Origin of the sequence: Bacillus sp. ISL-45 (assembly GCF_018613195.1) — a bacterium.
In the GTDB taxonomy this organism is placed as follows: Bacteria; Bacillota; Bacilli; order Bacillales; family Cytobacillaceae; genus Mesobacillus.
Genome location: NZ_JAGGQQ010000004.1, coordinates 495,096 through 535,768, shown reverse-complemented (window position 1 = coordinate 535,768; position 40,673 = coordinate 495,096). Strand labels below are relative to the sequence as shown.

38 protein-coding genes and 2 pseudogenes (1 of these 40 only partly in view) are annotated in these 40,673 nt (G+C 41.5%); 27 read left to right on the top strand and 13 right to left on the bottom strand.

Annotation, left to right across the window (positions count from 1 at the left end):
• Window positions 1-409: 409 nt before the first annotated feature.
• On the bottom strand, window positions 410-3,274 hold the full coding sequence (locus J7E35_RS05460) for a hypothetical protein (protein WP_214777670.1): 2,865 nt from the start codon (window positions 3,272-3,274) through the stop codon (window positions 410-412).
• A complete protein-coding gene (locus tag J7E35_RS05455) occupies window positions 3,271-4,158 on the bottom strand; it encodes an ABC transporter permease subunit (RefSeq protein WP_214777668.1) in 888 nt (295 codons plus the stop codon). The genes J7E35_RS05460 and J7E35_RS05455 overlap by 4 nt, the downstream gene beginning before the upstream one ends.
• Before the next feature lie 240 nt (window positions 4,159-4,398).
• Here J7E35_RS05455 and J7E35_RS05450 point away from each other — a divergent pair, with 240 nt between their 5' ends.
• Both J7E35_RS05450 and J7E35_RS05445 read left to right on the top strand, forming a co-directional pair.
• The gene (locus tag J7E35_RS05450; protein ID WP_251040754.1) at window positions 4,399-5,931 is read left to right on the top strand and encodes a carboxypeptidase M32; all 1,533 of its coding nucleotides are present in this window, start codon (window positions 4,399-4,401) and stop codon (window positions 5,929-5,931) included.
• A gap of 27 nt (window positions 5,932-5,958) precedes the next feature.
• Window positions 5,959-6,573, top strand: a complete 615-nt coding sequence (locus J7E35_RS05445) for a TetR/AcrR family transcriptional regulator (protein WP_214777665.1) — start codon at window positions 5,959-5,961, stop codon at window positions 6,571-6,573.
• A gap of 87 nt (window positions 6,574-6,660) precedes the next feature.
• On the opposite strand, the gene J7E35_RS05440 is transcribed toward J7E35_RS05445, so the two are convergent.
• Window positions 6,661-8,163 (bottom strand): potassium/proton antiporter, encoded by a 1,503-nt coding sequence (locus J7E35_RS05440; RefSeq protein WP_214777663.1) that lies wholly within the window; start codon window positions 8,161-8,163, stop codon window positions 6,661-6,663.
• A 13-nt stretch (window positions 8,164-8,176) separates the two neighbouring features.
• The gene (locus J7E35_RS05435) at window positions 8,177-8,686 is read right to left on the bottom strand and encodes a tyrosine-type recombinase/integrase (RefSeq protein WP_251040751.1); all 510 of its coding nucleotides are present in this window, start codon (window positions 8,684-8,686) and stop codon (window positions 8,177-8,179) included.
• Window positions 8,687-8,871: 185 nt separating this feature from the next.
• On the opposite strand from J7E35_RS05435, the gene J7E35_RS05430 reads away from it, so the two are divergent.
• Complete coding sequence (locus tag J7E35_RS05430) at window positions 8,872-9,342, top strand: hypothetical protein (protein WP_214777763.1); 471 nt, start codon at window positions 8,872-8,874, stop codon at window positions 9,340-9,342.
• A 78-nt stretch (window positions 9,343-9,420) separates the two neighbouring features.
• Here J7E35_RS05430 and J7E35_RS23835 read toward each other — a convergent pair whose 3' ends face one another.
• Window positions 9,421-10,368 carry a methyl-accepting chemotaxis protein gene (locus J7E35_RS23835; RefSeq protein WP_483297651.1) on the bottom strand — a complete coding sequence of 316 codons (948 nt, stop codon included), beginning with the start codon at window positions 10,366-10,368 and terminating at the stop codon, window positions 9,421-9,423.
• A pseudogene (locus J7E35_RS23830) lies at window positions 10,363-10,515 on the bottom strand (HAMP domain-containing protein); the annotation flags it as partial. The gene J7E35_RS23835 and the pseudogene J7E35_RS23830, both read right to left, overlap by 6 nt.
• 885 nt (window positions 10,516-11,400) lie before the next feature.
• Between J7E35_RS23830 and J7E35_RS23455 the strand changes: the two are divergent.
• The 5 genes and pseudogenes from J7E35_RS23455 to J7E35_RS05405 all read left to right on the top strand — a co-directional run.
• Window positions 11,401-11,520, top strand: a pseudogene (locus J7E35_RS23455) (TerC family protein); the annotation flags it as partial.
• Between the two features lie 359 nt (window positions 11,521-11,879).
• Window positions 11,880-13,196 (top strand): hemolysin family protein, encoded by a 1,317-nt coding sequence (locus tag J7E35_RS05420; RefSeq protein ID WP_214777657.1) that lies wholly within the window; start codon window positions 11,880-11,882, stop codon window positions 13,194-13,196.
• Between the two features lie 138 nt (window positions 13,197-13,334).
• Window positions 13,335-14,261, top strand: coding sequence for a YsnF/AvaK domain-containing protein (locus tag J7E35_RS05415; protein ID WP_214777655.1), 927 nt, complete (start codon window positions 13,335-13,337; stop codon window positions 14,259-14,261).
• A 247-nt stretch (window positions 14,262-14,508) separates the two neighbouring features.
• Window positions 14,509-15,216, top strand: a complete 708-nt coding sequence (locus tag J7E35_RS05410; protein ID WP_214777652.1) for a GDSL-type esterase/lipase family protein — start codon at window positions 14,509-14,511, stop codon at window positions 15,214-15,216.
• A gap of 156 nt (window positions 15,217-15,372) precedes the next feature.
• Window positions 15,373-15,939: a M15 family metallopeptidase gene (locus J7E35_RS05405; RefSeq protein ID WP_214777650.1), complete on the top strand. Its 567-nt coding sequence runs from the start codon at window positions 15,373-15,375 to the stop codon at window positions 15,937-15,939.
• Window positions 15,940-16,001: 62 nt separating this feature from the next.
• Here the strand turns inward: J7E35_RS05405 and J7E35_RS05400 are convergent, their stop codons facing one another.
• From J7E35_RS05400 to J7E35_RS23450, 4 genes are all read right to left on the bottom strand, one after another.
• The gene (locus J7E35_RS05400) at window positions 16,002-17,231 is read right to left on the bottom strand and encodes an NAD(P)/FAD-dependent oxidoreductase (protein WP_214777648.1); all 1,230 of its coding nucleotides are present in this window, start codon (window positions 17,229-17,231) and stop codon (window positions 16,002-16,004) included.
• Window positions 17,232-17,649: 418 nt separating this feature from the next.
• Window positions 17,650-18,069 carry a pyridoxamine 5'-phosphate oxidase family protein gene (locus J7E35_RS05395; protein WP_214777646.1) on the bottom strand — a complete coding sequence of 140 codons (420 nt, stop codon included), beginning with the start codon at window positions 18,067-18,069 and terminating at the stop codon, window positions 17,650-17,652.
• A 91-nt stretch (window positions 18,070-18,160) separates the two neighbouring features.
• Window positions 18,161-18,352: a hypothetical protein gene (locus J7E35_RS05390; protein ID WP_192472973.1), complete on the bottom strand. Its 192-nt coding sequence runs from the start codon at window positions 18,350-18,352 to the stop codon at window positions 18,161-18,163.
• An 87-nt stretch (window positions 18,353-18,439) separates the two neighbouring features.
• Window positions 18,440-18,568 (bottom strand): hypothetical protein, encoded by a 129-nt coding sequence (locus J7E35_RS23450; protein WP_264647658.1) that lies wholly within the window; start codon window positions 18,566-18,568, stop codon window positions 18,440-18,442.
• Window positions 18,569-18,768: 200 nt separating this feature from the next.
• Here J7E35_RS23450 and J7E35_RS05385 point away from each other — a divergent pair, with 200 nt between their 5' ends.
• The 11 genes from J7E35_RS05385 (at window position 18,769) to J7E35_RS05335 (ending at window position 28,314) form a co-directional block, all read left to right on the top strand.
• Window positions 18,769-19,497, top strand: coding sequence for a protein-glutamine gamma-glutamyltransferase (locus J7E35_RS05385; protein WP_214777644.1), 729 nt, complete (start codon window positions 18,769-18,771; stop codon window positions 19,495-19,497).
• Between the two features lie 202 nt (window positions 19,498-19,699).
• On the top strand, window positions 19,700-21,172 hold the full coding sequence (locus tag J7E35_RS05380) for a UDP-N-acetylmuramoyl-L-alanyl-D-glutamate--2,6-diaminopimelate ligase (RefSeq protein WP_214777643.1): 1,473 nt from the start codon (window positions 19,700-19,702) through the stop codon (window positions 21,170-21,172).
• A gap of 199 nt (window positions 21,173-21,371) precedes the next feature.
• A complete protein-coding gene (locus J7E35_RS05375) occupies window positions 21,372-21,671 on the top strand; it encodes a metal-sulfur cluster assembly factor (RefSeq protein ID WP_214777642.1) in 300 nt (99 codons plus the stop codon).
• Window positions 21,672-22,513: 842 nt separating this feature from the next.
• Window positions 22,514-22,876, top strand: coding sequence for a hypothetical protein (locus J7E35_RS05370; RefSeq protein WP_214777641.1), 363 nt, complete (start codon window positions 22,514-22,516; stop codon window positions 22,874-22,876).
• 186 nt (window positions 22,877-23,062) lie between these two features.
• The gene (locus J7E35_RS05365; protein ID WP_079508178.1) at window positions 23,063-23,161 is read left to right on the top strand and encodes a YjcZ family sporulation protein; all 99 of its coding nucleotides are present in this window, start codon (window positions 23,063-23,065) and stop codon (window positions 23,159-23,161) included.
• 36 nt (window positions 23,162-23,197) lie between these two features.
• The gene (locus tag J7E35_RS05360) at window positions 23,198-23,329 is read left to right on the top strand and encodes a YjcZ family sporulation protein (RefSeq protein WP_213366403.1); all 132 of its coding nucleotides are present in this window, start codon (window positions 23,198-23,200) and stop codon (window positions 23,327-23,329) included.
• A 276-nt stretch (window positions 23,330-23,605) separates the two neighbouring features.
• Window positions 23,606-24,133, top strand: a complete 528-nt coding sequence (locus J7E35_RS05355) for an RNA polymerase sigma factor (protein ID WP_214777640.1) — start codon at window positions 23,606-23,608, stop codon at window positions 24,131-24,133.
• A complete protein-coding gene (locus J7E35_RS05350) occupies window positions 24,117-24,734 on the top strand; it encodes a hypothetical protein (protein ID WP_214777638.1) in 618 nt (205 codons plus the stop codon). The genes J7E35_RS05355 and J7E35_RS05350 overlap by 17 nt, the downstream gene beginning before the upstream one ends.
• Before the next feature lie 129 nt (window positions 24,735-24,863).
• A complete protein-coding gene (locus J7E35_RS05345; protein WP_214777636.1) occupies window positions 24,864-26,156 on the top strand; it encodes an ABC transporter substrate-binding protein in 1,293 nt (430 codons plus the stop codon).
• A gap of 299 nt (window positions 26,157-26,455) precedes the next feature.
• Window positions 26,456-27,448, top strand: coding sequence for a carbohydrate ABC transporter permease (locus J7E35_RS05340; RefSeq protein ID WP_214777634.1), 993 nt, complete (start codon window positions 26,456-26,458; stop codon window positions 27,446-27,448).
• On the top strand, window positions 27,445-28,314 hold the full coding sequence (locus tag J7E35_RS05335) for a carbohydrate ABC transporter permease (protein WP_214777632.1): 870 nt from the start codon (window positions 27,445-27,447) through the stop codon (window positions 28,312-28,314). Before J7E35_RS05340 ends, J7E35_RS05335 begins: the two co-directional genes overlap by 4 nt.
• A gap of 49 nt (window positions 28,315-28,363) precedes the next feature.
• Here J7E35_RS05335 and J7E35_RS05330 read toward each other — a convergent pair whose 3' ends face one another.
• Both J7E35_RS05330 and J7E35_RS05325 read right to left on the bottom strand, forming a co-directional pair.
• Window positions 28,364-28,600 (bottom strand): hypothetical protein, encoded by a 237-nt coding sequence (locus J7E35_RS05330; RefSeq protein ID WP_214777630.1) that lies wholly within the window; start codon window positions 28,598-28,600, stop codon window positions 28,364-28,366.
• Window positions 28,601-28,789: 189 nt separating this feature from the next.
• Window positions 28,790-29,242 (bottom strand): YkvA family protein, encoded by a 453-nt coding sequence (locus J7E35_RS05325; RefSeq protein ID WP_251009447.1) that lies wholly within the window; start codon window positions 29,240-29,242, stop codon window positions 28,790-28,792.
• A 289-nt stretch (window positions 29,243-29,531) separates the two neighbouring features.
• Between J7E35_RS05325 and treP the strand changes: the two genes are divergently transcribed.
• The 5 genes from treP (at window position 29,532) to J7E35_RS05300 (ending at window position 35,047) form a co-directional block, all read left to right on the top strand.
• The gene (treP, locus tag J7E35_RS05320; RefSeq protein ID WP_214777626.1) at window positions 29,532-30,938 is read left to right on the top strand and encodes a PTS system trehalose-specific EIIBC component; all 1,407 of its coding nucleotides are present in this window, start codon (window positions 29,532-29,534) and stop codon (window positions 30,936-30,938) included.
• A gap of 43 nt (window positions 30,939-30,981) precedes the next feature.
• Window positions 30,982-32,667: an alpha,alpha-phosphotrehalase gene (treC, locus tag J7E35_RS05315; protein ID WP_214777619.1), complete on the top strand. Its 1,686-nt coding sequence runs from the start codon at window positions 30,982-30,984 to the stop codon at window positions 32,665-32,667.
• 205 nt (window positions 32,668-32,872) lie between these two features.
• On the top strand, window positions 32,873-33,283 hold the full coding sequence (locus J7E35_RS05310) for a YugN family protein (RefSeq protein ID WP_214777617.1): 411 nt from the start codon (window positions 32,873-32,875) through the stop codon (window positions 33,281-33,283).
• A gap of 50 nt (window positions 33,284-33,333) precedes the next feature.
• Window positions 33,334-34,599 (top strand): alanyl-tRNA editing protein, encoded by a 1,266-nt coding sequence (locus J7E35_RS05305; RefSeq protein WP_353050331.1) that lies wholly within the window; start codon window positions 33,334-33,336, stop codon window positions 34,597-34,599.
• A 235-nt stretch (window positions 34,600-34,834) separates the two neighbouring features.
• Window positions 34,835-35,047, top strand: a complete 213-nt coding sequence (locus J7E35_RS05300) for a hypothetical protein (RefSeq protein WP_214777615.1) — start codon at window positions 34,835-34,837, stop codon at window positions 35,045-35,047.
• A 115-nt stretch (window positions 35,048-35,162) separates the two neighbouring features.
• Here J7E35_RS05300 and J7E35_RS05295 read toward each other — a convergent pair whose 3' ends face one another.
• Window positions 35,163-36,032: a metal-dependent hydrolase gene (locus J7E35_RS05295; RefSeq protein ID WP_214777613.1), complete on the bottom strand. Its 870-nt coding sequence runs from the start codon at window positions 36,030-36,032 to the stop codon at window positions 35,163-35,165.
• A 348-nt stretch (window positions 36,033-36,380) separates the two neighbouring features.
• On the opposite strand from J7E35_RS05295, the gene J7E35_RS05290 reads away from it, so the two are divergent.
• The 3 genes from J7E35_RS05290 to J7E35_RS05280 all read left to right on the top strand — a co-directional run.
• On the top strand, window positions 36,381-37,955 hold the full coding sequence (locus J7E35_RS05290; protein WP_285290292.1) for a peptide chain release factor 3: 1,575 nt from the start codon (window positions 36,381-36,383) through the stop codon (window positions 37,953-37,955).
• Window positions 37,956-38,402: 447 nt separating this feature from the next.
• Window positions 38,403-39,800 carry a Na+/H+ antiporter NhaC family protein gene (locus J7E35_RS05285; protein WP_214777609.1) on the top strand — a complete coding sequence of 466 codons (1,398 nt, stop codon included), beginning with the start codon at window positions 38,403-38,405 and terminating at the stop codon, window positions 39,798-39,800.
• 451 nt (window positions 39,801-40,251) lie between these two features.
• Window positions 40,252-40,673, top strand: partial view of an efflux RND transporter permease subunit gene (locus J7E35_RS05280; protein ID WP_214777606.1) — the 5' portion only. Its footprint extends 2,848 nt past the window's final position; only the first 422 of its 3,270 coding nucleotides appear in the window; its start codon is at window positions 40,252-40,254; its stop codon lies beyond the right edge, outside the window.

Here is a 40,673-nt window from a genome sequence, read left to right as displayed (position 1 = left end):
ATTATATGGACTTAATCCGATTTTGTCTGAAGTAGGTGCAGGTTCGGACAAAACAGGTAGCCAAAGCCACGATTTTGTCTGAAGTAGGTGCAGGTTCGGACAAAACAGGTAGCCAAAGCAACGATTTTGTCCGAAGTAGGTGCAGGTTCGGACAAAACAAGGAGGCAAAGCAACGATTTTGTCCGAAGTAGGTACAGATTCGGACAAAACAAGGAGGCAAAGCAACGATTTTGTCCGAAGTAGGTACAGATTCGGACAAAAGAAGGAAGCCCAGCGGTGATTTTGTCCGAAGTAGGTGCAGGTTCGGACAAAATGAGGGAGCTCAGGCATTATTTTGTCTGAGGTGGTGGACAAGCCTCAAATAAAATAACCTGAGCTCATTACCAACGAAGCTCAGGTGAAAACTAAACTATTCTATTACCTCAGGTTTCAGCCACCCCTCGAAATAACCTTTGGCCTCTGGGTGGCCTGCCTTTTCAAAGATGGTGATTACATCGTGTCCGGAGGCATTTTTATTTGTATACTCGTTGACATATGTCTTCAAAGCTTTATTCACTTTTCCTCCCTCGACTAAATAGTCCAGCTCAGCGTACATATTGTAGCCATGCAGATTCATCATAACGATATAGTCATTAAGGTTTTTAAATTCGCTTAATGGGCTGCTTAAATACTGGCCTTCTTTTTGGATCCTTGCAATCTCTTCCTGCTGTTTTAGTTGATCTTCTGCGGAGCTCTTGGCCATGTAGCCTTTTTCACCCATATAGGTTTTCAATGAATAGCTTACGAGACTTTCATTTACCCATGGTTCCTTATATCCCTGGCTTCCGACCAATCCTGACATCCATTGGCGGATTACGCCGTCTGTCATGCTGAGAGAAGTAAAGCTGCTATCAGAAAAATTATATCCAGCTGTGAAGATCATTCCCTGGTAAGCCATTTGTGGGTTGCCTTCACCGGTTCGGATAATATCGAGTTCCTTATAAGGTAATGTTGAATCGAAAAACTCCTCAAAATAATCAATCGATTGACCGGCGCCCATTGCGTTCCTGTTTGCGGTCTGCTGTTTGTCAGTGGAAGGGCGATACCATACGTTCACAAGCGTTTCATTCTGGTTCACGAATCTTTCAGTTTGATAATATTGTTTATCCAATAAGACGATTGAAAAATCACGGACATTATCCAGGTTGACGTGATATTTCTGATTTTGACCTGTGTTTTCAATACTAGCATTATGTTCTTCTGCATTCGAAAGAATCTCGTATTTAGCAGCAGCGTTCAAAGTAACATCATAGTCAGCGGTTTCGCTATAAAAAGGGTAGCCGATTGGTGTATACGGATCCAGATTCCAGCCGTTTTTATCATATACTGCCTGCTTGGGCAGGAAGTTGCCGAGCCAAACTGCTGCATAATCATAGCTTGCATTGCTGTAATTCGATGGCAGCTGGAAGTTGAATTGAATGTCCAGTTCGGCAATAGTCTTGGCTTCCCACTTATCCATTTGTACTTCTAGTATAGTTCCATCAACTTTAAAATCAGCTTTTTGATTATTTACTTTAATGTCTTGAATATCGATCCAGCCAGGTGTTGGTGAAGGACCGCGAACGAATTCCCAATCCGGACCATCAATCGGTTCTTTAAATTGGTTAGGGTACAGGTGGAAATAGATTTTATCCTGATCGGCACCGGTTGTATTGGTTGTTGCGACTTTAAGTGTTCCCTGCAGTGTGGCTTCGTCATCCTGATAAGTCAGGTCGGCCTTATATTTGACCGGCACATGCTCTTTGTTGGTATAGCTGTAGCTAAATAAGTCTTTAGCCTCTTTTGGTTCAGTTGATGCATCAACATTAGTTTCCTCTTTCTTCGTTTTTTCATCTGCGAAAAACTCCGCATATGAAAATACACCAGCCCATAGCACGAAGGATACCGTCAATAACGCGGTAAATGCAGGCTTAGGGTATTCTGAAATATGTTCAGAAGTCCTGATCGCAAGCTTGTCAATGATCCGGTAAACTTTGTAACGGAGCAAGTACCCACGGCCCATCCTGAGTTTTTCACGAATAAAGTCACTAACATACTTCTTCTTTTCATAATCATAATCTGCCTCAGGCTGCTTTGGCACGCCGACTAGTACAAAATTTTTGGATCGGCGGGCCTCTGCTTTGACAACCTGCTCGGCAGCCACCCTATGTTTTACTGGCACCACCCCGGCTAAATGATCCTCGACCCCTTTTTTCATCCAATTCACGATAATGGCGATAAAAGCAATGATCAGGATCGGACTGTAGGCCATCCAAGGTGCTCTTCTGATCAGCCAGAAGTTTTGACCCGCCATTCCTGCTAGTTCGTTGGTGATAGTTCGGTAAATCAGCCGTGGTGTATCGGTCAAAGCGGTCGGGTGAGGGCCGCCTAAATACAATGAAAAAATTCCTAGAAACGTTAACAGCTGTAAGATTGATAAGATTTGCTGTGTAGTCAATAACAACAAATGAGATTTGACATTGGGCCATACATGCTTTTTTAAGGTGTGAAACTTGCTTCCACCCATCAGTATTGAACTTAGCAAATAAGGCTGTTTCTCGGTTTCATCCATCATATCCAGGATGTAGTAATAGACGCTGGGAAGACCGACCAGCAGCATGATAATAAATTGATATTCCAATATGACCATTGCTGAGTATCCGGTTGGTGATGCTGCCACTGGAAGCATCAGGATAATCGCGACAAGCAATTGAGGGATATATCTGAATGGCCAAAAGAAAGCAGTGAAATACCGTTTAAAGCCTGGATAGAATAATGTCGTTACAAGCGCTAGTATTGTGCCAATCAAAAGGCGCGAAAGTGTGATTCCCAATATAGCGCCAAGAGTATATTTCACTCCAACGAGAACAAGGTTAACCATGCTTCGTGCACCCAAATCTGTCCCGAGCGGAAAGATTAGCGACGGAGGAGCAGGAGGAGCAGCGACAAAGTTTCCATCCTCATCGAAAATCAGCGGCTCATTGCTCTCAGGCATCAGTTCTGTATTCCAGCTAATCAGGAATAATGTAACAAGTATCGCTGAACCAACCAGCATATTCCGATGTCTATGATTATTGATATAGTTACTTATTTTTACGATCATCTTTAGGACAGATTTCAGAAAAAGAAATAATCCCCTTTTTGCTTTCTGGGGACTCAGTTCTTTTGTCTCCCTGACAAGCCTGGTTAAGCCTTCGCTTACTTTAGTGGCAATCGACGATACCGCAGACAGGAAAATTCTCTTAATCCTTCTCATATATCCATCCCCCGAACGCTTCCGAACTTTTTGCCGATCAACGAAACGAATCTCTCCACAAGAATGACAGGAAGCATGAAAACTCCCACATAAAAGAAGATACTCACGGGAGAAGTACTATTAATCTGCAGCAGTTTATTAAGCTCCTGAATGTACCCATCAAGAACAAACATGTGTTCAACGAGCACCAGGTTTGTCAAAACCATAAAGATGATGGTCTTAAAGTGGATTGAGACTACCGGCAGGATATTCCTTGTTAAGTGTGAAAAAAGAATCTGCAGCTTAGATAACCCTTTTGCCTGGCCAAAAAGGATGTAGTGTTTTTCAAATTCTTCTTCCATGACCTTGATCAGGTATTGAGCAAAAAATAAGGATGGAAGGAGAGAATTAATGATCATCGGAAAGATAATTGGCTCTTTGCCTGCAAGTCCATACATAGTGACAAGGCGAATATTGAACTCTCTGTTAAGCATGAACAAAAACATTTGCATTATGAATATAACCAGCAAATCCGGAATCCCCTCAAAGAAATTCAGGATATTCTTCACTCTGATACGCTGTTTATAAGGAAGATTCATAAATAGATAGGCGACCACACTCCCTATAAGAATAGTGAAAAGCAAACTAAAGAAAATAAGTTCAAGAGAATATGTATAGCGGTCAATGACTGTTTCTTGATACCAGCCCTCTAGTACTTTCCAGCTTTCAGGCTTGAAAAATTGCAATGCAGTAGCTTCAATTGCTTTTATAAAGCCGGATAAATGGACACCTAGATGTGCACTCTCTGATGGACGGAAGTCAAAAAGCCTGGGAAATGCCATGAAAAATATTAGACCCGCAATTGAGGTCAAAAATAAAAGTGGGTAATGAATGATCTTTTTCATATGCTCTCCTTTGGAAAATTTTTCTTTAACTTTGACGTAGCTAAGTTATGAAAGGTTGCAAAATTTAGAAATAATTTATTAATAATTTTGTGATAATTGAAAAAATAATGTAATATAGAATATAATAAACCGACTGGATAGTTTATTTAAATGTAAAGGCAGCCAACAAGATTCAACTTGAAATCGTCTTTATATAAGATGAATCCATTTGGTAAAACGCAGGAAAAAGGGGGAAATGACATGGAACAAAAGATAGTGAATCAATCAATCATGTCTGCGCTCGAAAAGTTCAATGAATTAGATGAAAAGATTTCACATTTTAATAGTATTTTAGGTTTGTTAAGCTGGGACCAAAAAGTGATTTCACCAAAAAAAGGACGGTCCATATTTGCAAATGCGAACGGAACACTTAGAACGGAAGCGTTCAAGCTGACTGTTTCTGAGGAAATGGGGGAGCTATTAAGCACACTCACGACGCCGGAAGCAAATGAGCAACTAGAGGAAGCTGCAAAAGCCAGGGTTCGTGAACGGCTGAAATTTTATAACCGTTCAAAAAGGATCCCGGCTGAAATGATTAAAGATTTCTCAGTGCTTACATCAAAAGCAAATGATGCCTGGGAAGAGGCCAGGGAGAATAATGATTTTGAAAGATATCTTCCGTACCTTGAGAAGATTGTAGAGTTTAAGAGGAAAGCTATAGAGATTTACGGTTATGACAACCATCCATATGATGCGCTGCTAGATGAGTTTGAACCTGGCCTTACAGTTGAAAAGCTCGATCCATTGTTTGTTAAATTAAGAGAATCTAGCTCTGATTTACTTAGAAGGATTCAAGAGTCATCATACAAGCCGCCAGTAGAGATATTTGAACAGCCCTATTCAGTAGAAAAGCAAAAAGAATTCAATCGTTACATTTTGCCGCTGATCGGCTTCGATATGGAAGCTGGGAGGCTGGATGAAACAGTCCATCCTTTTGCGCAAACTGTGAATACGGGAGATGTGAGGATTACGACGAGATACCTTGAGAATAATGTCCGCTCTGCTATTTTCGGAACGATTCATGAAGCAGGACACGGTATTTATGAACAAAATATCAATCCTGAATTCCAGGATTCAGTCCTTCAGGAAGGGGCTTCTTTTGGAATCCATGAATCCCAGTCACGTTTTCTTGAAAACATGGTGGGACGCAGCGAGGAATTCTGGAAGTATTTCTATCCGAAGCTGCAGGAACATTTTCCGGAACAACTAGGAAATGTGGAATTGGATGATTTCTACCGTGCCACGAATGCAGTCCAGCCATCCTTCATCCGGGTGGAGGCAGATGAGCTCACTTATAACCTTCACATCATGGTTCGCTATGAAATTGAGAAGGCATTGATTGCCGGGGAAATAGAGGCAAAAGATCTGCCTGGAATCTGGAACGCGAAAATCAATGATTATCTCGGCATTACACCATCAACTGACAGTGAAGGGGTTCTTCAGGATATCCACTGGTCATTCGGAGGGCTGGGGTACTTCCCGTCATACTCCCTTGGGAACCTGTATGCAGCACAAATTCTGCACAAAGTGAAGAAAGATTTACCTGGTTTCTATGAAAGTATTAAACAGGGCAATTTTGCAGTGATCCAGGACTGGTTAAGGGAGAATATCCATCAGTATGGCATGCTGTATACTCCAAATGAACTGATTGTTAAAGCTACCGGCGAAGAATTGAATGCGGATTATCTGGTACAGTACCTGGAAGAGAAATATAGCAAGGTATACAAACTATAATTCCAGTGAGAAAATGGGGTAAAACATATGACGCCAATTGTTTCAGAGGAATATAAGGAAAAGAAGCGTCAGGAAATTTTGCAGAGTGCCCATGTTTGTTTTGCCGAAAAGGGATTTGAAGCATCCACTGTTGATGAAATTGTGGCTCGTTCCGGCCTGAGCAAGGGCGCGATTTATAATTACTTCAAAAGCAAGGATGAAATCTATCTTGCCTTGATGGAAGGACAAACAAATAACTCGGGAAGTAAATTTGCAAAAGCGATTGCTGAGCGAGAGACATCGCTGGAGAAACTCAATTACCTGATTGAAGCTTACCTCGACAATGACCCAAATGAAGAAAAAAACAGAGGGCATGCGATTGTCCATTATGAGTTCCGGCTGTACTCAACACGGAATCCGAAATTAAAAGAAATGTTGACTGAGCGTTACAGGAATTTCTTTGTTTCTTTGCTGACAGGAATCATTAAAGATGGCCAGACAGCAGGTGAATTTAAAAAAAATCTTGATCCTGCAACCTACGCAGACATCTTTTGGGCGATGGTGAACGGGGTCACATTGCAGGCTACCATACTTGAAGATTACCAATATAAGCTGATATTAAGAGAAATGCAGACAATGTTTCTGGAAAAATTAAGGTCATAACTAATAAAACCAGTGAGAGTTCTCACTGGTTTTATTTTTATTCTCATTTTTCAGCAGAAGAGACTGTTGCTGACCAATATCCTGGCGTTATTTAAGTTCTAAAGTATCTTGTTTATAGATTGATTTTTCCTTCAAAAGTTTCTTCAGTTTCAGCTTGTTTTTTCGCCCAGACAGAATGTAAAGGAAATCTCCAGCCATAATGACAGTATTCCCGGTAGGTGCAATCAGCTTGCCATGGCGGATAAGCGCATTCACAAGTGTCCCTTCCGGAAAGGGAATCTCCATCAAGGTTTTCCCGACAATTGCACTATCGCTTTCCATTTCATATTCAATCATTTCAGCATCTGCTTTTCCGAGTGAAATCAGCTCAAGAGACTGCATCGGTGTCGTTTTTTTAGGACCGTTCAACCCCAGTTTGTTGGCCAGCATGGGTATGGTAGCTCCCTGGATCAGCGCGCTTGTCAGTACGACGAAGAAGACAACATTGAAGATCTGATGGCTGTCCTCAATACCAGCAAGTAAAGGGAAGGTGGCAAGGATAATAGGTACGGCGCCTTTCAATCCCGCCCAAGAAAGGAAGATCCGCTCTTTTTTGGAATACTTCATGTTAATCGTTGAGATAAACACCGCAACAGGCCTTGCTACTAAAATCAAGATTAAGGAAACCAAAATCCCCTGGATTAAAATAGAAGGAGTAAAAAGTTCTGAGGGAAATACAAGGAGTCCAAGGATGACGAACATTAGAATTTGCATCATCCAGGCAAAACCCTCTGAAAAACGGAAAATAGAATGGCGGTAGGCAATTTCAGCATTCCCGATGATAATGGCTGCAATATATACAGCCAAAAGCCCGCTGCCGTTAATGTATGCTGTAATCCCATATGTCAGCAATGCAAAAGCGGTCGCAAATACAGGGTACAGCCCGCTGGAATCCAGATTGATGGAATTCAATGATTTTACAGCTATCTTTCCAAAGATGAGCCCCATCAGCAAACCAAGCCCCATTTGCAGAAAGAAATCGCCAATCAAGGTCAGGATACTTGTATCTGGAATGGTAATCAGTTCAATCATGGCGACTGTTAAAAATACTGCCATTGGATCATTGGAACCCGATTCTGCTTCAAGAGTGGAACCGAGTTTTGGAGAAATATTATGGTCTTTCAAAACTGCAAACACTGCAGCGGCGTCAGTAGAACCAACGATCGCACCGAATAGTATGGACTCAATCCAGCCAAGGCCAAGGATCACTTTAGCAGCTGCTGCTATAATCCCGGAGGTTATTAAAACTCCAATTGTCGCCAATGATAAAGAAGGGACGATCACTGGCCTGACATCCTTCCAATTTGTCTGCAGGCCTCCTTCAAACAAAATGATGATGAGCGCAATTACTCCGATCTTCTGCGTCAATGATGCATTGTCGAAGTAGACGATTCCAAGGACATCACTTCCCATCACCATCCCAACCATAATAAATAAGATGAGGGAGGGTACGCCCAACCTGGTTGAAAATCTCGTCGTCAAGACTCCCACAATTAACAAGAAAGCTAATAGCATAATAAAAGAGTCCGTACTAATAATATGTTCTGGCAATAAAAACTCCCCCTTATAAATTGATATTTATCTTAACTGGGACTGTTTCTTGGCCTACTCCAATAAAATGCTTCGTTTCTGATGGAGAGGCATGTTTAAGTCTTTTTTGGATTAGTGAAATTGCGACACCCTGTAAGTAGGCGTGGTAGCCAAATGTTTTCCTGAGAGTGGTCATTCCCACCGGTTCATCAATTCCGGCATTTTTTGCTGCTGTATTAATGATCCTGTATGCTTGTTGTCTTGTAATTGGATTGCCAGTTTTTCTGGATTTAAAGAGATAGTCTGAATCAATAAAAGAATTTTCATTTAAGTAATTTTTTAGGGACCGCCGTATGGAGGCATTTAAGTAAACAGGAGGATTGTTATAAGAAGGAATGGTAAGAAACTCTGTTATTTCACCATCCTTGCTGCAGACATCGTGGACACGCAGACATAGTAATTCTGGAAGTTTAATTCCAGTATTGATCCCGAGCAAAAATAAACAGTAATCCCTGGCAGAGTGGTTTTCAAGTAATTTTTTCATCAGCATAATTTTCTTTTTGGATTTAATTGCGCTTACCGTTTTCATTGGATCACTTCCTTAAGTAACTTAAGTATATCTTAAATCTGTTTTTGTAACATACAAAATGCTTGTGAATTTTTTGTTAAGATCTTTCAAATGTTATAATGAACAGAATCGAAAAATTTAGGATTAATATGGAGGCAATTATGCTGACTTTTGAACAAAAACTTGCAATCATTGAATCATTTTCTGAACTTGAACGAAAAAATGTCTCTTTAGGCCGTGTGAACTTTCATTTTGCAGATAGCATTTATGAAAAGAAAAATGTTGTATATCATCTTCATCCTAATGGGAATGGATTTGTCTATGGAGAATTTTTAGAAGGATATGAGGCTGATGCCAAGGGCATGGTAAATATCCGTGATTTTACTGAGGAAGAGCTTAAATCGATCATTAAAAAATCAATAGAATCCCTCTCAGGCAACAGTACCGTTGAAGCAGCCATAATAGAGGACAATGAAGAAGAACGCTGGATCAATTCAGAAAATCATACCCTGATTGTTGTTCATGAGGATGATATGTGGAATGTGTATGCTGGCCTGAATCTTGATGGTACATTCCTTTCTTATAATGAGGCTAAACAATATTTAGAAGAAGAAGGATTCAGGAAAAGATAAAAAGGATGCCCGCGGGCATCCTTTTTAAATTAGTGTTTTACTATTTTGTTTGGGATTCCAACAAGTTCTTCCAGGGGCCTATAGCTTAAACTTCCCTGTCAAATTTTCTAACTCCGTTGCTGTCCGCTGGAGGATTTTTGTCGTCTCGTTTACATTCTCTGCGATTCTGAGCTGGTCCTGTGTGGACTGGTCTGTCTGGCCGGTACCTGCGGCAATCTGCTGGGAAGCCTGTGAGACTGTATCAAGCGAGTTGGTTATTTGTTCAATTGCGATAACCTGCTGTTCAATAGCAGATGCAATATTATTGGAGTTATCCTCGATCTCCAATGTTGTTTCATAAATTTCATTTAGTGTTTTTTTTGCGTTCGCAGAAAGGTTTTTATTGTACTGTACTGCTTCTTTGGTTTTTGTGATGTAGTCTACGGCAGTACGGGTGTTTTGGACATTCTCGCCAACAATGGAAATGATAGTGGCAGCTGATTTCGCGCTTTCCTCGGCGAGCTTCCGAACCTCGTTTGCAACAACAGCAAATCCCTTGCCGTGTTCTCCAGCCCTGGCAGCTTCAATAGCAGCATTCAATGCCAACAGGTTTGTCTGGTCAGAGATGGTATTGATGATTTTAACGAATTGCGTGATTTTCTCTGATTGTTTTTCAAGCACTGTAATAATATCAGCCAGCAGGTTTGTATTTTCATCTACGGCTTCTAGTCCTTCAAGCATCTCATCGATTCTGACGGTTCCTTCCTTGGAAGAAACCGTGGAGTTTTTAGCGATATAGCTTGCCTGCTGAGCAGATGCGTTGATTTCTTCGATGCCTGCATTGATTTCTTCTAATGTCGCCTGCATCTCTTCAATATTTGCGTTCTGTTCCTGTGTGCTTGCTGCTGCCTGCTGGTTAGCTGCAGTCAATTCCCTGATTGCTTCCACCGAACTGGAGGCTATCGTGGATAATCCAACTGTTTCGCTTGAAACTTCCCTTGAGCTTGTTTGCACCTGTGAAACCAGAGTTCTTAGTGAGCCAGTCATTGTATTGATACTATCAGCCAAAGCTCCGATTTCATCTTTAGATTTTACGATAATATCTTCTTGCGATAAGTCGCCTTTTGCGATGTTTGCTGTTAAAACCCTGATTTTATTCAGTGGCTTGATGAGCCTGGACACCAGGAGATACATAGCGGCACTTGAGAGGACCAGGATTATAAGAGCGAGGATCCAAATTCCAGCAACCTCGCCATTAATCTTTTTATTTACCTGAGATACATCGAATTCGACCCCATAAAGGGCAATTGTTTTTCCTGCCATATCTGTGATAGGTGCGAAGCCCGTCATTTTTGAGCCGGTTGGCGAATTGTATATTTCAGTAGTTGTCCGTTTATTTTCCTTAAAAGCTTCAAACGCTGCCAGATCAAATTCCTTGCCGCCTGTATAATGTGAACCATATGATAACTCCGCCGTCATCATGGCCGAGTTCATAGTCGGGATTGAAAGTTTATCGCCTTCCATTGTGACCAAATAAAGATTATGTATCAATGGATTTTCTTTTAGTATTTGGTCCATTTGTTTCTGCATTGAGGTTACACCTGGATTGTTTTTTGAAGGGTTCGCAATGATGGTTTGCGCTTTTCCTGCAGAAATCTGGTCTGACAACAAGCTTGAAATCGTGTTAAGCTCAGCTTCCATCGATTCTAGATTGCTCGTTCTTATAGTGTATTGAGCATAGATTGTAGTAGCCAATGCGAGAAGGAGCATTGAGATTATGCTTAAAGAAACAATCTTTAGTTTTAGACTCATATTCTTGTTGAAAATTTTATTGCTTGATTTCTTTTTTGTTCCTGCTTTTTTTGCAGTTTTCGTTTTCTTCTTGAAAAGCAATTTGTCCACTCCCTCTGATCTTCTAGGCGAATTGTTGTTTAGAGAACAACTGGGTATAGTCTTCTTAAGAAAGACTGTGATTATCGTTCTCATATTATTGTTATTTTCGGCAATTTTCGAAATTAGTTAAGGAAAAAGCACTATATTAGTCGGATTTTTTAATTTGACAGATATTCAATGGATCCTGAGTTTGCCCATTCAACAGAATGGAAACTAACATTCTATGCAGTGCTTGCAGGAATTGCTGCGGCAGGCTGGTTCCTGTCCAATGATAAGACTGCGGAAACTGTCAAAAAGGTATCATAGTGACATGTGACCTGAAGTATGATTCATCTGTTTCTAAGTGCAGATGGGTTGTACTTCTGTTTTTTTCCTTTTGCGATTAGGGCCCATGAACTTCTGAAAGTAATGTAGGCAATTGTGTTCGAAAAGCAATAATCAATGTAAAAAAAGCCTGTTCCTTAATAATCTTTGCCCGATTACCAATAATAAGGGCTGAGTGATTCACGTTTTTCCTTTATAATGCGTTAGCTGTTTAGTATAAGGGTATAATTTAAAAAATGGACAAAAGGTGCAGAAGGGACACCCCTTTGCCCATCAATCCATTTTAAATGGAGTAAATGTTTTCTAGGAGGTGACTGCCTTACATATGTAGGGCTTCCCCATTGGTTATTACTAATTTGCTTTTAGTTGTTTTATTGATCGCATTAACTGGTTTTTTCGTAGCGACAGAGTTTGCCATCGTTAAAGTCAGGAGCTCAAGAATTGACCAGCTAATCTCTGAAGGAAGGAAAGGAGCGCAATCCGGAAAGCACGTGGTCACTCATCTCGATGAATATCTATCGGCCTGCCAGCTCGGCATTACGATTACAGCTTTAGGCCTTGGGTGGCTTGGGGAGCCGACGGTTGAAGAAATGCTCCATCCTGTTTTTGAGAATTTTCATTTGAATCCGTCATTATCTGGTATATTATCGTTCGGAATCGCCTTTGTTTCAATCACTTTTTTGCATGTTGTAGTCGGGGAGCTGGCTCCAAAAACGGTCGCAATCCAAAAAGCAGAAGCCATTACCCTCGCTTTTTCCAAACCAATTATCTGGTTTTATAAGATTATGTACCCTTTTATCTGGTTATTGAATGGTTCAGCCAGGCTTCTCGTAGGACTGTTTGGTTTAAAGTCTGCTTCTGAGCATGAAATTGCCCACTCTGAAGAAGAGCTCCGAATTCTTTTATCAGAGAGTTATGAAAGCGGTGAAATCAATCAAAACGAACTGAACTATGTGAATAATATATTTGAGTTTGATGAGCGGATTGCCAAAGAAATAATGGTACCGCGGACTGAAATTGCTACCTTTGATATTTCAGATGATATTGAAACAATTATAGATGTGATTCAAAAAGAGAAATATACAAGGTATCCAGTAATTGATGGAGAGAAAGATAATATAGTAGGGATGATTAATATCAAGGAAATCCTGACTGCGAAGTTAACACAAAAGGATCTGCAAAGAGAATCGATTTTGTCTTCGTTTCTTAAACCTGTCATTCGTGTGATTGAAACAATCCCTATCCATGATTTGCTCGTGAAAATGCAGAAGGAACGAATTCATATGGCCATCTTGATTGATGAATATGGCGGAACATCTGGACTTGTGACAGTCGAGGACATTCTAGAAGAGATTGTTGGCGACATCCGTGATGAGTTTGACGTGGATGAAATCGCCGAAGTCAGAAAAGTGAATGAAAATCATTATCTGTTCAGCTCCAGAGTACTTATAGACGAAGTAAATGACCTGCTAGGCATCGATATATCAGAAGAAGATGTAGACACCATAGGCGGATGGTTCATGACAAAGAACATTGATGCCAAGATTGGGGATGAAATAGAAGAAGGAGGATTTATTTTCAAGATTATCGAAATTGACGAATACCACATTGCCTATTTAGAGGTTATGAAAATTACCGAAGACGAAAAGCCGGACTGATTCCGGCTTTTTTTTATCCGATAAAATCCGTGGCTAATTTTGGCAAGTCCTATGTAGTTTGAGTGTATGTCCAAGACGGGTAAGAATACATTACCGGGGCAACCGGATGAATCACAAATTGAAATGGAGGAATTTAAAATGGCTAAAAAAGTAGTTGGAGTTTATGATAATCAAACAGAACTTATTGAAGCAATTGAAGAATATAAAAACAACGGCTATGCCGTTCAGGATTTCTCAATCATTGGTGATACGAACGATGTTACTACTGCACTTGAAAGCAGAACGGGCGTAACGACTGAAAATATCGGAACGGATACTGACGACCGTAAGGAAGGCGGTTTCTGGCAAAGCTTGATGACAGCCTTTGATGGTGACAGAAATCTTGGCGGCAATGAGCCTTCAGTTTCTGACCGTCTGGTTGGTGCTGGCTTAACGGATGATGCTGCAAGAGAATATGAAGAGGATGTGCGAAACGGACGTATCATTCTTTTAGCTGAAACGACTGCATCTGGACTTGATGTAGAAGAAACAGGCTATGTTACGGATACATCAGAAGTAACAGGAACGTATGATGATACGGACCAGCAGACATTAAGGTTAAGAGAAGAGCAGCTGGATGTATCCAAGGAAAGGGTACAGGCAGGTGAAGTTGAAATTCACAAGGAAGTAGTAGAAGAGCAGCAGAAGGTTAACATCCCTGTCACTCGTGAGGAAGTTTACGTGGAAAGACGTAATGTGAATGAGACTGCTTCCGCAACTGATGCTGCGATGGATGATGATGAAACAATCCGTGTACCAATCATGGAAGAGAAGGTAGAGGTTACAAAAAAACCGGTTGTTTCTGAAGAGCTTGTCATCGGTAAGCGAGAAGTGACAGATACTGAACAAGTCGTGGAAAGTGTAAAGCATGAGGAGGCTCATCTGGAGGCTGATGACGATCGTCTCGTCAATGAAGCAGACCGTGACCGCAATCGTGATTCACTTAAGAATTCGACTGATTTAGACCGTGACGGCTACAATAATCCATCAGGTATGTATCGTGACGGCTATAAGGATAGAAAATAAATTCCAGAATAATAAGAAAAGACGCCTTAAAGGCGTCTTTTCTGCGTATTGAGGCGACTGACTGCACGCCACATCGTGCATTTCCATAAAGGAGCGTCTGTCGGCTTACACAATTCAGCTCATCGCTTGATAAATATAACACGTTGGCGAAGCATTAGCAAGAAGAAGTTTAATGGTGGATTCTTCTTGTTTCATGTTCATTTCATCCTGGGTAATAAGGTATAAAGACTTAGGGAAGAGGTACAACATGAAGAAAAATACATTACTCATCTCATCTCTTATCATTATAATCGCCATGCTGGCTGCTTTCAGTATGGTCAATCCTGAAAAAGAGGAAGAAGACAGGCTGGTTCTTGCATTCGGCGATTCGCTCACCTATGGTTATGGTGATCAAAAAGGCTCCGGCTATATCGATACGCTGCAAACCAAGTTGAATTACCAACACAAAGAGGATTATAACTTTGACAATGAAGCCATTTATGGTCTTGAATCTTCTGGAATCCTTACCCAGCTATCTAATGTCAGTATTAGAGGGAAGCTTGATGAAGCAGACTATTTTATTCTTTTCATCGGGACGAATGACTTGATCAATAGCAATGGTGGTAATTTAGAAAATCTGAAGCCTGAAAAAATAGAGAAAGGGCAGGACGTATATTTGCAAAACCTGAATGCGATTCTCAATATTTTGACGGAAGGAAACGAGAAAGCACCGATCCTGATGCTTGGCCTCTATAATCCCTATCCCGACAGCGTTGAAATTGAAGCGGTGGTTGATGATTGGAATAAGGAAATAAGGAAAGCCTCTATAAGCGAAAAACAGGTTGTTTTCATTCCAACCAATGACCTGTTCAAAGGAAGAGATAAAAAACAGTATTTCAGTGACTCGCTGCATTTAAATGATAAAGGCTACAAACTGATCGCCGACCGTATTTTAGAAAGTTACACGTTCGAATAGCTCTCTGAAATGCGAAAAATTGCTTCAATAATAATATAATGCCTGGCAAAAAACATTGCCGGGTTTTTCTCGGTTTTCAAAAAACTTCCATGAAACCAAGTATGCAATAAATTCGTAATATAATAGATTAAAAGAAAAGCTGAAAGGAATTTTTTCGTGAAAATAAAACTGCTTGGGAACGCATCCATCACTTTCCTGCTGATTTTGGCTGCGCTCCTGCTATATTATCAATTCCTAACCAAGCCTGAAATCAATGAAAATGTTCCTTTGCCGCAGGACCTGCATCCAGTTGTCCAGAAAAATAAGGATGTGCTGATCCAGAAGGCAGCAGAGAAAGGGATCAGGGTCCTGGTGACCGATGGGTTCCGGAGTTTTGAGGAACAGAATCAATTATATGAAAAGGGAAGATCAAAAGAAGGACAAATAGTGACACACGCTAAAGGCGGGGACTCATATCATAATTTTGGCCTGGCAATCGATTTCGCTTTATTGAATAAACAAGGAAAAGCCCTTTGGGATACTACTTATGATGGAAATGAAAATGGGAAATCTGATTGGATGGAAGTAGTAGGCATTGCCAAAGAGCTCGGATTTACGTGGGGAGGAGACTGGAAACACTTTAAGGATTATCCCCACCTGGAAATGCGTTTTGACCTGACAATCAATGACCTGAAACGCGGAAAGCGCCCGCCGGAAGACGCGATGACAGCATCGCAAAATTAGAAAAAGCATCGGGCCTTTGGGCACCGATGCTTTTAAGGTTGCAATGATTTATTGAAAAGCAATTATTTTTGTTTGGAAATAGCCAACTCTGAATGTGGATTGCCAACCTTAAGGAATTGCTTGATGACCAATCCAGGTCCGCCAAGTACAAAGAGGTAGCGGGCTTCGATTACCTGCTTCATTAAGGCAGCGAATAACCCGCTGATTTTCAGGCCGAAGACTTTGCCCACTGCTGCTTTGTTGCCGATGGAAGCAACTGTACCTTTGTGGTGATATTCGAATGCTTTAAGCTGCTTACCTCTCAAGATAGCGACTAGATTTGGTCCGCACACCTCTGCCTGTTGAATGGCCACCTGGGCAGTCGGAGGGAGTGGGGTTCCGTCATCTTTCAAGAACAGTGCAGCGTCCCCGATGCAAAAGACATTTTCCATTCCTTTTACCCGCAAAAACTTATCAATGATGATGCGGCCCTTCGAAATGGGTAAATCCAGCTTTTCAAGCAGGGTATTGCCGCGGACGCCGCCAGACCATATCAATGTCCTTGACGGAAGTTCTTCGCCGTTGTCCAATGTGATGGAAGTTGGAGAACATTCAAGAATCTTCGTTGAGGTCATCAATTCAACGCCATTCTTTCTTAAATAGCTTTCTGTAAAATCAATGGCCTCCTTATCAAATCCTGGGAGAACTGTTGGTGAAGCTTCTATATTGATTATTCTCGCTGCCGACCTAGGGATATCATATTTAAGGCAAAGCTTGGGCAAGGCTTCTACAAGTTCGCCAATCATTTCGATTCCCGTAAAACCGGCACCGGCTACAGCAAAAGTCAATCTTGAAGGGTCGTAATCCTCCATATACGCAGCGAACTGTCTGAGCATATGGTTGTATATGGCCTTCGTGCTCCTGAAGCTTTTGATTTTAAAAGCATTTACTTCCACTCCAGGAATTCCGAACGTACTCACATCAAAACCAAGACCAATCATCAGGTAGTCATAATCAATAAATTCACCAGACTCCAGCTGTACTTTCTTTTCAGTAAAGTCTACACCGTGTACAGCTCCTTTTTTGAATTTTATTTTATCTGTCTTTAAAAGTTCAGGTATATGTAAGGTGATTTTTTCGTCCAAGGCAGTGCCCGCACCAGTCTTATGAAGTTGAGTAGAAATATAGTGATAGTCATGTTTATTGATCAAAGTAATATCAGCTTCGCCGTTCCGCAGGTTCTTCTCAAGCTGTCTGCTGGTTATGAGGCCGCCATATCCCGCACCTAGAATGACTATTTTTGGAGTTTGCATCGTTGTTCCCTCTTTCTTGTTATTATTGTGAAAATATTCACATGTCAGGGTAAAAAAATAAAAAAATTCCAGTTGTATTGTTTTGTGAATTATTTCACAAATATTATCTACCAATAGAGTACGATATTTCAATTTTTATAAATACGCATTTATTATTTAAATTCAACAAAAGTTTGACAGATAATCCAAAAAAGGAGGAGATGGAATAGCTCCATCCCCTGAAAATAATTATAGGTTGTTTTCGTAAACCTTGTTGTTAAAATCCTAAAGCCGATTTTAACGTATATAAGGCCATTTTGCATGTCGGTATTGAGTTTGCATGCTCTTTTCTCACATTAAAGTTAACTTTGCGAAGAAAAACAGGTCATTCAATGCTATTTTGTATTCAATAGCAACATTGCTTGAGAAAAGCGCTTAATTATAAATTCATTGTTTCGGGTTCTCCGGTATCGTTCATCAACCGAATGGTTTCTGGTTTTACTTCCAGAATAATGAAGTCGGGATCATTAGGACTCTCAATCCATTTACTCATCTTATCATTCCAGAATTTTTCCTTAAGTGACTGATCTTCACGGATTGAGGCTTTTCCCTGGACCTCGATATAGGCGTCGCCCATCCCTTCTCCTTCATATCCAAGCAGGATATGGACATTTGGGTTTCGTTCAATCTCTTCCGCTTTGTACGTTTCTTTGCTTGTCGGTGTGTACATTGTCAAGTCCTCGTGGAAAAAAGTCATGTAGCGGGAGTGCGGCTTGTTATCCACTACTGTCGCCAGCGTGCCAACCTTTGATTCACCGAGAACCTGAGTGATTTTTTCTTTCAATTTTTGACTATCCATATGGATTCCTCCTTTTTTTGTACCTGTTTTTAATATTCTCTTTCTAAAGCTGCATAAACCAAAAAAGGCCCTGGGATTACCAGGGCGATTATTATAATTCGTTGTCGATATCTACATTGTATTTCTTTTCGCTTGAGGATGAATCCTTTGAGTGATGGCCATCCTTTTCTTCATGTTTTTCCTGATTAAGGTCCTCCATCGGAATAGGATCAACAGTCAATTCACTTTTGAACTTGTCATGAAGACTTTTCGTCGTTGTTTCATATTGCTCAGGATTGTCCATGTTTTGGGTATTATCAACTGGAATGTTCTTCTTATTTTCTTTTCCCACGGTGATCACCTCTCCCTTTATTTACGTACTAGCTCAAGGTTATCTGTCAGTTTTTGATTCTTCCTGAGGTTTTACTGGATCCCTTTGAGGCTCAATATCCTTGTTGTGTGCCTTCTTATTTTCCTGTTCAACTGAACCATCGTTTTTATTTTGATTCTTTTCTGTCATAATAAAGCCTCCTTGTCGCTGTGATAATAATAAAAATACCCTTTTATTGATAATTAAAACAAACGTTGCCACCCTGGTGGAGTCATTGCCCAAATAATCCAGAACTATATTTTTGAAATTCACTCCAATGTCTTTTCAGCCATTCACCTTCATATAGTTAGAATGTATGCGTAACTAAGGGAATATGGAGGGGGAGTGTGATGATCATCATCCGGTTTCCAGATGGTGCAAGCGGCCAGATGCTGCAGAATCTGTCTGGGAAACAGAAGGAAATATACGACCAACTAGACAATAGCCTGACAATGTTCGAGTATGACACAACCTTTCAGCTTCTTTTTGAAATAAAGCTTCGCGGGAATATCATTGAAGCGGCATTAAAGCTTAAGGATGCTTCTGTAGCTTTTACTTCCTTCAAATATTCAAGATTCAATCCAGTTTATTGGACGAAAGGACCCATGGGCTATCTGTTAAATCCAAATGTACGCCCTTCTGACGCAATCAATGATATTTTTGAAAATGGTCAGGAGTATGCTTTTGAGTGCTCCACGGCAATGGTTGTCATTTTTTACAAAGCTGTCCTGGATTCTATAAGGTTGTCGGATTTCAACTATTTATTCAGGGGACTGCTCGTTTGGAATTGGAATTATGACCCTGATTTGGCCATCATCACTTTAGAAGGGAATGAGTTTATCCCCGGCGATGTCGTTTATTTCATGAATCCGGATTTTGATAAACCTATTTGGCGCGGAGAAAATGCAGTTGTCCTTGGAAATGGATTATATTATGGACATGGTATAGGGATTGGTACAGCTGAGGAAATGGTCAAAGCCCTGAATACACTTCGGAAAAAAGGCTCTACTACCTCGGCATTTATGCTACAACAGCATAGCAGGCTGAATTTTAAATATTTGTCCCAGTTTTCCAAGTGAAAAACCACGAGAATAGTAAAAGGCTGGCTAAATTGCCGGCCTTTTTTTCTATTTCTTTTTACTCATTTTTTAAAATAGAATTTCTTGTATCATTTACGAGGCATAGTTTTATGAATTGGGGGAATATAAAAAGAGACATAATATATACATTTCTAATTCCGGATGTGGAATTTATAGGTATGTTAAAAAGGGAGTTTTGGAAATGAGATTAAGCAAGGTGCTTGAAGCACTCGGCGGCAGTTTAAAAAAATATATGAATGATGCTGACCCTGAATTGTCTGGAATTCAGATGGATTCTCGTAAAGTGAAGCCAGGAGATTTATTTGTAGCAATTACAGGGTTTCAAATAGATGGGCACAAGTTTATTGATGAAGCCATAGACAATGGTGCAGCAGCCGTTATAGGGGAAAATGATCTTAATCTTTCTGTCCCGTATATTCAGGTTTTTGACAGCAGGCTGGCACTCGGAAGGGCAGCGAGCGCATTTTATCAACATCCGTCGAGGAAGCATACTGTGATTGGGATTACGGGGACAAATGGAAAAACGACCGTTTCCTATATTTTAAAGCATATTCTTGAGTTTGCAGGCAAAGGCTGCTCGCTGCTCGGCACTGTGTCTTATATTATAAATGATGAGGTGTACAAGCCTTCCAATACCACTCCGGATGCTTTGCAAATACAGGAGCTGATTTCGAAAAGCAATGATGAGTTTGTTGTTCTGGAAGTGTCATCACATGCCCTGAAGCAATACAGAATTGAGGGGCTGGAGCTGGATTATGGTTTGTTCACGAATTTATCCCATGACCACCTTGACTACCATCCGACAATTGAGGACTATTTCGAGGCAAAAACATTGATGTATAATTACATGAAAAAAGATGGTTCGGCGGTTGTAAGCAGGCTTGGAGAGTGGGGAGACAAGCTGACTGGTATATTATCAGCTAAAGGAATTCCTGTATATTCAATGGGCTATGATGACTCCCATGATTTGAAAATCGAGGACATAAAATTGAATGGGGAAACCAGATTTGAGATTAAAATGGGAGGAATCACTTATCCTTTGACTTTCCCATCACCTGGTCTCCACAATGTCTATAACGCAGCAATGGCCTTTTTGACAGCTGTGAAAATCGGTATAAGTCCTGATATGATTGCTGAGGCGCTAAAAACTTTCCCTGGCGTGCCTGGAAGGTTCGAAATGATCTCCCATCCTGAAGGTGCTACTTTCATTGTCGACTATGCACATACAAAGGATGCGATTGAATACTGTCTTCAAGCAGCCCAAGAGCATGAAGCAGTTAAGATAAAGCATATATTCGGCTTCCGCGGAGAGCGCGACAAAACCAAAAGAGAGCATATGGTCAAAGCGTCAGCCGCAATGAGTGATGAATTCACCTTGACTTTCGATGACCTGAACGGAATTTCTGAAAAAGAGATGGCCAGTGAATTAAAGGAATTGAATGAACGCTTTGGCATGAATAAAGGAAGAGTCATTGCAGACAGGACCCTGGCGATCAGAAATGCCTGGGATAATGCCAGGATGGGTGAGTGGATTCTCATCACTGGTAAAGGACCAGAGGAGTATCAGTCGATATATGAACTTCCTACATCATCAGATAAAGAAACACTGTTATATTTGCAAAAACTGCACAATAAGGCAAAGGTAATTGGGTGAATGCCAAGCAGGCTGATATACAATCAGCCTGTTTTTTTAGGATTTTAAACTCACTTCCTGTAAACTGACACAAATTTACCTTCAATTAATGACAATAATATGAAATGTGAAGAGTGTCACTCCAATATTTTTTCGGCATCTCTTATGATATAAGTAAGCAAGATAATTGACCTGACGATTATGGGAGGAGGTACTCAATATGGATAAAAAAGAAATTTATAAAATGCTTGAGGAAGTAGAAGAACCAATGCTGGGAGTAGATATTGTGAACCTGGGCCTCGTCTATGAAGTCTGTGTCAAGGATGATAAAGATGTTGAAATCGTTATGACTACAAGGAATAAAGATTGCATGCTTGCTGATTATATTGCCCTCTCTGCCCGTGAACATCTGGCTGGACAGATAGACAGCCTCGAGCATATAGATATCAAGATGGTCTCTGCACCAAAATGGACACAAGACAGGATGTCCAAGTACGCGAAATATTTACTGGACCTGTAATACTCTTTAGAATCACTTGAAAGATTGCGATCTTATTGCAGTCTTTTTTTATTGTTTTGGCTGTGTTGAGGATAGAGACTCTAGCTGAAAGCGAAGGGACTATACTTTTTTAAGATTTTGACGGAAGTGAAGCCAGGTTAAGACCAAACTCTGGCTCACCCTTGTGATTTTGTCCGAAGTGAAGGCAGGTTCGGACAAAATATCGGCTCATCCTCGTGATTTTGCCCGAAGTGAAGGCTAGTTCGGACAAAACTCCGGCTCACCCTTGTGATTTTGTCTGAAGTGAAGGCGGGTTCGGACAAAAAGCCGGCTAAAGCTTGTAGTTTTGTCCGAAGTCACGCCGGGTTCGGACAAAACATCGACTCATCCTCGTATTTTTGTCTGAAGTGAAGGCAAGTTCGGACAAAAAGCCAGCTCAAGCTTGTGATTTTGTCCGAAGTCACGCCAGGTTCGGACAAAACTCCGGCTCAACCTTGTGATTTTGTCCGAAGTGAAGGCAGGTTCGGACAAAAAGCCGGCTCAAGCTTGTAGTTTTGTCCGAAGTCACGCCGGGTTCGGACAAAACATCGACTCAACCTCGTGATTTTGTCTGAAGTGAAGCCAGGTTCGGACAAAAAGCCGGCTAAAGCTTGTGATTTTGTCATTCCCGGTTCAGCCAAAACTCAGGCTGCTCTTTTTAATGAATACAAACTTTAATAAGTACGGTTTTGATGCTCCTCTTTAATAACAAATTGAAATCCTAATAACATTCATTGGAATTTTTCCCATACCCTAATATAATCTTACGTTCAAACGAATTGTCTTTTAGAATAGAAGTTGGGGGCAAATTGGAGGCAATTAGAATGATCTATAAAAAATTAGCTGGAATCAGCATGTGGCAGTTGAACAGGACTTTAAAAAAACTCGCTTTCGCAAGAATGGAACTGGAAAAACAAATGCGGAAAGAATTGATTGTGGTCCTGCTTGAGCCGAAGAAAGAAAACGTTCTTGCAACTGCGGAAGAGAAAAAAGAAATCGAGGAAGCGGTTCAGCAACTAAGCGGCTTTGAGACCTTGAAACTATGTCTGCTTGAAGATTGTAAGCCGGTGTACAGAGAAAAAGTGAACAATAATGGTGTGTCAAGATGGCTGGAAATACCGGTCAAACCTTTGATTACATATGAATTTCTAAATGAAACCCAAGAAAACCATGTGAAAATAGGATAGGCACCAACTGCAAAGAAGAGGGCCACTCTAGGTTCTCTTTTTTTTATGTTTGTGTGCCAGCGCTTGTCGGGGCTGACCAACATGCTTGCACTTTTCTAATTGGGCTAGTATTTTTTGCGCTGTTTAATTGCACAAATGTCCTGACCTGAATAGGATATAGGGACACAAAAAAAGGAGGTTGTTACGATGTCTGATGGATGTGGCTATGGCGGCGGTTTCGCCCTGCTTGTAGTATTGTTCATTCTTTTAATCATAATCGGAGCTTCTTGGGGTTTCGGTTACTAAACTTTGTATAAGTAAACTTCATCAGGAGGTTTTATCATGTACGGATACGGCGGATGCTGTGGATATGGCGGTTACGGTGTAGGAGGAGCTGGATACGGCAGCGGATTTGTTTTGATCGTTGTGCTGTTTATCCTCTTAATCATCGTCGGCTGCGCATGCTATCGCTAATGACACTATGGAAAGGGGCTGCTTCAGAAGGTCATTGCTTGTGACCTTTTGACAGCCTCTTTTCTTTTACATAATAGTAAAATCCCTGCCGCAAACTGTTATCACTTTAAATCGTCTTTTTCCTAATCTGATACAGAAAAACTCCTGGTTAGTCAATTAGGTCGATGAAAAGAGGAGGAATTTTTGGTATTTTTAAATAAATTAAAAATATTCCGAAAATAAGTGATTCTTTTTTTATGCTCGTTCGTCTAACTGTCTGTATAAGGGGGGAGAATTTTGAGTGATCACTACAGCATTCATTTCCAGAAGGTATACGAGGAATACAGTGACAAGGTATATGGCTATCTCCTGTTATTGACCGGCAAGAAGGAAGTCGCAGAGGATCTGACCCAAGAAACTTTTTTAAGGGTGTACAAGCATATCCATCAATTCAACGGTGATTCACAAATTTTTACATGGCTCGTGAAAATTGCCCGGAATGTTGCTTTCGACCACTTAAGGAGAGGGAGAAGATTGCGCTTTTTTTCATTGGATAAGTATGCCATTCAATCCTGTGAGCCATCGCCTGTCGAAATCATTGTAAAAGGGGAGAAGACATCACTCCTTTACAAGGGAATCAAAGCTCTGAAGCTGAGCTACCAGGAGGTATTGATTTTAAGGAAAATCAAAGAATTTTCGATAAGGGAAACGGCATTGATTCTTGGCTGGAGCGAAAGCAAAGTGAAAATTACTACTTCCCGGGCAATGGCTGCCTTAAAAAAAGAGTTAAAGAGAAGAGGGGAAATAATTGAAGAAATCATTTGAACTAGAAGATAGCTTCAAGAGCCTTAGCCACATTCCAAGGTCTGAAATTCAAAAGCGAAAAACTTACAATACAATCGTTCGGACCGGACGGCCGGAGGGGCCAGCTCATTACATAGCAAGAAACTGGACAGGCAGTCTCCTGACGTTTGTGATGATATTAGTTTGCGCAGCATACCTTCTGGCAGAAATCAAAACTCCTGCCCAGGAGGGAGCAGCCGCTCTCAATACATCAGAGATATTTGCGGCTAGCGAAATTGTCATTACGTATCTCACTAGATCCGATTCAAATGACCATTTCAATCTTCACGCCAACCTGACAAGAAAAGGAGTTTCGATCATTGACGAAGCAAGTTGGCTGGCAACCATGAATGAGACGATCAACGGCGGAAACACCGTGAAAGATGCCCCTGTGATGGAGGGTGGATATGATCTATTGTTAATTTATGATGGCAGGAAACCAGATAAATGTAAATTATGGATTAGTGAAGGAAATGTATATATACAAAGAATTAAAGAACAACGGGTATATAAAGTAGAGGCAAGTAAAGCAGTAAAGGTGATTTCAATGATTGAACATATGGAAAAACAGATTCAATTTTGAATCTGTTTTTTTATGTGTCTTTTCTACTGTTTTTAACAAAAGCTTACAGAAAATGTTTAGTTTGTCGAAAGGCGTGGTAAGAGTAGGGTTGTACTTATTAATCAACTTGAATATACAGGAGGAAGAGATATGAAGAGGGGTCTAGCAGGTATTATTGCAGTATTTATGCTAACTGGCTTGCTGGCTGGTTGCTCCGGGGAGCAAAAAGCAGATGCCGAAAAAACGAAGGACGGAAAAGTAATAGTCGATTTTTGGACGTTCTGGGGATCAGAAACACGCCGTCCGATTATAGAGAAAATCATTGATGATTATAACAATTCCCAGGATAAGGTGTTTGTTAAACATACTTTCTTGCCATGGGGCGATATTTGGACAAAAAATCTTGCCTCAGTCGCAGCTGGCAACCCTGCTGATGTCATCATCAACGACATCAACACAGTTGCCCAGCGTGCTGAAAACAAGCAGGTTGAGGACTTAAGCCAATATATAGATGATTCTTTCAAACAAAAATTCTATCCGCATTTATGGGATACGGTCGAGTATGACGGGAAGTCTTATGCTGTCCCATTCAATACAGACACACGTCTTCTTTTCTACAATAAGACTGCATTCAAGGAAGCAGGACTGGATCCTGAGAAGCCGCCTGCAACCTGGGCAGAGCTCGAGGATTACGCAAAGAAATTAGACGTTAAAGATGGCGATCGCTATGAGCGAGTAGGATTCTATCCTTTATGGGGAAGTGTCGGAGCATCCAGCTGGATGACAAATGCAGATAGCGGCAAGGGTTTTATTGAAGATGGAGAGTTGACAATCAATACTCCGAAAAAAGTTGAAGCACTTAATTGGATTCTTGACTGGAAGAAACGCCTCGGAGAAAACACGGTACAGGCCTTCCAGGCAGAATTCGGAAGTGAACAGGCAAATCCATTCATTGCAGGAAAAGTTGCGATGTGGGTTGATGTAGGAACATTCTACACACAGTTAAGAGATTATGGGCAGGATGTCGAATTTGGCGTTGCCCCAATTCCTGCAAACGAGGAAGGTTCAGGTAACTGGGCAGAGGGCGGCGGATTTGTAGTTGAGATTCCGAAAGGCGCGAAACACCCAGAGGAAGCAATGGACTTCATTAAGTATCTGACAGATGTTGAAGCACAAAAGTATTGGTCGGTTAAAAACTATGACAATGTTGCTAACATTGAAGCTGCTGAGGCTGCTTTAAATGAACTTGAGGGACCTGACAAGATGGTCTATGAAGCTTCAGTTAAAAACTTGGAACATACAAAAATGTTCCCGGTACCAGTAGAGTATCCGGATTATCACAGCAGATTGAACCCGCATATCGACAATGCCCTATTAGGAAAAACTTCACCTGAAAAAGCATTGGAAGAAGCGGAAGAAGACATCGAAAAAATGAAGAAGTAATAAACACAAAAAGAGAAGGCGCATTCCGCCCTTCTCTTTTTGATAAATGTCTTTTTGGGATCAGGTTTTCATTCCCGTTCAGTAACCGCAATATTCGGGAACATTCTGTCGTAAGATTATTAGATATATTCGTAAAAAAACTGCCAGGTTTAGCTTTGGTTTGAGAAGGCAACAAAGTTTACCGGAAAAAGCCTGGATAAAAATTTTTAGGACACAGAGCAAAAATCGAAAATGGACAGCTGTTTTTTCGGTAAAGCCGCTAATTTCAAGTTAAACGCAACGAGGGGGGTTTAGGAACGATGAAGTCATCGGATAGTACATTAGTGCACACAGAAGCTGGGTCTAAAGTTATAAGGGAACGTCAAGCTGCTGAAGCAGCCAGAACCAAGGGACTCAGCAGAAAAGCAAAAGACAATCTGGCTGGTTATTTATTCATTTCACCATGGATCATTGGGTTTCTCGGTCTGACCTTAGGTCCCTTGCTATTCAGTCTGGCAGCAAGTTTCACAGATTACAATATTACTTCAAAAATGAATTTCATTGGTTTGGAAAACTATAAACGCATGTTTACGATGGACGATTTATTCCGCACTTCTCTTTTTAATACTCTTTATTATGTTGTTTTCTCTGTTCCATTGACGACTGCGGGAGCTATTTTACTGGCTGTCCTGTTGAACCAGAAGATCAAGGGGATGAAGTTTTTCCGGACAATTTATTATTTGCCGGCCGTTTTATCCGGGGTCGCTGTATATTTTCTCTGGATGCAGCTTCTGAGTCCATCAACAGGGTTGGTGAACACGATGCTTGGCTGGTTCGGGATTGATGGTCCAGCCTGGCTGTTTGACCCTGAATGGACAAAGCCAGCATTGCTGTTAATGAAAATGTGGAGTGTAGGAGGGGGAATGCTTTTATACCTTGCAATCATGCAAGGGGTATCGCCTCAGATGTATGAAGCAGCTGATATTGAAGGTGCATCCCCTTGGCAAAAGTTTTACCATATAACCCTTCCGATGATCTCTCCAATTATTTTCTTTGATGTGATCACGAGTACAATTGGTGCATTCCAGATTTTCCAGGAAGCATATGTCATGACCGAAAACGGAAGTGGCGGACCTGGAAATTCGCTATTATTCTATAACCTGCATATGTGGAATAACGCCTTTGAAGTCTTTAACATGGGTTATGCTTCTGCAATGGCCTGGCTGCTTTTCATTATTGTCATGATTTTGACTGCGGTAAATATGAAGCTCGGTAAACGGTGGGTGCACTATGAAGGGGGTGACGGCAAATGAGTTCAATGACAGCACCAAAATTTTATGAAACTAAAAAGTTCAAAGATAGGGTAAGACTCTCATTCGTGACACTGCTGCTCCTTGCCGGAAGTACATTAATCTTAATGCCTTTATGGTGGATGATTTCAACTTCACTTAAATCACCTGCAGAGATTGCGCAGTATCCGCCGACGTTTTTCCCAAAGGAATTCAATTTCAATAATTATATCGAGGCTTGGCAGACTGCGCCTTTCACTCGGTGGGCTTTAAATACAATTTTCCTTGCAACTGTCGGCACAATCGGAAGTGTACTTGTCAATTCACTGGTTGCATATGGCTTTGCAAAAATCAGATTCAAGGGAAGAAATGCTCTGTTTGTCTTGGTACTTTCGACGATGCTTATCCCAGGGTTTGTGACAATGGTGCCGCAGTATATCCTCTTTTCGAAGCTTGGATGGATTGACACGTATCTGCCATTGCTTGTGCCAGCATTCCTAGGCAGCGCTTTTTTCATTTTCCTGCTGCGACAGTTCATGATGGGAATTCCGAATGAACTCATCGAGGCTGCCGTCCTTGATGGTGCAGGCCACCTCCAGATATGGTGGCATATCATGCTCCCATTAACAAAGCCCGCATTGATTACAGTAGCTATCTTTTCATTTAACGGTGCATGGAATGACCTGTTAGGCCCTTTGCTTTATATCAATGATGAAAGCAAGTACACGCTGCAGATTGGTCTGCAAACCTTCAAGGGTACTGTCCAGACGCAATGGCATTACTTGATGGCAATGTCCGTCACCGTTCTATTGCCGGTTGTTTTGTTATTCTTCTTTTTCCAAAAATACTTTATTGAAGGCTCAAATATCTCTTCAGGTACAAAAGGGTAGAGGACACACAAAAAAGGATGCCGAGGTCGGCATCCTTTTTTTGTTGTGATCAATTCATGACTGGGCAGGTTGTCAGCCACACGCCTGATACACAGGTTCTATAACCATTATGATAAACGTACTTAGTACACTGCCAGCATGTGTACCCATCTGGATTCACTTCGGTTTTACCCTGGTAATCCTCGACGGGACTGGCATTCCTATTTTGGTTTTGTGAAGAAGAGGCAATGACAGAACCTGAGAAAACAAGCAGCAATACAAAAGTCAACAGAAACAGTTTTTGCATAATTCATCCCCCTTATTTTTATAAAAATAACGCAACAATAAACTTTGTAAAAAATTTACTGTTAATTATAAAGTACGGAACGGCCTATGGATTTAGAATAGGACAAAGTGTTTAATCCCTAAAAGGCCACTTTTGACCTAGGAGGAGAACATGAATTTTCCCAACAAAAACAGCCCGGGAATTTCCGGGCTAAGTAAGGCCTTGCGTATTCTTTTCGAACGGGATTTCTTCAATAATGGTATTGCTGGCTGTATGATTTTCCTTCCAGATACGGAAACTTTCCAGGTCAACAGTAATCTGTTTTAAAACAAAACCGATTACCGCCGCGTCATCGACGATTCCCAGCCCAATTAGGAAGTCTGGAACTAAATCAATGGGAGACACGAAGTAAATGATTGAAGCGATAATGGTTACGATAGATCTTGTCGGGATTTTCCGGTACTCTCCCCGGCGCCATGCTCCAACTAAATCGAACAGCAGCTGCAGGTTGTCCCAAATCTCAGCAAGGGAACCTTTATGGTCATCAGCCTTTTTACCGGCATCCTTCAATAAAATATCCGTTTTCTCTGGCTTTTTTATATACTCTCTTGCCTTGGATTCAAACTTTTTATAACCTTCTTCGAGATTCTTTGTGCCTAACATTCCCAACACCCTTCCTGCAAAATTCCTTATCTCTTATTTTTACCCTTCTACTTCTTTTAACAAAACATCTCTGGTTACTGGTAAATTTTTGTCCTGAATGCTGCAATAAGGCAAATGGCTGTTTGAAATCAATGTTTTTGGGAATTTTAAAGGGTGAATAAAAACAGTTGACTAATCATGTATATACAAGTAAAATGAAAACGCAAACAACATGTATATACAAGTGTTTGGATTTATAAAAGTCTTTTTTTTAGAGTGAATGAAAACGGTAACAGGAGGAGAGTTAACTATGGATCGACAAGCTGTTGAACAAATTGTTGAAGCTGTCGGCGGCAAAGAAAACATTGCCGCTGCCACCCACTGTGTAACAAGGCTGCGTTTTGCCTTGAAGGATGAAGGTAAGGTAGATAAGGAAAAGCTGGAGAATAATGATCTTGTAAAAGGATCATTTTCGGCAAATGGCCAGTACCAGGTTGTAATTGGACAGGGTCTGGTTGATAAGGTGTATGCAGAAATGGTTGCGATTACTGGAATTGGTGAAGCTTCGAAAGAAGAAATAAAAGATGCCGCGGCACAAAACTTGAATCCTCTCCAAAGGGCAATCAAGACACTTGCTGATATTTTCATACCAATCCTGCCGGCAATTGTTACAGCTGGATTATTGATGGGGATTAATAATATCCTGACTGGAAAAGACATCTTCTTCGAAGGACAGGCATTTATTGATGTTTATACCGGCTGGGCCGATTTTGCCAGCATCATTAATCTAATTGCCAATACCGCCTTTGTGTTCCTTCCAGGTTTGATTGGCTGGAGTGCGGTAAATAAATTTGGCGGAAGCCCGCTATTTGGTATTGTTTTGGGACTCATGCTTGTACATCCTGATTTGCTGAACGCCTGGGGTTACGGGGCAGCAGAAGAAGTTCCTACATGGAATTTGTTTGGACTGACAGTCGAGAAAGTGGGCTATCAGGGCCAGGTACTGCCAGTATTGTTAGCATCTTATGTACTTGCGAAAATGGAAATCTTCTTACGCAAGCGTATCCCCGATGCGTTCCAGTTGTTAACTGTAGCTCCAATTGCCTTATTGGTAACAGGATTCCTATCGTTCATCCTGATCGGACCGATCACTTTTGCAATTGGGAACTTGATCACTGACGGGGTTGTCGGAATTTTTGAAGCAGCGCCAGTTATTGGCGGATTGATCTATGGTGGCCTTTATGCACCGCTCGTTATCACAGGTATGCACCATACCTTCCTGGCAGTGGATTTACAGTTGATAGGAACAATCGGCGGTACCTTCCTATGGCCGATGGTGGCACTTTCAAATATCGCGCAGGGATCAGCAGCTTTTGCAATGATGTTTGCTGATAAAAACAATGAAAAATTAAAGGGTCTTTCTATGACTTCCGCTATTTCAGCATGGCTGGGTATAACCGAGCCAGCAATGTTCGGTGTGAATCTTCGCTACAGATATCCATTTATAGCAGCGATCATCGGTTCAGCAATTGCCGGAATTGTTATTACACTCCGTGGAGTCATGGCACCATCAATTGGTGTTGGCGGCCTGCCGGCTTTCCTATCCATTTTCAATGAGTTTTGGGGAATATTCTTCATCGGGATGGGAATCGCGCTTGTCGTACCATTCGTACTGACTTTCATAATGGCTAAAACAAGAAAGAAAAAAGAAGCATAATCGCAACTAGAGAGTAAATCCTGTTGGAGGTGGATATTTTATCATGACTGAACCATGGTGGAAAAAGTCGGTTGTCTATCAAATCTATCCAAAGAGTTTTTATGACACAACCGGCAATGGAACAGGCGACCTGCCAGGGATTATCGCCAAGCTGGACTATTTGAAGGAACTTGGAGTGGACGTAATATGGCTGACGCCTGTTTATGATTCACCGCAGAGAGATAATGGGTACGATATTAGAAATTATTATCAGATATATGAAGAATACGGAACAATGGAAGACTTCGACCGTTTGCTTGAGGAAGCTCATTCACGCGGCATCAAGGTAATCATGGATTTAGTCGTGAACCACTCATCAACTGAGCATGAGTGGTTCCAGGATGCCCTTAAATCCAAGGATAGCCGTTACCGAAACTATTATATATGGAAAGACCCTAAGGAAGACGGAAGTGCTCCGACTAATTGGGAATCCAAATTTGGCGGGAATGCATGGGAATATGACGAGTCAACAGGACAATACTACCTTCATTTGTTCGATGTGACGCAGGCCGACTTGAACTGGGAAAATGAACAGCTCCGCAATGATGTATATGAAATGATGCATTATTGGTTCAAGAAAGGAATCGATGGCTTCAGGCTTGATGTTATAAACCTTATTTCAAAGGATCAGGATTTCCCTGATGATGATGGCTCGATACCGCCGGGTGATGGCCGGAAATTTTACACTGATGGCCCGAAAGTTCATGAGTATTTGCAGGAAATGAACTCTGAGGTTCTTTCCAAATATGACAGCATGACGGTTGGGGAAATGTCTTCTACTACAATCGAAAATTGCATCAAATACTCGAACCCTGAGCGGAACGAATTAAGTATGACGTTTAACTTCCATCATTTGAAGGTTGACTATGAAAATGGTGACAAGTGGACCCTTGCAGATTTTGATTTTCTTGCCCTTAAACGGATTTTATCTTTGTGGCAGGCTGAGATGCATAAAGGCGGCGGATGGAATGCATTGTTCTGGTGTAACCATGACCAGCCGAGAGTCGTCTCGCGATATGGAAATGATGGTGAATACCACCTGGAATCAGCAAAGATGCTGGGTACTGCAGTCCATATGATGCAGGGGACGCCATATATATACCAAGGCGAAGAAATAGGCATGACCAATCCTTATTTTAAAAGAATTGAGGATTATCGAGATGTTGAATCCCTGAATATTTATAATATCAAATTGGAAGAAGGCATGGACGAGGAGGAAATCCTGAAGATTCTGCAGAGCAAGTCACGTGATAATTCCAGAACGCCTGTTCAGTGGAATGCAGAAAAGCATGCAGGTTTTACAAACGGGACTCCATGGATTGATGTTGCCAGGAATTATCAGACCGTAAATGTTGAAAACGCGCTTGCTGATAAAAATTCAGTGTTCTATCATTATAAAAAACTGATCCAGCTGAGAAAACAATATGACATCATCACCTATGGCGATTACCAGCTCATCCATGAAGAAGATCCTGAAATATTTGCATATGTAAGGAACAGACAGGATGAAAAACTGCTTGTCGTCAATAATTTTTATGGAAAAGACACTGTGTTTGAATTGCCAGACTCCGTTGAAGCTGAGGGCTATCAAGCTAAAGTCCTGCTTTCCAATTATGAAGATTCATCTGCAGATATATCAGTAATCAATCTCCGTCCATACGAATCGATCGTATATCATTTAACGAAATAGTAAAAGTGGAGGCCTTATAAGGGTCTTCGCTTTTTTTTATTATATTTGTACAAAAAGTAGTGGTGATTAACGATATAGTAGTGATTTAGTGATTATCATTAAAAATACCTATAATATTTTTCCCAGTGTGCTGCTGAATGTTTGATGACCTTTTCGGGGTGGAAAAAGCTAATATACCAATCCATTACGAAATGAGGTTTGCAGTATGATCCCGATACAATCCAATATAGACGGCAAAAAGCTTACTGTGGGTGAACTGAAGCAAAAACTTGGCCCGCTTGGCTTCAATGTCAATGGTCAGTGGGAATATGACCATGCATATATTGATTACAAGATGAACGATGACCATGGTGATCGCCAGTACGTGCGCATTCCATTCAAGTCGACTGGAGGTCCATTGGATAATGATGGCACCTTCGTCCAGATCGGGACTCCATTCCTGCTTGATCATCAATTCCAGACAGATGTCGATGAGGAGGGGAACATTGGAGCACTGACCGGTTCTTTTGACCAATTTAAATCTCCCGCTGATAAGGATGCTCCATTCCCAAAAGGACTTGTAGAAGAAGGAAAGATATTGATCAACAAGGCAGAGCAGGCCTTAGGTACGATATAGTAATACAGCGACAGCTTCCGGAATAGGGAGCTGTTTTTATGTAGGTTTTGGTGATCAGAATACCGATAGGACTGCTTGCTGAAAAAAATGCTATACTGTTTAGCATATTTACGAATCGGAGCGTGAAGAAATCCATGGAAAATAAATTGTATTATCACGATGCCTACTTAAAAAAATTCTCTGCGGAACTGATTACGCAAAAGGAAGATGAAGCTGGGAGGAATTATGTAATCCTTTCACAGACAGCTTTTTATCCGACAGGAGGCGGACAGCCATCCGACTTAGGAATTCTTAACGGCATAGAAGTAGTGAATGTTGAGGAGGTTGGCGGTGAAATTCGCCATTACATAAAGGAAGAACTGAAGGATGGAAATCGTATTGAAGGGGCAATTGACTGGGACCGCCGATTTGACCATATGCAGCAGCACGCTGGGCAGCATATTCTTTCGGCTGCGTTTGAGGAGCTGTATGGATACAAAACGGTCAGCTTCCATCTTGGGAAAGATACACTGACAATCGACTTGGACATAGAAACTCTGGGTGCTGTTGAGGCTGAAAAGGTGGAGGAGCTCGCTAACCAGGTAATCCTTGAAAACCGACCAATTCATACAAAATGGGTTGGTACAGAGGAATTGAAGGAATACAGGCTCAGGAAACAGCTATCTGTATCGAATAACGTCAGGCTCGTCATAATACCCGACTTTGACTACAATGGATGCGGCGGCACTCATCCAAAAAGCACTGCAGAAGTTGGCTCGCTGAAAATCCTTGGGTGGGAAAGGCAAAAGAAATTGGTACGCGTCGAGTTTGTTTGCGGCCAAAGGGTACTGGACAAGCTCGGCCAAAAGCATGAAGTCATCAAGGAGCTCACAGCCCTGCTGAATGCACCAGAACAGGATATGGGTGCAGCAGTAAATAGACTTCTTGGCCAAAAGAAAGAGCTTGAGAAAGCCATTGATGAAATGAAGGACCGATTATTAAAATATGAAGCAGCCGATATGATCGGGGCAGGAAAAGAGTCCATCATCAGCCGCGTCTTCCAAAACAAGAACATTCAGGAACTTCAAAATCTAGCCAGGATGCTGGTTTCGGATGCAGAAGACAAGATTATCTTGCTTGCGTCTGAAAATGAGGAAAAGCTGCAATTCGTCTTTGCTAAAGGGAAGAATGCAGAAGGCAATTTAAAGGAATGGTCCAAACAAGCACTATCCATCATTGACGGCAAGGGTGGAGGAAACGAAACGATTGTACAGGGTGGAGGCAGATTAATTTCAGGTGAGGAATTCATTCGGAAGGTTACCGAATTTATCCAATAATTTGAATGAAAGATGGAATATATAGACATATTCAAGGGAAAAAGATTTAGTTCTAAAGTGGTGATTTCACCCGAAAAATCTATTTATTTATTGTTTTAATAGATGAATTAGGAAAAACGCCGACTAATAACCTATTTTTTATAGTTCGATTGGTTATAAATGAAATTTTTACCATTTAAAAATAGGTTTAACTCCCTCATAATGGAATTCAACCAGAGAAATAGGGGGAATCAGAATGTTTGATGTTGAAAGAGGATCTGTAGAAGAGGCAATCATGATCCTGCAAAATCTCGGTCTTAAAGTGAATGAATACGAGAAGACGAATTCAGTGATTCCGGTAGAAAAATATAAAGAGTTATTGGAATTCACCATTGCTGTGGCGAGGAAAACGAGTGAAGTTACTGTTACTATAGATGAAATGATGGATGATATATCAACGAAATTGTAAATGTATATAGAAAGAGCAGCCAGATAAACTACTGGCTGCTCTTTTTGCTGTATGGTCATAAACCAATTGTCCAGCGCTTGTCGGGGCTGAACGAGGCGCTTGCGCTTTTCTTTTTTTATTGGGTTTTTTCAATATATTCAAACAGGAAGGATTGTCCGTTTCGGTAAAAGCGTGGATCGTACACTCCTAATCTATCTCCATCGTCGACAATCACAACAAATGGGGACCATTCAGTAAGCGTCTTGGCCTCAGGTTTCTCAGCGAATAAAGCATTGAGATCAGCGTTTTCAGCAGAAGTAAGCTCATATTGAAGCTTTCTTTCTGTGAAAAGATTATCCTGATAAATATTAACTTCACCTTCATTTTTGGCGATTACCGTAAATGTCCATGGAATGAAGCCTGCTGAAAGAGCGATTTGATCATAATTGTCCTCATATTGATTGTAGAGTAACCAGCCTTGGACACTCTGGACAATGATATGCAGAGCAATGAACACCCATGCAAGTTTAAAATAGGATGGACTTTTTACCTTATTGAACTTTGACGCAATAAATGCTGTTCCGAGGATCAGCCAGAAGACGAAATCAATGATGGGGATTGTCCCAAATGTGATTCTAATATTGGAAAATGGCTCGAGATAGCCAGTTCCCCAGGCATTGAATAAATCACTCGTGTTATGGATGATGACCGCAAGCCAGCCAAGGAAAAATAGTTTTGCATCTTTTACTCTAAAGAGAAGGAATGATAGTAAAATAAATAGAGCAGCCCATAATGGCGTCAGGAAAATTGAATGGGTGATGCCTCGGTGCCACATCTGGTAAAGTCCTTCATTATCCCAGAGTTGTGAGATGACATCGATGTCCGGGATCTGGCTTGCGCCGACTGCGGTGAGTAAATAAGCACGCTTTTGAGATTTTTCCATATGTTTTTTATCAACGGCGCCGTATAAGGCTAAACCGAAAAGTGTATGCGTAATTGAATCCATGCTGCACCTCCTGAGGTTCATTATAATCCTTAAAGGAAAATTTTTAAAAGCTTAGATATGCATTGCAGGATTGCAAACTTACCGCCAGAAAGATAAGATTAAATAATAGGATTAAAAGTTTCACTTCGAGAATTGTCCAGCTCCAGCGCCTAGCCCCTCGAGACGTTTCGGTCCGCCCAATGAAGTCAAAGAGCGACTTCACTGGTCGGCCCTATAAGCACAGGACGTGCAAACCCGCCTGCCACACGATGTGGCGTTTTAGGCGGGCATCGCTTGTCGGGGCTGACCAAGGCGCTTGCGCTTTTCTATGAGGAATTTTGCCTTTAAAGAGAAAGGAAATATGTAATGATGAAAAAATTAAAAGATGAAGTACAATCGCGAAGAACATTTGCGATTATTTCCCACCCGGATGCCGGGAAAACGACCCTTACGGAAAAGTTGTTGCTGTTCGGGGGCGCAATCCGTGATGCTGGTACGGTAAAAGCGAAGAAGACAGGAAAATTTGCGACGAGTGACTGGATGGAAATCGAGAAGCAGCGTGGAATCTCCGTTACCTCAAGTGTTATGCAATTCGATTATGATGGCTTCAAGGTGAACATTCTTGACACACCAGGCCACCAGGATTTCTCTGAGGACACGTATAGAACGTTAACTGCGGTCGACAGTGCCGTGATGATCATAGACTCAGCAAAGGGTATCGAGGACCAGACTCTAAAGCTTTTCAAGGTTTGCCGCATGAGAGGGATTCCGATTTTCACATTCATCAACAAGCTAGACCGCCAGGGGAAAGCCCCACTGGAGCTTTTAGCAGAACTTGAAGAGGTGCTTGGAATTGAGTCATATCCGATGAACTGGCCGATCGGCATGGGCAAGGAGTTCCTTGGAATCTATGACCGTTTCAATAATCGGATTGAGCAGTTCCGTGTAGATGAGGACAAACGCTTTGTGCCATTGAACGAAGAAGGAGAAATCGACGGCGAGCATTCTTTGAAGGAATCGTCATTATACGACCAGACTTTAGAAGAAATCATGCTGTTGGATGAAGCGGGAAATGAATTTTCAAAAGAACGGATTACCGATGGTACATTGACACCTGTATTTTTTGGAAGCGCCTTGACGACTTTTGGTGTACAGACATTCCTTGATTCCTATCTGCAATTTGCCCCTGAACCACAGCCGAGGAATTCGACAGCAGGAGAAATTGATCCGCAATCAGAGGAGTTTTCTGGTTTTATCTTTAAAATCCAGGCAAACATGAACCCGGCTCACCGTGACCGAATTGCCTTCCTCCGCATCTGCTCAGGCAAATTTGAGAGAGGCATGACCGTTCAGCTTAGCCGTACAGGAAAAGCGATGAAACTTGCTCAATCAACTCAGTTCATGGCTGATGATCGGAGTACAGTAGAAGAAGCTGTAGCAGGTGACATCATCGGGCTTTACGACCCGGGCACATACCAGATTGGCGATACAATTGTTTCTGGCAAGGAAGGCTACCTGTATGAAAAGCTTCCACAATTCACCCCTGAACTTTTCGTCAGGGTATCTGCAAAGAACGTAATGAAACAGAAGCACTTCCATAAAGGAATCCAGCAGCTTGTCCAGGAGGGAGCCATCCAGCTATTCAAGACATTGAAGACGGAAGAATATCTTCTTGGGGCTGTCGGTCAGCTCCAATTCGAAGTTTTCGAGGCAAGGATGCGCAATGAATATAATGTAGAGGTCCTGATGGAAAGACAGGGTTCCAAGATTGCCCGCTGGATCGAAGGCGACGATGTAAACGAAAACCTGTCCAGTTCCAGAAGTCTGCTTGTCACTGACCGTTATGGCAAAAAAGTATTCTTATTCGAGAATGAATTTGCCTTAAGATGGTTCCAGGACAAGAATCCAGAAGTAAAACTTTATAATCCGATGGATGCATCATAATAAGTTGAGCCGGCATTGATGAATGCCGGCTCTTTTATAGGGACCTGGTTTTCCGAAAGATTTTCATCAGATGATACTTAAGGTGCTTTTAGAAAGCCAAGACATAACAATTTCAATTTAAAAAGTATTTTCTATTGACATTTTTCAGCACAGATACTATATTAATATTATTCTATAACGCTTTTATGCATAAAAGCGTTTAAGTGTAAAAGTTGAATAATAGGTGCCGGCAGAAACTAGTAGAATCCCCATGAGCAGCAAAAAGAAACTGGATGGTTGCTGAAAATTCAGGCAATGGATGATTTGAAATACAACTGTCACAGGAAGGCACTGTTAATGAAGTGGGCAGATATTAATATTTGCCAATTAGGGTGGTACCGCGGAGCTCCTTCGTCCCTAGACGCACAGGAGCTTTTTTGTATTTTACTACTAATTGGGGGAATCATCATGTTAAACCAAAGTCAATCAATCACGTTGAAAACTTCTGAAGCTGCAGCAGTTATATTATTGCTTTTGACGGGAATCGGTTATGGCATGATAAAACTTGAACTAATGCCACACATTCCGGTCCTCATCGGGATCGGGTCATTGATCATTTATGGGTTGTTGAAAAAAATCAAGATGGCTGATCTTGAACAAAGTATGGTTGAAGGTGCCAAGGCAGGCCTTGGTGCGGTACTGATTTTTTTCTTTATTGGAATGCTGGTCAGCAGCTGGATTGCTGCCGGGACCATTCCTACCCTGATTTTTTTCGCGTTTGATTTAGTAACTGGAAAGTGGTTTTATGCGATAGTCTTTATTGTTACATCTGTTGTTGGATTAAGCATAGGCAGTTCACTGACAACCTCCGCTGTAATCGGTGTTGCGTTCATGGCGGTCAGTGAAACGCTTGGATTCTCATTGGCAATCACGGCCGGGGCGGTAGTTTCAGGCGCGTTCCTTGGCGATAAAATGTCACCGCTCTCTGATACAACAGTCCTGGCGTCTTCTACTGTAAAAGTAGACCTATTTGAGCATATTAAAAATATGTCCTGGACAACGGTACCTGCATTCTTTATTTCACTTGTTATGTTTGCCGTCTTGTCGCCCGAACTGAGTTCTGCCGACTTTACAAAACTTGGGAGCTTGCAGAACACTCTTAAGGGGATGAATCTAGTACACTGGTACTCCCTTATTCCTCTGGCGATCATTGCGACACTTGCAGTGAAAAAAGTATCTTCCATTTTGACACTAGGAGCAGGAACGCTGTCAGCGATGATAATTAGCATGATGGTTGTCCCGCAAAAGGAATGGGGAACACTCCCGGGAATTTTATATTCCGGCTATGTATCTGAGAGCGGAAACAAGCAGCTGGATTCCTTACTGACTCGCGGAGGCCTTGAAAGTATGTTCTTTTCAGTATCGCTTGTCCTTCTTGCTTTAAGCATGGGCGGATTGCTGTTCAAGCTTGGTGTTCTTCCTGCTCTATTGCGAGGGCTTGAGGGCAGTCTGGAAAAGGTACCTGTCCTTGTAGGATCAACAGCTTTATCTGCAATCGGGATCAACTTTTTGATTGGTGAGCAATATCTATCGATCCTTATAACAGGCAATACATTTGCAGGCCATTTTGAAAAAGCCGGCTTGCATCCAAAAAATCTTTCGCGTGTCCTTGAAGATGCCGGGACAGTACTCAATCCACTTGTTCCCTGGAGTGTGTGCGGCGTTTTCCTTAGCAGCGTCCTTGGAGTCAGCACGATGGATTATGTGCCATTTGCGTTCTTTTGTCTGCTGTCACCGGTATTGACACTGGCAGCAGGATTTACTGGAATAACCTTATCAAAATCAAGGAAAAATGCGGTGGCATAGGCTGCCGCTTTTTTTATTTACTAATACTTACTATGTGCCCGAAACTCGGGTGAACGGAAGATTTGGGAAACATAAAACTCAAATATGTGCCCGTAATTCGGGAGAATGTAAGATTTGGGAAGATAAAACTCAAATATGTGACCGAAACCTGGATAAACGGAGGAAACGGGTCACATAGACGTCGATTATGTGCCCGTAGTCTAAAAAAACTCTAAGTTCGGGCGCAGTATCCCGTGACTAATACGAATGGAAGTTGAAACGCCTAAAAGTTTCAATTATCATTTGTTTCATATAAAATGAAAGGTATGCTTACGGGATGCAAGGGTTAAAAAATGTCCTTTTAAATTGCAGCAGGATAGTTGAATTATCCTGTGTGCTTCACTATATTTAGGTTGGTAGAATAATAACCGTCCGGTCAGTCACCGTGTTTTTCGGCGAAAGGAGTTTTCTTATGAAAATCAGCAATTTTTCGATCAGAAGGCCTGTTTTTACATTAGTGACCATGTTCCTGGTCCTGATCCTAGGGGTTGTTTCATTGATGAGGATTCCTTTGAAACTGCTTCCAGATATAAATCCTCCTGTTGGGGTAGTTGTCACCAATTACCAGGGAGCAAGTCCAGAGGAAGTCGTTGAAAAGGTGACGAAGCCACTTGAAGCGAATTTGGCTACGCTGCCGGGAATCAAGACAATGACGTCGACGTCACAAGAGGGCGCCAACCTGATCCTGATGCAGTTTTCCTGGACAACCAATATTGATGATATCCAGGATGAGGTGATCCAAAGGCTGGACATGACCCCTATCCCTGACGACGCCAATAAACCGAGATTCATGAAGTTCGATCCGTCTCAATTTCCAGTCATCCAGCTATCTTT

Coding starts and splice junctions, on each gene's coding strand:
- J7E35_RS05365 (WP_079508178.1), top strand. CDS start 23,063: ATGTCTGATGGATGTGGCTATGGCGGCGGTTTCGCCCTGCTTGTAGTA.
- J7E35_RS05455 (WP_214777668.1), bottom strand. CDS start 4,158: ATGAAAAAGATCATTCATTACCCACTTTTATTTTTGACCTCAATTGCG.
- J7E35_RS05415 (WP_214777655.1), top strand. CDS start 13,335: ATGGCTAAAAAAGTAGTTGGAGTTTATGATAATCAAACAGAACTTATT.
- J7E35_RS05385 (WP_214777644.1), top strand. CDS start 18,769: ATGATCATCATCCGGTTTCCAGATGGTGCAAGCGGCCAGATGCTGCAG.
- J7E35_RS05390 (WP_192472973.1), bottom strand. CDS start 18,352: ATGGACAATCCTGAGCAATATGAAACAACGACGAAAAGTCTTCATGAC.
- J7E35_RS05340 (WP_214777634.1), top strand. CDS start 26,456: ATGAAGTCATCGGATAGTACATTAGTGCACACAGAAGCTGGGTCTAAA.
- J7E35_RS05310 (WP_214777617.1), top strand. CDS start 32,873: ATGATCCCGATACAATCCAATATAGACGGCAAAAAGCTTACTGTGGGT.
- J7E35_RS05360 (WP_213366403.1), top strand. CDS start 23,198: ATGTACGGATACGGCGGATGCTGTGGATATGGCGGTTACGGTGTAGGA.
- J7E35_RS05370 (WP_214777641.1), top strand. CDS start 22,514: ATGATCTATAAAAAATTAGCTGGAATCAGCATGTGGCAGTTGAACAGG.
- J7E35_RS05430 (WP_214777763.1), top strand. CDS start 8,872: ATGCTGACTTTTGAACAAAAACTTGCAATCATTGAATCATTTTCTGAA.
- J7E35_RS05345 (WP_214777636.1), top strand. CDS start 24,864: ATGAAGAGGGGTCTAGCAGGTATTATTGCAGTATTTATGCTAACTGGC.
- treC (WP_214777619.1), top strand. CDS start 30,982: ATGACTGAACCATGGTGGAAAAAGTCGGTTGTCTATCAAATCTATCCA.
- J7E35_RS05325 (WP_251009447.1), bottom strand. CDS start 29,242: ATGTTAGGCACAAAGAATCTCGAAGAAGGTTATAAAAAGTTTGAATCC.
- J7E35_RS05435 (WP_251040751.1), bottom strand. CDS start 8,686: ATGAAAAAATTACTTGAAAACCACTCTGCCAGGGATTACTGTTTATTT.
- J7E35_RS05380 (WP_214777643.1), top strand. CDS start 19,700: ATGAGATTAAGCAAGGTGCTTGAAGCACTCGGCGGCAGTTTAAAAAAA.
- J7E35_RS05285 (WP_214777609.1), top strand. CDS start 38,403: ATGTTAAACCAAAGTCAATCAATCACGTTGAAAACTTCTGAAGCTGCA.
- J7E35_RS05335 (WP_214777632.1), top strand. CDS start 27,445: ATGAGTTCAATGACAGCACCAAAATTTTATGAAACTAAAAAGTTCAAA.
- J7E35_RS23450 (WP_264647658.1), bottom strand. CDS start 18,568: ATGACAGAAAAGAATCAAAATAAAAACGATGGTTCAGTTGAACAGGAA.
- J7E35_RS05410 (WP_214777652.1), top strand. CDS start 14,509: ATGAAGAAAAATACATTACTCATCTCATCTCTTATCATTATAATCGCC.
- J7E35_RS05395 (WP_214777646.1), bottom strand. CDS start 18,069: ATGGATAGTCAAAAATTGAAAGAAAAAATCACTCAGGTTCTCGGTGAA.
- treP (WP_214777626.1), top strand. CDS start 29,532: ATGGATCGACAAGCTGTTGAACAAATTGTTGAAGCTGTCGGCGGCAAA.
- J7E35_RS05445 (WP_214777665.1), top strand. CDS start 5,959: ATGACGCCAATTGTTTCAGAGGAATATAAGGAAAAGAAGCGTCAGGAA.
- J7E35_RS05400 (WP_214777648.1), bottom strand. CDS start 17,231: ATGCAAACTCCAAAAATAGTCATTCTAGGTGCGGGATATGGCGGCCTC.
- J7E35_RS05450 (WP_251040754.1), top strand. CDS start 4,399: ATGGAACAAAAGATAGTGAATCAATCAATCATGTCTGCGCTCGAAAAG.
- J7E35_RS05330 (WP_214777630.1), bottom strand. CDS start 28,600: ATGCAAAAACTGTTTCTGTTGACTTTTGTATTGCTGCTTGTTTTCTCA.
- J7E35_RS05460 (WP_214777670.1), bottom strand. CDS start 3,274: ATGAGAAGGATTAAGAGAATTTTCCTGTCTGCGGTATCGTCGATTGCC.
- J7E35_RS05295 (WP_214777613.1), bottom strand. CDS start 36,032: ATGGATTCAATTACGCATACACTTTTCGGTTTAGCCTTATACGGCGCC.
- J7E35_RS23835 (WP_483297651.1), bottom strand. CDS start 10,368: ATGACTGGCTCACTAAGAACTCTGGTTTCACAGGTGCAAACAAGCTCA.
- J7E35_RS05375 (WP_214777642.1), top strand. CDS start 21,372: ATGGATAAAAAAGAAATTTATAAAATGCTTGAGGAAGTAGAAGAACCA.
- J7E35_RS05290 (WP_285290292.1), top strand. CDS start 36,381: ATGAAAAAATTAAAAGATGAAGTACAATCGCGAAGAACATTTGCGATT.
- J7E35_RS05300 (WP_214777615.1), top strand. CDS start 34,835: ATGTTTGATGTTGAAAGAGGATCTGTAGAAGAGGCAATCATGATCCTG.